We start from the raw sequence: 57671 nt of genomic DNA on the forward strand, positions 1-57671 counted from the left end.
TCTGGGCAGGTAAAAAATCCCCGCCATCCAAGCGATCATAAAAAATACGTGTAAGGCTTTTAGCCACAATATCGTCAAATGAAAGTCCTCAGTGTTGTTGTCTTAGCATGTAATTGTGCACCATGTTCCAGGTGATCACGCCGCTTATTTCTAGCCCATCTATTCCGGTAATAATAACGGCTCCTTGCCTTCTAGTTTGCAAGGCATCATAGACATCTGCAAGCGTGTGCTGCTGGGTAAGGACTTGTGTGTCCTGCATAGTAAGTGGTGATTCATTGTCTTGTAAACTGACGTTAAGCTCAACAATTTGACAGGAAGATAAGCCATCAGAATGTTGATTGATTGTGGTTTGTTCAGGATGCTCTTGAAGGTGCTCATAAAGGGTTTTGTCCGCCGCAAATTTGAACACTTTAATATCTGTTTTCATCATCGCCATTACACCAGTTTGTTGCAACATGTCGCGAACCTCAGACGTTGTATAGGGTAAGCCTTGGTAGTCTAATTGTTGAATGAAAAGCGACTTGTTTGAACAAAACTGTTTTGCTGTTACGTAAGCACTTACTATCACTATCATTGATGGTAAAACTGCCTGTGGGCTGGCGGCAAGTTCCATTGCTGCCGAGAGTGCAGCCATTGGAGCATGCAGCACCGAAGCTAAAAATCCCGCGAGTCCGAGCAGCGCATATGTGGTTGTCATATCTTCGTTTAGCCAAGGCGCAATAGGCTGCAGCAATGCTACCCCTAGCAACATTCCAATCACCATCACGGCACCGATAATACCGCCAGGCACACCTAATGCGATGGCGACTATGGCCAGCAAAAATTTTGCGACTAATAGACCCAACAGCATGCCTAATTCAGGATCGCTGGCAAAAAGCTTATTTACATTGATAAATTCAGCGCCCATTGCTTCGGGCATAAAATAACCAAAGGCACCAGTGATAAGTGCTGCAATGATTAAGCGACCAATCATATTCACGGGTCGGAATAGTCGCATCGTCCACATTAACTGTTTATTAAACATTGATGCGGCGATCCCAATCACAATGCCCATTAAAATTAAATAGGGCATTTGCGACATCGGAACCGGCGTAAATTGTAAGAAAGTGAGTTCATTCACATCACCGAATACGGCTCGCGTCAGCACTGAACCACAAGCCGCAGATAGCATAATGGGTACAAAAATATGCACCTTATACTCGCGAAGGACCACCTCCATTACAAAAATAACGGCCGCAAAGGGTGTGTTAAAAGCTGCAGAAATTCCTGCAGCAATGCCGCAGCCTGCCAAAATCCGTAAGCTATTAAAAGGCGCGTGTAGCCACTGACCAACCAAATGACTTGCCCAAGCAGCCAAATGCACGGTAGGTCCTTCCTTGCCAACAACAAATCCGCTCGCTAAAGCTAAGATCCCACCAAAAAATTGGTTGATGCTGGTGCGCAAGGGAATGTGACCATAAAACTGTTTCACCCTATGGATCACAAAGGGGATACCCATACGATAGTGTTTGAAACCGGTAAGTTTGGCCACGATGATGATTAGCCCTACGGCAACCAAGGGCAGCAAAAATCGATATAGGTCAGTGAGATGTTGATAATTGCCAATTCCGTCTAGCATCAACACGTGTAATAATGACAACAACCAACGAAATACAATAATGATGAGAGCAGACATCAGTCCGCCTGCCAAGCCCACAAGGCATAACTGAATGGATGTACTTGGTTGTGACAAAGCCTGTCGTAGGGATTGCAGTGACATGGCAAAACTCTTTTAAACCGTTAAAATAGCGTAGCATATTCCCTGAATAAAGGAGAGGTTTTTGAATTTGGGTGTAGATAAACAGTCCCTAGGATTTGTAAAATATTACGCGTTGGTATTTAGCGTACTGGGTATTACTTTCTATCTGGGTTACGTGACCGCCTCTTGGTACAAAGGAGGACTGCAAAAAGAAGTTAAAGTTATGCAGCAAAGTAATGAGAACCTCGCCTCTGAAAATCAGTCTCTTAACTCTCGCATAAACGCCATGCAAATCGCCTTAGATGTTGCAAACTTGGCTAGTCAACAAAATCAAAATGCGATGCAGGAAGCCCTAGCTCGTGAAAGCACTCTAAAAGAACAAATCGGATTTTATCAAAGAGTCATGGCGCCAGAACTAACACAAGATGGCTTTGTGGTTGAGCGCATTGAAGTATTGCCGACTCCTAGTAATGAAAATTATTCAGTCAGTATGATCTTACTTCAACATGAAAATATCAAAGCCACGATAAAAGGCGATTTAATGATCAAGCTTAGCGGTAGTCTGAATGGATCACCTGCGAGCTTTGATTTAAGTGAGTTGCAAGATGAGCCGAAAACACCCTTGAACTATGGTTTTAGGTATTTTCAAGTCATTAGTACGAGCATTACATTACCTGAAAATTTTCAGCCGCAAGCCTTTGAAATTGTCACCGACGTATATAAATACAACCGTCGTAGAGGTCGTTATACAAGCGTTATTTCTTGGGATGAAGCCTTCAATCAAATCCAGTGAATACTTGATTAAATCACTCAGGTATTACATAATCCGCCGTCAATTAGTAGCTAATTACTTAGCGAAATTTTTATGAGTGCCTTTTTTAAGCAAAGGTGCGATCAAAGCGATATTTTGGAGAGTATGCATGTCAGTTGAAATGGCAATGCCCATTGAGTTTTCAGATGCAGCAGCAAAAAAAGTTGCTAGCCTTGTCGCTGAAGAAGAAAACCCTAATTTAAAATTACGAGTGTATGTGACGGGTGGCGGTTGTTCTGGGTTTCAGTATGGCTTTACCTTTGACGAAAAAGTCAACGAGGGTGACATGACGATAGAAAAGTCCAACGTTATCCTAGTTGTCGATCCCATGAGCTTGCAATATTTAGTGGGCGGTGTAGTCGATTATACAGACGGTTTAGAAGGCTCTCGGTTTTTAGTGACAAATCCAAACGCAACGACAACATGCGGATGTGGCTCATCTTTTAGTATTTAGACACTTTTAGTGCAGGTGCGTTAATTATGATGACATTGTACGGCTCTATGCCTTCACCATATGCTAGGCGTCTACGATTGCTTATGGCTGAAATGGACTATGAATTTGTTATCGTTGATGTTTACGCTAGCGAAGATCGTGCGATGCTTATCAAACAAAACCCTACTTTAAAAATTCCCATGCTCGATGATGACGGACTGGTAGTGTTTGATTCGCGAATGATTTTTCAATATCTGGTCGACAAAAAACGGGCTTGCCCATTAGATTTCGCTCAACAAAACTTGCTAACGTCGATTGATTCTGCAAACGATTCTTTAGTGAATTTATTTTTGCTACGCTTATCGAAAGTAAACATCGAGCAAGACGCGCTTTACTTTAGGCTCCAGAATGAACGTATTGAAGCGGTGCTCAAGCATTTAGAGGAAGTTATAGAATCAAATGCATTTGCGAAGTGGAATTTTCTGGGGATGAGCTTATTTGCGATGCTCGACTGGATAAAGTTTCGTGAGCTCTATGATTTGACCGCTTATCCAAAGCTTCTGGCATATCATCATGCCCAAACAAGTCGACAAGAGTGTATTGATTCAGACCCTAGATAGTTGGCATTTAGGTTGAAAAATGCACTTCAGCTCGCAAAGCAATCCCGTAAGATGTTCTAAAGTCTTCTTCTCTAAGCCAAATTATAAATGGTTCAATCTCCATATATAGCCATTCGCGCAATACTTTTCTTTTGTAGCGCGCACTGACTAACATACTTTCTCGACGGTAGGTGGGTTGACTCAATCCATCAATCATCGCAGTAAACAAATAGCTAGTATCGTTTTTGGCTAAAACCAAATAACGCAGCTCATGGCGCCAAAACCAATTTTCACGATTGTCTCGATACTGAAAGCTATTACTAAGTTCAAGGGCGGTATTGTCTGATAGTTGGCTACTGACTACGCCATCTACTTCAAAGCCTAATTTGTCCCCAGAATAGTAATTTGCTTCCGCATAATATATAAATTTTGTGGTTTCGCTTAAACTAAAGTCATTGTTGTATCGCGCCCGAGTATATATCTGACTGCCACGACCAAAGCCCACTCGATACGACATATGGTCATCTTTATTTTGCTTAAACTGCAAAGCCACAACTGCTCGGTCGCTTTCATTGAGCTCTCTACTTTGAGCCGCTTTTATGCCCTGTTGACTAATTGTGTCTTCTTCATCTGATAGCAATAATTCTACCCGATCTTTTAATCCAGGTAGTTTGGCTCGGATCCGAAAGCGAAAGTCGAACTGATTTAAGGCGCCGCTGCGGGGCTCCCATCCAAACCGTAAACGTCCAGTAGTGGTTGCCAAGTCGTCGATATTGTCACTGTGTAAAAACCAGCTGTTTATTGTATTTGCTGTTGAATCAACCCCATAATTTAGGTAGCAATAAGCATGATCAAGCCATTGCTGTTCGGTGCAATAACGATAGCGAGACTCAAAGGTGGGAGATTTTGGCGCTTCGGTTTCTTGGGCTGTAACCGAAAAAGACGCAACGCAAATCAAACACAGACAAACGCTGCGCATGCTTTGCTCTAGCTCTCTAACCCTATTAACCTTCATAAAGTGCAGATGTACCCATCAAATTTTTATGATGCCTGAGTGTATCCGATGTTATACTCGACAGATATAGTGTAATACGACCACATTAAACAATTATTTACAATTATTTGAGGTGGCCTTCGTATGGTTAAGACAACGGGAGACCCTAATGGGAATTAGTATTTGGCAAATTGGGATCATACTATTGATCGTAGTATTGTTATTCGGCACTAAGAAATTGCGTAATGTCGGCGGTGATTTGGGCTCTGCGCTAAAAGGCTTTAAAAATGCAATGAGCGATGATGAAGAAAAAAAGGACGCTGATTTTCAAGCGGTCGAAAATAAAAAAGACCAAGAAACGGTAGCACCATCATCTCAACAAAAAGAAAAAGCCCCTGATAAAGAATAATATATATGTTTGATATTGGTTTTTGGGAATTATTAGTCATCGGGGTGATTGCCTTATTGGTTATCGGTCCTGAGCGCTTGCCGGCATTTTTACGGTCGACCGCTAACACGATAAAATCCATAAAAAGTGTTGCGAATGGCTTCAAGGAAGAAGTGTCGCAACAGTTGAAAACGCATGAGTTACACGAGAATTTAAAAAAAGCTGAGAAGATGGGTATGGAGAACATTGGTGGAGATATTAAACGGAGTGTTGATGAACTCAAAGCCGCCGCCGCTTCAGTCCAAAAGCCATATAAAAAGGGCGACGAATCAGATGCCCCTGATGTGAACAGCGATCTAATGCCCGAAAGCCCAAAAGCAATAGCAAAACCGGCAGCTCAAGATAGCGTTTTGGAAAAAGATATCGAGCCACAAGCAAGCCCTGCACCCATGTCGAAAGATAAATAGTATGTCAGAGCAAAGCACGTTTATTTCACACCTTATCGAACTCAGAACACGCATCTTAAGAGCGCTATTAGCCGTGTTGGTCGTGTTTGTGTGTTTATTTTACTTCGCGCAAGACCTATACACTTACCTAGCACAACCGTTGCTTGCCAGCATGCCTGAAGGCTCAAATATGATTGCAACTGACGTTGCGTCACCTTTTTTAGCTCCCTTTAAATTAACTTTAGTGCTGTCATTTTTTATCGCAATTCCAGTTGTACTGTATCAAGTATGGGGCTTTGTCGCACCGGGCTTATATCGCAACGAAAAGAAAATGGTCGCTCCTTTGTTAATCAGCAGTACGCTGTTGTTTTACTCGGGTATGGCCTTTGCTTATTTTGTGGTATTTCCGCTTGCGTTTATGTTTTTCAATAGCGTTGCTCCAGAAGGCGTGCTTATTAGCACTGATATATCCAGCTATCTCAATTTTGTACTTAAATTGTTTTTTGCCTTTGGTGTAGCGTTTGAAATTCCGGTCGCTATTATCTTGATGTGTTGGACTGGCGTTACTACGCCCGACAATCTGCGCAAAAAACGCCCGTATGTGATCGTTGGCGTATTTGTGGTCGGCATGCTGCTTACGCCCCCAGATATAATTTCGCAAACACTGCTGGCCTTGCCAATGTGGTTGCTGTTTGAAATAGGCGTGATTGTGGGGAGTTTTTATACTAAAAAGCAGACACCCGAAGAACAAGAGCAAGAGGCGGAGTCAGAGCAATGAGAATAATAATGTTATGTGCGCTGGTATTTTGCGCTCAATTTGTACAGGCGCAAAGTACTCAAAGCATCGAAAAGTGTGCGCAGACTGAAAATGATTTACTGCGATTAATTTGTTACGACGAATTGTTTACAATATCGAAGTCTGGCTCAGTCAATATCGACACTGAAGTTGATTCTGAGCTAGCACAAAGCAGTCAGACTGAAGTGCCACAAAGCATCAGCATCACGGCACCGCCGGTCGTTGCGACCCCTCCTATGAACGTACCAACTAATGAGCTTGACTCGGTCGCAGTTAAACCGAGCACGCAGACACAAACACAAGAGAATTTAATTGATCGCTTCGGTGCGGAAGATTTAGACATTGACGATAAAAACGAAGAGTTAACACGAATTGATTCGGTGATTGAAGCGGTAACAGAAAACAAGCGCAATATTCGAACCTTCACATTGGCTAATGGACAAATCTGGAGAGAAACAGAAAGCAGTCGCTTGCGCATCAAAGACGGAATGTCTGTGTATATCGAAAAGGGTGCCTTTTCAGCACACTTTTTAGGGAAGGAAGACAGCAATAGACGAGTAAGAGTCAAGCGAGTTAAGTAAATGCGCTGGTTTGATGCTGGGGTAAACTTAATGGACCCGCGCTTTGATAAAAAAGCGGTACTGGCAGAATCCTTCGAACATAATGTTACCGATTTACTGATTATTGCCAGCGATCTTGACGAATCATTTGCCGCTGTCAAATTTGCTAAACAAAACAACAACCCCGATGTCAATTTGCACCTTACCGCTGGCGTGCACCCCCACAAAGCTGATCATACTTCTCAAGACACTTGGACTCAACTTCGTGGCTTATTAGCCGATAAAGCCGTATGCGCGGTGGGCGAATGTGGACTGGATTTTAACCGAAATTTTTCTACGCCTGAAAATCAAATCCGTACTTTCGATGCGCAACTACAGCTTGCTTTAGAGTGTCAAAAGGGCGTTTACCTGCATGAGCGAGATGCTTTCGAACAGCAGTGTAAAATGCTTAAGCCAGTCTTTCAAAAGCTGCCATTTTTAGTGGCTCACTGCTTCACGGGCAGCACAGAGCAAATGAAGGCATATTTGGATATGGGATGTTATATCGGAATAACGGGTTGGATATGTGACGATAAACGTGGGTATGCCCTGCAGGAGTCGGTAAAACAGTTGCCAATGAACCGTTTACTTCTAGAAACCGATGCGCCTTATTTGTTTCCAAAAAACGTTAAACCGCGTGCAAAACAAAATACACCAAAATATATCAGCGCTATTGCTCAAAAAGTGGCTGATATCAAACAGGTTTCATTGCAAGAAGTAGCAGAAGCCGCTTTTGAAAACGCACGTAACTTATTTAAATCATAAGGAAATGGATGCGCTCTGATCAACTCATCCCTAATGGCAGAAGCTACTGGATAGCCGTTATTGCTGCGCTTTTTGTGATGGGATTGCTTATATTAAGTATTTCCTTAAGCGCCACAATCGAAGGCAAACACCTTAAATTTGACACATCTTTTTTGCTCGGCGCAGCAACATATGAATCTGAGCAAAACTTAGATATTGAGCAAGTGAAATTGCTAGCTGCGGCCCAGTGGCGGCCTTTGCTTGAGGAAAATTTGGGTTTATCAGATCGCCCATACTGGTTTCGCATCCAGCCTGAGCCCTTAGAGCAAAACAGTCAGTATCTATTAGAAATTAACTATGGGTTGTTAGATCACGTTGAAATGTGGGTGTTTAATCATTACCCACAACGCCCCGACGATATGGCCGTTACTTTTAGCGTTGGCGACGCTCAAGCTTTTCAACGCAGACCCATCCAGTATGAGCAGTTTTTATTTCCAATTACGGCATACAGCAAAGACTTGACGATATATTTGCGCGTACAAAGCGCAGGCCCAATAAAAGTACCTATGCGTTTTTGGCAAGAAAGTGATTTTATTGAGTATAGCGGTTCATACACCTTGTTCATGGGCCTGTTTTTTGGGTATATGATAGCGATGGCCTTGTTTACCCTATTTATATTTGTCAGTACTCGCAACCAAACGTTTGCTGTTTATACCGCTTACGTGATCAGCTTGGCATTAGTTGTGGCAACGCTCCATGGTTTAGGCTTTCGGTATCTTTGGTCTGAGAACACATGGTTCCAAGAACGCGCTATGGCATTTTTTGCCTGCTCAACCATGATTCTCATCATTATGTTTACCATCCAAGTTTTAGACTTAAAAAATACCGCTAAGTACGCTGAAAGGTGGCTTAATATGGTCAAGTGGTCGTTTGTTTTTCTGTTAGCCATGGTGTTTGTATTGCCCTACGCACTGATGTTGAAAAGCATTTTAATTTTGATTGCGCTTATTTCTCCGCTTATTTTGGCGTCGAGCTTAATCCTTGCATTTAAAGGTCAACTTATTGCTCGATATTTTACGGCAGCTTGGGCGGCATTGCTGATAGCCGTAACTGGGCTTACCGTTGAAAACTTGGGTTGGTTTGAACTCCCCATGGACTCAAGTTATTTGATAATGGTTGGTGCGATTGCCGAGACTTTGTTTTTGGCTTTGGCCTTGGCGATGAGCTTTAGCAATCAATATAAAGTGGCTTCAGAAGCGCGGGCGCAAGCTCTCGAAAATGAACAGCAAGCGATTGCGGCAAAGGATGAGCTGTTACAACTTCAAGAAGAATCTAAACAGGCATTAGAATATAGCGTTGAAGAACGCACCTTGGAGCTCGAAATCGCTATGCGAGAGTTATCAGATGCTAATCATGAGCTTGAAAGACTCAGTGCTATCGACGCTTTAACTGGGCTGATGAATCGACGATATTTCGACAAGCGTCTTTTAGCAGAAGCCCGGCGAAGCAGACGGGAGCAGCGATATCTTAGTTTAGCCATGCTGGATATTGATTTTTTCAAAAAAGTGAATGATACACATGGACATGTGGCAGGGGACGCTTGTTTAAAGTCATTTGCGCAAACTTTACAAACCCATATTCAGCGGCCGTCAGACATCATATGCCGCTATGGTGGGGAAGAGTTTGTGGTGATTCTGCCTGGCACAGAGATTGATGGCGCCGCGACCTTGATGGAAAAGGTACGCCAAGCAGTTGAAGATTCGGTGACTGAGTTTGATGGCAAGACACTTAAAATGACGGTTAGCATAGGTTTAACGGCTAGAATTATGAGCAATGACGATGAGCAGGCCCAGATACTCGCTTGTGCCGATAAGCTGCTATACGAAGCAAAATCTTCTGGCCGCAATAAGGTCATTGCAAAAATATCGTAAGTTGCCCCAAGTAACATTCTTGCTTGCGACGACATAACAAATACCTAGAACAAATGACCTCAATTATTGATCATGCTAACATCTGCACCTTGCCTTAACTGTTAGCTAAAGAAAGGATAGCTATGTTTCCTCATACACGTCTTCGACGTTTGCGTCGCACCCAAGCGCTTCGCAGTTTAGTCTGCGAAAATCATTTATTGGTATCTGACCTTATTTTTCCTATGTTTGTTTTACCTGGCACAGGCCAACGCCAAAGCATCGAATCAATGCCCGGAATTGAGCGTTTAAGTATCGATCTATTGCTCGAAGAGGTGAATCAGTGCCTTGCGCTAGGGATCACTAGTTATGCAATCTTTCCAGTTACGCCGCAAGAACATAAAACCTTGAGTGCAGGAGAGGCATTTAATCCTAAGGGTATAGCCCAAATGGCGACTCGTGCTTTAAAAAAGCGCTTTGGCGATAGTATCTTAGTGATTACCGACGTTGCACTTGACCCCTTTACTGTGCATGGCCAAGACGGCATTATTGATGAGCAGGGTTACGTATTAAATGATCAAACAACTGAGGTCTTGATTCGACAAGCCTTGTCCCATGCCGAGAGCGGTGCTGACATTGTGGCGCCCTCCGATATGATGGACGGACGCATTGGTGCTATTCGCATGGCTCTTGAGACAGAGGGCTGGGAAAATACCTGCATTATGGCTTATGCTGCGAAATATGCGTCAAGCTACTATGGACCTTTTAGGGATGCAGTAGGTTCGTCTGGCAATATCAAAGGTGGTGATAAAAAATCTTATCAGATGGACCCGGCGAACTCAGATGAAGCCCTGCATGAAATTGCCTTAGATTTAGAAGAGGGTGCCGATATGGTAATGGTCAAGCCCGGTATGCCCTATCTTGATATCGTGCAACGCTGTAAGTCTGAACTTAAGGTACCAACCTTTGCATACCAAGTTAGCGGTGAATATGCGATGCATCAGGCCGCCTTTGAAAAGGGTTATCTGAATAGAGAGCAGGTGATTCTCGAATCATTGTTAGCGTTTAAGCGAGCCGGTGCAGATGGTATTTTGACTTACTTTGCCAAGCAAGCCGCTCAATTACTCAGTCGCAATTAGCAACACCAATCGCTGTTTTATATTTTTACTTGTATGTTGTCGATAAGCCGGGTTTTACCCAAAAACGCCGCTGCCAAGATCACCAATTCGGTATCTTCGTGGCCCGGCTGCAGTAGGCTATTGCTGGCTCTAATTTCAACGTAATCGGGCTTTAATCCGTTATCGATAAGAGCGGCCTTAGCCTCAGTCAGCATGTTTGTAAAGTCTCTTCTGCCGCTCTCTATTTCATGCGTCATTTTCGTGATGATGGCATATAAACTTGGCGCGAGCTTTCGCTGTTCGGGCGTCAGATAATGATTTCGAGAGCTCATTGCTAAGCCGTCTGCTTCTCGCATTGTAGCAACGCCATGAATACTCAAATTCATTGATAAATCAGTGACCATGGCTTTTATCACTTGTAACTGCTGAAAGTCCTTCTCACCAAAATATGCTTGATTAGGTTGGACCATGTTAAATAGTTTACACACGATAGTGGCTACGCCCCTAAAGTGTCCTGGACGCGACGCACCGCATATCATGTAAGAAAGCCCCGGTACTTCTACGAATGTTTGCTGCTCTAATCCTCGAGAATAAATATCCTCGGCATTTGGCATGAATAAGACGTCCACCCCTAAAGCTGCTAAAGACTGTTTGTCTTGCTCCAGTGTTCGGGGGTAGGCATCTAGGTCTTCATCCGGTCCAAATTGCAGAGGATTAACAAAAATCGATACGACGACTTTGGTGGCAGATTTTTTGGCCTCATCGACCAATTTAAGATGCCCCTGATGGAGATTGCCCATGGTAGGTACAAAGGCAATCACTTCTCTAGCAGACTGCCAGGTGCGGCGGATTTCACGTAATTCATTAACCTTACTTACAACTTGCATATTGCTTTTCTCTAACTTTGCAATTGGCCCTAAGCCCTAATTAAACCAGTGTTCACTGCCGGGGAATGTATTTGATTTTACGTCTTCGATGTAGCTTGAGACGGCGCTACGTATATCACCCGTTTGTGTTAAAAAGTTCTTGCTGAATTTTGGCATATAGTTAGCACTGATGCCGAGCATGTCATGCATGACAAGTATTTGGCCATCTGTATCGACACCGGCACCAATTCCGATCACCGGAATCTGTAATGCTGCACTTATCTGTTTTGCCAGCGATGACGGCACGCATTCAAGTACTAATAGTTGAACGCCTGCTGCTTGCAGGGCAAGGGCTGCTTTAAGTAAAGCATCTGCCTGTTCATCACTGCGCCCCTGTACTTTGAATCCTCCTAGTACGTTGACAGACTGCGGCGTTAAACCTAAGTGGCCACAAACCGGCACAGAGCGCTCCACTAAACCTGAAATCGTAGAGAGCAGCCATTCACCGCCCTCTACCTTCACCATGCTCGCGCCAGCGCGCATTAGTTGAGAAGCTGATTCATAGGCCTGTTGCTCGTTGGCGTAACTCATAAATGGCATATCGGCAATCACAAATGCTCGCTCAACGCCATTGCTTACGCATTGCGTGTGATAAGCAATTTCAGCGATTGTCACCCCGAGGGTACTGTCTTCGCCCTTCAGTACCATGCCCAAAGAGTCGCCAATTAGCAGTACATCGATATTTTGTTCATCAAAAAGCTTCGCAAAGCTGGCATCATAAGCGGTTAATGCTGCGATTTTTTGACGTTCTGCTTTCATTTTTAACAAGCTTGAAACGGTTATTTTTTTCATGTTCAGCCCTTTTACTGATCAGGTTTTTCTATTTATGCAGCAATACTGGCAAAGTCAATTTTGTCCGCAAGACGTTTTAAACCAGTTAAACTGCATTTGCTTACCCATGTGGAGAGCTTTTGTCCGTCCTGCATGATTAAATCTGGTGCAATTTCAAACAGCGGTACTAACACAAATTCGCGCTGCGCTATGCCATAGTGTGGCAGTGTTAAACGCTCAGATTGCATGCGAAGTTCATTGAACATTAACAAATCTAAGTCTAAGGTACGAGGACCCCATTTTTCGCCTAAACGCTCTCTACCATGCTTCAATTCTTGGGCTTGTAACACGTCAAGCAGCTCAATTGGGCTTAAAGATGTCGTAAGCTGACACACGGCATTTACATAGTCGGGTTGATCTTTTGGTCCCATAGGTGCGCTGCGATATAAATGAGAGCAGCCCTGCACACAAATTTGCTCATGCTGATGAAGTTCGACTAGCGCACTTTTTAATTGCTCGCTGGGTGATGCTAAGTTGCTACCTAAGCCTACGTAGGCTATATCAGACATCATTGGCGTGGCTTCCGCGATTTTTTGCGACGTGAAGAGCCGCTGTTACCGCCCAGAGCTTTTATCATAGCTGCACGAAGATCGGCATCCGCTTCTTGAAACTGGGTCCACCAGTCGGCAAGTTCCAATAAATTTCCGCCTTCAACCTGGCCTCTTAATAACAAAAAGTCGTAAGCAGCTCTGAACCTCGGATGAGTAAGCAGTTGATAAGGACGTTTACCAAAACGTCTACTCAAACGGCTTTGTAATGTCCACATTTCACGGACTGGAATAGTAAATCGTTTGGGGACCATAATGCGTTGAACTTGCCGGTGAATTATTTCTCCGGTGGCTATGTTGCTAGCATCATGAGGGCTCAGCTGGCCGTCAAAAATAAGCTGCTGAGCGCGCTCTTCCATAGGGTACCAAAGTACCGTCGCATACAAAAACGCAGGGGTAATACGCTGCCCGCTGGCAAGCCGTTCGTCGGTATTGTGCAGCATTTTTGTAATCAGTTGATATTCTTTACCTTTCGGGTCGTGCAATGAACCTTCTAAAGCGGGAAAGAGAATTTTGAACAGTCCTAAATCTTGCAAACACTTGAATGTCAGGACACCATTGCCCGACAACAACAGTTTGCTGACTTCTTCAAACAGTCGAGCAGGTGGTATATTTGCCAGCAAATGCGCGTGCTCTTTAATGATAGCCTGCATTTTATCAGGAATAATCATATTCAGTTTGACGCTAAAACGAGCAGCTCTGATCATCCTTACCGGATCTTCCCTGAAGCGAATTTCACTATCGCCAATCATTTCTATGCTGCGAGTTGTTATTGCATGCATACCGTCGGCAAAATCTAAAATATTCTCAGTGCGAGCATCGAAGTACATTGCGTTAAAACTGAAATCCCGGCGTGCAGCGTCTTCTTCAATGTTGCCAAAAATGTTGTCGCGAATAAGTTGACCGTCGCTAGACTGTTTTGCCAAATTATCTTTCGCGTCTTCATCGTGGTGCCCTCTAAAGGTTGCCACCTCAATAATCTCTCTTCCAAAAGTAATGTGCGCCAATCTAAATCTGCGTCCAATTAAACGGCAGTTGCGAAAACATGCTTTGATTTGTTCAGGGGTTGCATTGGTGACCACATCAAAGTCTTTTGGGGTGAGCCCCAACAAACGGTCTCTGACGCACCCACCAACCGCATAAGCTTCATAGTCATGGTCGGTGAGAGTACGTAATACTTTTTGCGTGTTTGGCGTAAGGTCGCTTAGTCGCATTGAATGGTCATCGCGCTTTATTATACTTGCTTCGAGTCGCAATGGTTTTTCTGTTGGGCTGCTTGCCATGTATGTAAATTTACCTTTTAGTGCACTGGATTTTGACTAATTCTTTGTGCAGTATACGCCATTTGTTTGTGAAACCAGAATTTCTGTTTGTAAACCCATTAATTGAGGTTGCCAATGCTCAATTGCCCAGTTAAGTAAAGTATCAACATTGTCTATTTTACTATGGGTGGCAGCAGGTAAACCTAAAAATACCAATGCGTTTTTTAAGTTATGAATCGCTTGATGGCTGTCAAGCGCCGGTGCGCACTGCTGTTTGGAAAGCTTTTGACCATGCATGTCCACCGCCAATGGAATATGCATATATGCTGGGGATATCGCATGTAAGGCTTCAAAAAAACTTATTTGCAAAGGTGTGGTATCAATTAAATCTGCGCCTCGCACCACATGAGTAACCTGCTGCTCTAGGTCATCGGCAACCACTGCTAGGAGATAGTTATACACGCCATCAGCACGTTTGAGCACAGGATCTTCTTTAACAACATGGTTACTGATGTCGAGCATGCCATAGTGCAAATCGCAAAAACGTGTGCGCTGGATATTGTTTTTCCAACGTACCGCATAATTTTTAAAGGGTAAGTTCAAGTCCCTGCAGTGCTGATCATAATGCTCAGATCTTGCTCTAATGTTTTTTCGACTGCACTTACACGCGTAGACTTCGAGTTTGTCAGCAAGTGTATTGATGATGTGTTGATAGTGTTCACATCGCTGACTTTGATAGATTGGTTGCGCATCCCACTGCATACCATGTGCGAGTAGGCTGTCCAGTATAATCGGTATCGTGCTTGTATCGACTCTAGGCGTATCAATATCTTCTATGCGCACAAGCCATGTTCCATTGGCCTGCCTAGCATGTAAAAAGCTTGCTAGTGCACAAACCAATGAGCCAAAATGCAAAGGGCCTGAAGGGGATGGCGCAAATCGCCCAACATAAGGTTGAGGAAGTAATTTAGAATTATTTGAAAGTGGATGTTCGCGCAGCATAGATTGCCAAGTGTGCCAAATCCTGAAGCTATTGCAAGGGTATCATTACGTCGTGCTTGGCAAAAAAAACTAAGGTAAGCCAAGGGCCTACCTTAAAGATTTTCTTTTGAAACGTGGTGTTAGGCATTAACCCTGCAACTGCTTCTCTTTGATTTCGGCCATGGTTTTACAGTCAATACATAAATCGGCCGTTGGTCTTGCTTCTAAACGCTTGATACCAATTTCAATTCCGCAAGAATCACAAAATCCAAAATCGTCTTCTTCGATGCGTTTGAGTGTCTTTTCTATTTTCTTAATAAGCTTTCTTTCGCGGTCACGAGTACGTAGCTCTAGACTAAACTCTTCCTCTTGAGCAGCTCTGTCTACAGGATCAGGAAAGTTTGCGGCCTCGTCTTGCATATGATGTACAGTTCTGTCGACTTCTTTTCTAAGTTGGTCGCGCCAAGCAAACAATATCTTTTTGAAATGCCCTAATTGAGCATCGTTCATATATTCTTCGCCGGCCTTTTCTTGATAAGGCGATAACTCAGCTAACGCGAGCAATCCGATCGATTTGGCTTTTTCTGTTGGCATTTGCCATTCTCCTAAGCAAAAAACATGTAAACCACTTATGCCGTCCGTATTGGCAACTGAGTCGTCAGACTCATCTCACTACATGTATCGTCCATATGACTGAAAACTAACACAGCATTAAATTTTATGCCTTGTTTTTTCACTCCGTAAAAAATTGAGGGCGGTAATATGGTCTTTTTTCTGAAAATTGCAATCTTTTTTTGTTAAAGAATGTCTATTGGATACGTAATTTCAATGCCCAACCGTGTCATATTGCAGCAGTAGGCAAGTATAGTAACGCCACTTTCTTTCGCATATTCAATAGCTTTAGCATAGTCGGGATCAATTTTTTCAGCAATTTTAAATTGAGTGATATTTTCACGCTGAATACAAAAAAACAAAAATGCCTTGTGCCCTTGCTTGGCAATTTCAGCCAATTCATAGCAATGTTTGCGCCCTCTTGTTGTAATGGTATCTGGAAATAAAGCAGTTTGTTGCTCTGCTAAGGTAACAGATTTTACTTCGATATATGCGTCTGGTGCGCCATCTTCTTGCAACATAAAGTCAATACGGCTTTCACCATGCTTTGTTTCAGGGTAGATATTTGAGTAATGAGCAAGTTCGGGTATCTGTTTGTTTTGTAAGGCAGCGCGCACTACTTTATTGGCATTAGCCGTGTTTACGCCGATTAAATAGCCATTTGCATCACAGGAATATTCCCAAGTGTTCGGGTACTTTCGTTTACGGTTATCACTGGTACTCAAAAATACAGTGACTTCAGGAATAGCACAACCGGTCATCGCGCCGGTGTTTGGGCAATGAACCGTGCGCAATTCCCCACACTCCAGCTCAACATCCGCTAAAAATCGTTTGTAACGTTTTATCAACTTGCCGCGAATTAACGCAGATGTAAACCGATACATTTGGTATTATCCTAGTTGTTATTATCTGTGCTTCACAAAGCCGTGCTTTATTCTGGAGGAAGAATGTCTACTTTTGTAGTAAAACTTACACAATCTGAGTTACCCGCTCATATTCAAGCTGGATTACCTATTTCATGGGATGCTAAAGGCGCAACGATTCATATTGGCGATAGTGATTTATCGCTGAATACGATAAGTCTTTGTGCGCGGCGGTTATTTTCAATGCTTGCGGGTGATGTAGCACTTACTGGCGACTGGCACATGGAGCAGCAGTGGGCGTTTGCTCGAAGTTTTGGTGGACCTAAATCAAGCAATCGAGTGCACTGGGTTGAAAATGCAGACACAGCCAATCTGGAAAACCTGTACAAAGCATTTGCCTTTGCCCGCGACCTAGTTAATCAAACCCCAGAGCAACTCAGTCCTGAGTCACTCTCTGCCCAAGCCTCAGCTTGGATTTGCAGTTTAGCGCCAAGTACTGCTGCGGTTAAGACCTGGACCGGTGAAGAGCTACAACAAGCAGGGTGGCAGGGGATTTATGAGGTCGGCCGCGGCAGCGAGCGCCCTCCGGTTTTGTTAGAAATTGACTACAATCCCACGGGTAATGCGCAGGCGCCTACTGAGATTGCGTTGGTCGGCAAGGGCATTACATTTGATAGCGGTGGTTATAGCATCAAAAGTAGCGAGGGAATGCTTGACATGAAATGCGACATGGGCGGCGCTGCTACGGTGACTGCTGCGTTAGGATTAGCGATCATGCAGGGCATAAATAAACGCATAAAACTATATTTATGCTGTGCAGAAAATTTGATTAGCGGTCATGCCTATAAACTGGGTGATATTATTACCTACAAAAACGGAACGACAGTTGAAATTGTAAATACCGACGCTGAAGGGCGCTTAGTTTTAGCCGATGGCTTGATGGCCGCTACTGAGTCGGGCGCGGCAATCATTGTTGATGCAGCTACTCTGACTGGTGCGGCGGTTGCGGCGGTGGGCAGAGAGTATAATGCGGTGTTTAGTATGGATGTGCAGCTTCGTAATACGTTTCTTGCATTAAGCGAAGACGTAAATGAGCCACATTGGCCGCTGCCGCTAACGCCAGAACATCGAAACAAATGTCCATCACCATTTGCCGACACCGCGAATAGTCGCGCACAAAAGGGCGGTGGGGCAGGTGGGGCATCGAATGCAGCTGGGTTTTTATCGCGCTTTGTGAATGCTGAAGGTAAAGGTTGGTTACATATCGATTTAGCCGCTGCCTACAATCGAGACGGCAGTGACATTATGCCCAATGGTGGCACTGGCATTGGTATCAGAAGTATTTGCGCACTGCTGACAAAATAAAGTAAATACGATTATATGAAAAAGAACTTAGCAGAAGTCTCAAGGTCGGCATATAGTGACTATAAGCCGCCCAGTCTTTCTGCAAGTTCTTTATATTTTTCGACATCGATTTGATCGAACAAAGGATTGCCGTCGGCGTCTTTGTCTTTGGCTAGTAAAAGGCTTTCGCGCTCGAGTCGCTGAACCCGCAAATCTTGTACAGAAAGAAATTCGGCGACTTGGTTGACAGTCATAAGAGACATGCATCTTCTCCAAAGTTAAGGTGTGATTCGGTCTATAATATAACGACAGTGTTTGACAAAAGATTAGCAATAAGTCTAATTATTTGTGAATAAAATAAAGGACGTATTTTCGTTTTGATGATAGAAACCCTCGCCGCAGCCACCATGTTATTTTTAATCATGGATCCGTTAGGCAACTTACCGATATTTATGTCGGTGTTAAAAGGTATTGAGCCGGCTCGCAAAACGAAAGTCGTGATGCGAGAACTGCTGATTGCCCTGATCATCTTGATGATGTTTTTGCACAGTGGCCAAGCCTTATTAGACTTTTTACAAATTGAGCAAGAAACGGTCAGCATTGCCGGTGGTATTATTTTGTTCATCATTGCGCTTCGCATGATCTTTCCTAAGCCCGGCGGCGTGATGAACTTACCACAAGGTGAAGAGCCATTTATTGTGCCGCTTGCAGTGCCTATGATCGCTGGCCCATCTACTATGGCAGCACTCATTTTGTTGGCTAACCAAGAGCCACAGCAAATGACACAATGGAGCCTTGCTTTGTTGGCAGCATGGTTTGCAAGTGCAATTATTTTATTGATGTCGAATAAAATCCATGGCTGGTTGGGCGAAAAAGGACTGCGCGCTGTTGAGCGGCTGATGGGCATGATCTTGGTGATGATCGCCATACAAATGCTGCTCAATGGTGTAAGCTCCTATGCAAAGCATTTAATGCAACTTTAAGATGACAATGACAAATATAAAACACACAGCAAAGCTCAATTCCTTCGCGCAAATTAGAGAGCTAGATAAAGCTCGGGCACTGGTGTTAAGCAGTGCCCTTATTCAGCGTATGCTACCAAATTATGTTCTTTTTTGTGAAGCGATGGCCTTAGAGCATGCAGAAGCAGCCAATAATTTAGTCAAGCTATTGTGGGAAGTCTCAAGCAATAGAGCAATGAAGATAAACACCGAAGCACAAGGTGAAAAGCTCGAAGAAATAACCCCTAGCGTTGATGATTACGATAATTTAGGGGTATATGCGGCCCTCGACTTTTGTATGGCCTGCAGTGCGGTATTGCAACTGATCGCAAATGAAGAGCCTCAGGCGGCGGTAATGGTAGCGAAACTTAGTCAAGGTAGTGTTGAACGTCATATCGTAGTGTCACAAGAACAAGAATTGACGGGTGCAGAATTAAACAGCCACCCGTTAATGGCCTTTGAGATCGCCTCCTTGCAGTCCTTGCTCGAAGTATGCAAACAAAAGAAACTCAGTGCTGACGATATTAAGGAATTACGCCAAGACATTATTGCTCAGGGTGTGAGTAGCTTAGGGATTGAGTGCTAGGCGCTTAATCTGTTACTCAATTTTCAGCGACTCGGTACAAGCGATAGTTGACTTGTTGAGTCGAGTTTTCTTTAATTTTGATTAAGCTTGGGTGCAAGTTTTCGTTAAAGCTTGCTTCACTTTCAATATACACAAGCGCGCCAGGTTTCAAGCTGTTATTGATCAGCAAAGCGTCTACCGCCCGCATCACGAAGCCTTTGTGAAATGGTGGGTCTATGAAGACAATATCGTAGCTTTCATCCTTGTTTTTCAGGGCTTCAAATGCATCTTCACAAATTACTTCAGATTGATGCTTTGCTTTTAACACTTCAATGTTTTGTTTGAGTTGTGCGGCGCTTTTAATGTTGTTTTCAATCATAGTGACAAAGGCCGCCTGACGAGAAATTGCTTCAAATCCGAGACTGCCGGCGCCTGCGAACATATCGAGTACTTTTGCTCCGGCGATATCTTGCATCAGCCAGTTGAACAAGGTTTCTTTGACGCGGTCGGTAGTCGGGCGTAAGCCTTCTGCGAGTAAAACCGGTAGTTTTCGACCACGATGCTGTCCGGAAATAATTCGAATATTGCCGGGTTTGAAGCGTGCACTGGGTCGGTGAGCATTCCGCGTGTTGCGAGGCCGGGCTTTTGGTGATGGCGTCATGTATAACCAAGGTGCTATCATAATTGTGTATAGTGTACTTGAAAATTCCCACAAATCTAAATGAGAATACGTCCATCGACTGGGCATTACTATTAGATGTTGGCGCTTGCAGCACTGAGAGCTGAATAAAAACACTGAGTAAAGAGTATTAAATGTAACAGCAAGAAAATGAGGAAAGGCGTTGTTTAATTGGTTTAACAAAGACAAACAGAAAGACAAAGACATTGATAAAGGTGCCCAACTGCGCCAAGAGCTTGACCACGCAGATCTTAAAAATGATGTCTCAACTGGCAGCGAAGTAAGAACTGATGCAGTCGAGCCGCCGGAAAATCTGCCGAGTATGCAAAGTGACAGCATAGAAGCTAAATTAGCAACCACTGATGCGACCGGTGAGCCGATACATAAGTTGGAGCCATCATCAAGCGCTGCGCTTGTTGCAGAGTCTAAGGAGGCTCCACTTGAGCTTGAGCAGAAGTCAGGCTTTTTCTCTCGTTTAAAATCGGGCCTGTCTCGCACCAAAGAGAATATTGGCAGTGGGTTTGTGGCTTTATTAAAAGGTAAGGCGATAGACGAGGAATTATACGAAGACTTAGAAACACAACTTTTAGTCGCCGACGTTGGCATGCGAACCACCACTAAAATTATCACCAAGCTGACTGAAAAAGCGAAGCTGTCGCAGTTAAAGAATGGCGATGCGCTTGGTGCCCTCTTAAAACAACAAATGCGTGATATTCTGACGCCAGTTTGCAAGCCACTAGAATTTAATACCGGCAAGGATGCACAGGGCAATAATCAACCCTTTGTGATATTAATGGTAGGGGTCAATGGCGTGGGTAAGACCACGACTATTGGTAAATTAGCCAAACAATTCCAAGCCCAAGGTAAGAAAGTTATGCTTGCGGCCGGCGACACTTTTAGAGCCGCAGCGGTCGAACAACTGCAGGTTTGGGGAGAGCGCAATAATATTGCGGTTGTCTCACAGCCTACTGGTTCTGACAGTGCCTCTGTGATTTTTGATGCAGTCGCTTCTGCCAAGGCAAAGGGCGCCGATATACTTATTGCAGATACTGCGGGTCGCCTACAAAACAAAGACAACCTGATTGAAGAGCTTAAAAAAGTGGTCAGAGTGATGAAAAAGCAAATCCCTGAAGCTCCTCATGAAATTATGCTTACCCTCGATGCGAGCACTGGGCAAAACGCGGTCAGTCAAACAAAGATATTCAACGAAGCAGTTGGGATCACAGGCATTAATTTAACTAAACTCGACGGCACGGCTAAAGGTGGCGTTATTTTCGCCTTAGCAGATGAATTTAACATCCCAGTGCGCTACATTGGTATTGGCGAGGGAATAGATGACTTACGTGAGTTTGATGCCACCGCTTTTGTTGATGCACTTTTTGATTCTACAAAAGACGAACAATAGTATTGATAATTTAACTATCCAAAGTAGTGGATTAAACGCGCTGAGAAGTATCGATGATTAAGTTTGAGCAAGTAAGTAAAACCTACCCTGGAGGGCATACTGCCTTATCAAAAGTGAGTTTTCATCTTGAGCAGGGGGAAATGGCCTTTTTGACTGGCCACTCTGGTGCTGGTAAGAGTACATTGCTTAAACTGATCAGTATCATGGAACGTCCAACCGTCGGCAACGTATTGATCAACGGGCACAACCTTTCTACGATCACTCGCAAGCAAATCGCCTATATCCGTCGAGATATTGGAATGATTTTTCAAAGCCATCAGCTATTAATGGATAAGTCGGTATTTGACAATGTTTCTCTGCCTTTAGTGATTGAAGGCTATACCCGTAAAGTGATCGCGAAGCGTGTGGATGCCGCATTAGAAATGGTGGGTCTAAAAGACAAGGCTCGTAATCTTCCAATCACCTTATCGGGTGGCGAACAGCAGCGTGTTGGAATCGCCAGAGCGGTGGTTAATCGTCCACCATTATTGCTTGCCGATGAGCCGACCGGTAACCTCGATCCTAAATTATCGATGGAAATTATTCGTTTATTTGAGGACTTCAATCAAGCGGGCGTATCGGTATTCATCGCCACCCATGACTTAGGCTTGATTGCACGAATGAAATATCGAACGCTGACCCTTAAGCAGGGTAAAATGATCACCGATGGTCTAGACCAAGCAGAAGAGGAGCGCTTGCTATGAGCATTCTCTTCAAAAGCAGAAAACAGGCATCCAGTGGCAACCGCGTGGGAGTGGTACAGCGGTTTTTTATGTTTTTTCTAGATCATTTTCGCCAAGGCGTTAATAGTCTAGGCGAGCTATATAGGACGCCTTTCGCGTCACTGATGACCATTGGTGTTCTAGGCTTTAGTTTGACTTTGCCAAGTACGCTATACATTCTAGTTAAAAATGCTGAACAAATATCTGAGCAGTGGCAGCAAGCTAGTGAAATTTCTTTATTTTTAAATGACAATGTAAGTGAAGCGAATGCTCAGCAACTGGTAACGCGTTTGTCGGTGTGGGATGAAATTGCCAGTGTTTCATATATATCTGCGGATGAAGCGCTGGAGGAGTTTCAGGCCCTTTCGGGTTTGGGCGACGCGATTCAATACCTGAATAAAAATCCTTTGCCGGCAGTTGTGTTGGTTATTCCGACGTCTAAACACGCTACTCCAACGGCAGCCGCTATGCTGCTAGACAAATTACGCAAGGAGCGCGAGGTTGAGATAGGCAAACTGGATATAGAGTGGTTGGAAAGGCTATATGCGCTTTTAGATATTGCGAAAGAATTAGTTTTTTTATTGGCGGTACTGTTGTTTTTTGCAGTGGTGCTGATCATTGGTAACACCATTCGACTAAATATTTTAAATCGCCGTGACGAGATTTTAGTAATGAAGCTAGTGGGCGCTACCGATGCGTTTATTCAACGCCCTTTTTTGTATACCGGCTTTTGGTTTGGATTGCTCGGCGGTATCATGGCTTGGATCACCGTTTCGATTATACTTTGGTGGATAGGCTGGAGCCTAGAGTCGTTTATGGAATTGTATCAAACCCAGCTAAATATTACGGGCTTAGACGCCAGAGCCCTATTGATTATGCTTGGCCTTTCGGTTTCGCTAGGGCTTATTGGGTCGTTAATTTCAGTGCATCGTCATGTGAGTGAAATTGAGCCTGAGTAGCAGACAGGTTCTTAAGGTTTAGCCTGCGGGAACATGTTGGACTGACTTTGATGTAGCAAGTTATTCCACTTAACCGCTTCTAAATAATATTTATGTAAATCCTCTTCTTCAATATTTAAATCTTTAGCGGCCTTTTTAAATGGTAACCAACTGCTTGACTCTAATGACTTTACGCTAGCTAAGATTGAATAGTACGGTCCTGTTTGTTCCAATAGTGCCTCGTTGATGCTCGCCGATATGGGTATTTGTTCTAATAGCTCTGCCATATCTCGGTCAAGAATGACGTCAATCAATGAAAACAGCCCAGCCATAAATGCCGACATCGCATCTTGAGAATCAGTAAGCTCCGCATCAATCAATTCACAGTATTTTGCCCTCACCAATGACACTTGCAAGAGCTCTTGGACATTGTCTTGATTGAGTTGTGCAATCGATACAATGGCAGCAAATTTACGCAGCATTAGTTCACCTAAATAAGTTAACGCATGCTTTATTGAGGTGATCTTATGAGACTTGTTAATTAAAGGGTTATTAATAAAGCGCATAAGCAAATAAGAGAGTGTTGCATCATGTTCAAACGTCGAGCGAATTTTATCCATATCGATGTTTGCATCTGAGGTCTGCGCCAGCAGGCTGAGCAAGCTAAGTTTATTTGCCGGTAACTCTTTTTGAGTTTTATGCTGACGGCTTAAAAAGAAATACCCTTGGAAATAGTGGAAGCCAGCATCAACGCACTTTTGATATTGCTCTGGATTCTGCACATTGGTCGCAATAGTTGCTATGTCATGAGCAGAGATATCCTGCTGCAACTGGCTTAGGGTCTGCCGTGAAATATGATTGATGTTTATTTTGAGATAGTCGGCAAGATCAAAATTAATCGTATCTAAGGTACGATCATTTTGTATAGAAATTCTATATCCTTGCTGACGCAAACTTTTGACGGCTTCAATTAATTCAATGTCACTTGCTTCTATTCCAGGTATCTCTAATACGGTGTCCTGCGGCGTGAAATCTGCAGGCAAGCCTTGTAATACAGTTTGTCTGGTGATACTGATAACCGAAACAAAACCCGACAACAACTCCTCAAGACCAATGCTTACAGATGTATTAGCCTCTGCGGTTTCTTCGTTGAGCTCTGGCAACAGTTCAGGTAGCGCGCCTTCCTCGCCATCTCTAAACACCAATTGATATGCAAAGAGTCGCTGTTTTTCGTCAAATATGGGTTCACGTGCAAAAACAATCATCTGTGTTAGTTTTCCGTCAATGTAGATTTCATATCGTCAGCCCACTGTACCGATGCATAGTACATTTTAAAAAGCTCTGATTCTTTAATGCCTGCTTTGTCGCTAAGCTCATAAATCACTGCCCAGTCTGCACGTTCAAAGGCAAAACATAGACGCAGTTGTAGGGCTAATTTGCTATTTGTGTGTATTTCACAAAGCGCTTGCTTGACCTCGTCTGAAAACGGCAGGGATTGCATTATTTCAGTCATAGGCATATCCATTAGTGCATCAATATGTGAAAACAGACCTAAAATATAGCTGCTGGGTGGATTTTCTTTTAGCTCCATAGATGCCGCCATTAGCTTACAAAAATGCGCTCGTACTAAGCTAGATACAATCAGGTCAATAGGCTTATTGCCCTTTAAGTTTGCAATCGCTAACAAGGCTATAAACTTCTTAAGCTCGATCGTACCTAGGTATCTTAATGCATGATGTAAGGAGTCGATTTTCTGACGTTTGTTGAACAATGGGTTATTAATAAAGCGCATTAGTTTATATGTTAAGCCAACGTCTTTTTCACATACCTCACTGACTTTATCGAAGTCAAAATCTGCCGCCGAACTAAGTGCAACCAGTTGCACGACAGAAGACGCTAAAATGTCTACATTCTTGTGTTTAACGACTTCAGGTTTTGATAAGAAATATCCTTGAAAGTAATCAAATCCGGCGTTTTTGAAACGCTCAAATTCTTCACTGGTTTCAATTTTTTCAGCGATTAATATCTTGCCCTGTTGTTTTAAGGTTTCAATTTTTAACATTAACGCTTGGTTCGACAAATCAAGTAGGTCAGACTCGACCTTTACATAGCGGACAAAGGGCAATAATGGGTCCCATGTTGCGGAAAAATCATAGTCGTCTAAGGCAATTTTATATCCCATGTTTTTAATGTGTTCGCAGGCCTTCAAAAATGCCGGTGTAACTTCTACACTTTCGACTATTTCAATGACTACACTGAGTGGATCTAAAGTAGAAGGGAATCGGTATAATATGGTGTCTTGATGAAAATTAATAAAAGCGGGCTTATTAAAGCAGAGATTTTCAACACCAATAGACAAGTGACTTTCTGCTAACATTGAGCTAGTCGCTTCGTCTGGCGATATTTCTGGGAAGCAGTTGCTTACACCATCACGGAACAGCAATTCATATGCAAAAACACGTTTTTTTGTGTCGTAAACAGCTTGGCGCGCTACAAATGTAAACATAGTTGTCCTTCATTATAGTATGATTGGGTCAAATGTATTTTTGCTGATTTTTGCAGCATTTTTACCCGGAAACTAAAAAAAACTGGTATTTATTCGATAAAGCAATAAAAGATATCAACAAACACTTGAGTTTTTGAAATCTGCCCTTATATTTAATCGAATAAACATAAAATTATTTTGCGAACTATCGGTCATTTAAACAGTCAAAAGGTCTGTTACAAAATGAATGAGGTAACAATGAAAGAAAAAATGCAAACACTCGCTCTAGCCGTACCCCATAGCGGAAGCATTGAAAGTTATATTCAAGCTGTTTCTCGCATTGATATGTTATCGGCAGAGGAAGAAAAATCTTTGGGACTCCGTCTGTTTGAAGAAGGTGACTTGGAGGCTGCGCGTCAGTTGGTTATGTCTCATCTGCGCTTTGTCGTGCATATTGCTAAATCATACTCAGGTTACGGTTTACCCCAAGCTGATCTCATCCAAGAAGGTAACATTGGTTTGATGAAGGCGGTTAAGCGCTTCGACCCAAACGTCGGCGTTCGTTTGGTTTCGTTCGCGGTGCACTGGATCAAAGCAGAAATTCATGAATTCGTCTTAAAAAATTGGCGTATTGTGAAAGTCGCTACTACTAAAGCTCAACGCAAATTATTTTTTAATCTACGCAAGTCGAAAAAACGCTTGGGTTGGTTTACTCACGCAGAAGTTCAAAAGGTAGCTCAAGAGCTAGGCGTAAGTACCAAAGAAGTGTTGCAAATGGAAGCTCGCATGAGCAGCCAAGATCAGGCTTTTGATTTGACCAACGACGATGATGAGTCAACTACGTTTAGTCCTGCTCAATTCTTAGAAGATAAAACTGCTGACGTTGAAAATACGGTCATTAATGATGATATTGATCTTGCTGCAAGTAAGCGTCTGTATTCGGCTATCAAAACCTTAGATGAGCGCAGTCAGCACATTATAGAAACACGATGGTTGTCGGATGATAAAATGACCCTACAGGACTTAGCTGACGAATATCAGGTGTCAGCTGAGCGTGTGCGTCAAATCGAAAAGAACGCTATGAAGAAACTGCAAGCTGCAATGCTGTAGTAATTACACAAAATTGAAAACCCCGCATATAGCGGGGTTTTTTATGGATGATAAAATAATGTTTAGTAGAAGGGGTCTTTTTAATCAACAGCGCTAGACGAGTTTGTGGCTTGCAAGGCTAACTAGGCAGGCAGGACCCAATATTGCCCTGAAAATTCAGCAACTTCATTGTCTTCGTCTAGAATCTCAACCCGCAATGTCACAGAGCATTTCTTGCCCCGCTGAAGCATGTCGAATTTACCTTGAACCGTCTCAAGTTTGCATATGGCTCTGGGTTTCATGGTAATTGGTTTATGGTAATGAATAGAGGCATCGCCTAGCACTATTTCGCCGCTCAAGCCTTTTTGTTTAAGTTGCAAAAATATCATGCCCCATCCAGTAAGTGTTGCCAGAGAGTAAATGCTGCCAGCAAACATACTGCCATGCAGATTGATATTCTTATTAAGTGATGCGCGAGTCTCGATTGCGAGCTCTGTATACTGATATAGCTTAATACCCATGTGTTCTGTAATCGGGATCTGTTCGTGCCAAGTTCGCTGTAACTCTCGACACCACTTAGGGTGCAGTACCAATTTATTATTATCAAACAGTTGTTTGCGCATTTGCTTGCGTTTTAACTTTCCTAACTCGTTAGGCGCCTCGTCAATAATCTCAAAGCCACAATTGTGAAAAAACTCGATAGAAGATTCTCTGGAGTTAGTGACGGCTCGTTCTGCACCCATATCACGTGACACTTGCTCTAATGCCGACAAAATAATCTGCCCTAGGCCTTGTCGGCGATATCGCTTATCTACAGCGATGTGCCTAATTTGGGCTTCTTCAGTAGTGTTTAGGTGCACGCGACCGCAAGCTACGACTTCCCCATCAGTATTTTTTACAACACGATGTTCGCTTACACCTTCATATTCGTCTTTTTCTGAGCCTTTTGGATATCCCCATGGTTCACGCAGCCATAGCCAGCGAAAAGCATAATACTCGGCCATTTCTTCATCGGTTTTGGGTTTATTGACAATAAACAAGATTCTTATCCATATCAGCGAAAACTGTTTGTTAAACAATACTTCATTTTAGCTATATTGCCTAAAATTGCACGTTGCTTATTCTAAGATACAGACCCTAGATTTTAAATTGAAAGGTTACAGGCCCGTCGTTGACTAAGGAAACCTGCATGTCTGCACCAAATATTCCTGTTTCACAGCTCTGATACTGTTCGTTAACGTGAGCAATAAATGCGTTATAAATGTGCTTTCCATGTTCGGGTGATGCGCCCAATGAAAAGCCTGGTCGATTACCTTTGTCGGTCTGGGCCACAAGGGTAAATTGCGAAACCACTAATAGCTTTCCGCCGACATCGGTTAAGTTAAGGTTCATTTTGCCATTGTCGTCATTAAATATTCGATACTGATGGACTTTCTTTGCCAGCTTTTCGAGTTGCAATTGACCGTCAGTTTTTTCGACGCCTAGCAACAGCAAGATGCCTTTTTGGATACTGGCAACCGTTTTCTCATCGACCTTTACATCTGCAGTTTTTACTCTTTGAATTAGGCCAATCATGACGTGCTTTGCGGTTGTTTGGCAAGCGCATCCATGATTTCAATGAGTTTTGACTTAATGCCGGGCTCTGACGCACTGTGACCGCCATCATTTATAATAAATAATTCAGAACGTGGTAGTGCCTTGTGGAGCTGATAAGCGGCCGACACTTGGCAAACCATATCGTATCTACCGTGCACAATATGGGTTGGAATATTCACAATTTTGTGGGCGCTATTTAAAATATGGTTCTCTGGAATAAAACACTGGTGTTTTAAATAATGACACTCTAATAACGCTAAGCTTTTGACTTGCTGATTCGATGCGGTGGTGCTTGACTGCTGTTGGTCTGGGATTAGCTTAGATATTGCGCCTTCCCAATCAAACCAAGCACTTAAGGCATTTTTAGATACCGTTTCATCGTTGCTATTAAAAAGCTCATAATAAGCCTGCGATATTTGTTTGGAACCCTCGCTATGACTTGGAATGCTTTTACTAAAGTTAATATATGCATCTGGAAATACTTGGGCTGCGCCACCGTTAGGCTCTAAAAACCAGTCAAAATCTTGTTGGCGCGCCAAAAAAATACCTCGAAGTATTAGGCGTGTTACTGCCTCGGGATGCGCAATAGCATAACAAAGCGCTAGCGTTGCACCCCATGAGCCCCCAAATACATGCCAAGTACTAATATTGAGATGCTGGCGCAGTGCTTCGATATCTTCTATTAGGTCTGCAGTAGTGTTGTGCTCGAGTTCGCCAAACGGTTGAGATTGCCCACAACCTCGTTGATCAAAGCCAATGATGTGATATTGCTCCGGATTGAACGCCCACTGAAAGTTAGCATTTATGCCAGCCCCAGGACCGCCATGTAAAAACAGAACTGGAATGCCATTTGGATTGCCAGCCTCTTCAACATGCAGAATATGCTCATTTGACACAGGAAATTTGAATGAATGGTTGGGCACTGAATCCTCGGCTCCGGCTTATTCTTTTGCTTGTATTGTAGTATAGTTAGCGACACATGTTTGATGTTAAGGGTACAACTAACAAAAACATCACCTTAATTTACATACAGGTAAAGGATATACAATGGTTCATAAGTTATTTTTAGCAGCCGCTATGGTCTTACTCGTTTCAGGCTGTCAGTCGGCAATAGACGATGCATATTTTAGTATGTGGGACAAAATTGGCGTTGAAAAACGAGATATTTTGGTTGATCGTGTTGAAGATGCCCAAGATTCACAAAAAGAAGCGCAGGAAGAATTTGCAGACGCATTGTCTCAGTTTAGTGCGCTTATTAACTTTGATGGTGGCGAGCTTCAAGATATTTATGAGAAGCTAAAAGACGAGTATGAGGATAGCAAAAGCAGCGCTGAAGAAGTCTCCGATCGCATTAACAAGGTAGAAGCGGTTGCAGACTCTCTTTTTCGTGAGTGGGAAGAAGAGCTAAACGCTATCGGTAATGCCAATTTACGCAGAGATAGTGCCTCAAAACTTAAATCAACTCGCCGTAATTACGATAGTCTATTGCGCTCGATGCGCAGAGTTGAATCAAGCATGACGCCAGTATTGGCGTCTTTGCAAGATAATGTGCTTTACCTAAAGCATAATTTAAATGCCAATGCTATCAGTTCGCTTCAGGGCGAATTAACTACCATAAAAACGGATGTGGACTCTTTAATAAAAGAAATGAACGAAGCAATTAAGCAATCTGATGCGTTTATTGCAACGATAAGAGGCTAAGCTATAGCTTGTTTTCTAACATTTGGTGCTGCTTGAGCAGCACCAGTGCTTATCTGTTCTACTTGATTTAGTCTTTTTCAGAGCCTTGATGTTTGTCTAGTGTAGCTGTTCCCATTGCTTCCATGATCTGTCTTGCTTCTGCTGGAATGCGATTGGGATTATCCTTTCTTAAGTCCGCATCGTCAGGCAAAGGCTGGCCGGTAAAGGCATGTAAAAATGCTTCACAGAGTAATTCGGAGTTCGTCGCATGTCGTAAATTGTTCACCTGGCGGCGTGTACGTTCATCTGTTAATACCTTTAAAACGTTAATGGGAATCGATACCGTTACTTTCTTTACCTGCTCAGATTTCTTTCCGTGCTCTGCATAAGGGTGTATGTATTTACCGTTCCACTTTGCCATTTTGATGCCGTTAGTTGCTTTTAGTTATATCAAAAGTCTAACTGGAATAATAAAAAGGTCAATATAGACGTGTAAACTGCTTGACGTCTAGACGTAGTTTGCGTACTTTAGACGTCTAAACGTCCAAAAGGTTTCTGTATGGTTTCTTATGCTCAGGGCATCGACGCTCTCAACCAATCACTCTCTGAACTCAGAGACATCGACGTATCGTTCGAATTTTTTCCGCCGAAAACACCTGATATGGAAACAACACTTTGGAAGTCTGTTGAAAGACTAGCTCCCCTAAACCCCAGCTATATGTCGGTTACTTATGGTGCAAACAGTGGCGAACGTGACCGTACTCATGCGGTAGTAAAAAAAATTCACTCCGAAACCGGTATCCCTACTGCCCCGCATCTAACCTGTGTGGACGCGAGTAGAGAAGAGTTGCGCCAAATCGCTCAAGACTATTGGGATTCTGGCATCCGCCGTATTGTTGCTTTACGAGGGGATTTACCCGAGGGTGTTGATAAAACCGACATGTATGCGAGCGATCTAGTCAGTTTACTCAAAGACGTTGCTGATTTTGATATATCGGTGGCCGCCTATCCTGAAAAACATCCTGAGGCGCGTAACGATCAATTTGATTTGCTTAATTTAAAGCGCAAAGCCCAAGCCGGTGCGAATGAGGCTATTACGCAGTTCTTTTTCGATACCAGCGTATTTTTAAGATTTCGCGACAGAGCCGCTGCGGCCGGGATAGACCTTGATATCGTGCCAGGAATATTGCCAGTGACTAATTACCAAACCTTAGTAAGGTTTGCCGGATTTACCAATGTGCACGTGCCAGGGTGGCTGCATAAAATGTATGACGGTCTTGAAAAAGACGACCAAGCAACACGTAATCTGCTGGGCGCTAACATTGCGATGGACATGGTAAAAGTCCTTGCTAAAGAAGGTGTAAAGCATTTTCATTTCTATACATTAAATCGCAGCGAACTGAGTTTTGCAATTTGCCACATGCTGGGTTTACGCAGACAAAACTGAAGGCAAAAACGCTTTCATCGATAAGGATTTTGGCACTTGTACCGAAATCCGAGTAAACTAGACGCTCTTAAGCAATGGAATACATCAAGTGAGCTTCATGTTGAGCGTTAAAGCCTATTACCAGTTACGAAAGCCTTTGGTCATAGACATCGTCAAAACCTTCTTTAAGCAATTAAAGGAAGAGCGGATTACTGTGTCCTCTGGGCATATGGCGTATGTGAGCTTGCTATCGCTGGTGCCCGTGGTAATGGTATTTTTCATGGTGATGTCGGCGTTTCCAGCGTTTAGTGAAATGCGTGAGCATTTCGAGAACTTCATCTTTAGCAACTTTTTACCTGCGTCAGGTGACGTAGTGCAAACGCATATGACGGAGTTTGTAAATAACGCGTCTGGCATGGGCGCGGTCAGTATCGCAACGCTGTTGGTGGTGGCATTGCTACTAATTTCAAACATCGATAAAACCCTTAATCACCTTTGGAAGACCAAAGCGCAGCGTCCAATTATTTATACCTTCGCCATTTATTGGATGGTTATCACCCTTGGTCCTATGTTGATTGGCTCGAGCATAGCGGTTAGCTCTTATTTAGCGACAATCGCCGAATTTGCTGACGACTACACACCCGGCTTTGGAACCGCGTTTTTAAAGATGGTCCCAAGCTTAGCCGCTATTGGCGCATTTATGTTACTTTATATGGTGGTGCCAAATCGTCCTGTACGTGCCAAATACGCGATTTGGGGTGCGGTACTAGCGGCAATTTTGTTTGAGCTATCTAAAAAAGCCTTCGCGTTTTATGTGTCGAGCTTTCCGTCGTATCAAATTATTTATGGTGCTTTAGCAGTTGTGCCCATTTTATTTGTATGGGTGTATCTTTGCTGGATTGTTGTGCTCATTGGTGCGGTGTGCAGCTATGCGGTGACTATCACCTGTGAGCGTTACGATGATAACTTCGTAGAGCATGACTCAGCTCAGGCGGCGGGAGAGCAAAACGCCAACATTGAAACCTATGGTCAACTCGAAGACCCACCAGCCTCAGATATCGCGCAAGAGCAAACCCCAACCAAGGTAAGAGCTGTATCCAAAGGAAAGTAGCTAGACTAAGTTGCGTTTAGCCAAAGTAAAAAGGCCATATTAAATGGCCCTTCTTTAAATATTATTTATGAAATTTGATCAACAAAGCGCATGCTATAACCAGTTTGAGAAGTGGTGTCGGTCTCAAAGACCAGAAATTGTTCGCCGCTATCCTCATTAAGCACTAAAAGCTGGCTATTCAAAATAATGTCTCTGCCGTCGATTCTTGCTACTGCATATACTTCGTATGTGTTATTTCTGAGAACTACGCTTAGCGGCGTCGCTAAACCAACCGTTCTGCGGTTTTCTGCGGTTTCGATGCTTTCGTCACTTTTGACAAAGTAAAATGTAACGCTATTAAAGTCATCGTCATCGACCAGGTTAATAATTTCGACTTCATGCTCATAAAGTCGGTTGCGATTACTGTTGTTGATCACCAAGGTTCGAATAATGGCTTCTGTTTCATCAATAACGCCATCGCCATTTTCATCAATGTTACCGTCACCGTCTTCATCTACCGCCGCTTCACTCACATAATAAAAAAGTGTGCGTTGAGCGTTTGCAGGGAGACTTATGAGTTGGTTTTGCAATAAGAAGTTCTCGGTCTCAGCTACTTTTACATTAAAATTATAATCGCCATTTTCAACGACAAAAAGATCGGTAAATTCACCGCTTTGTAGCTTAGAACTCAAGACTTGTAGACTGTCCTCGAGTGACAGAGGCATCGCCGAGCTCACTTCAATTGAACCGTCGTAGCTTGGCATTAAATCATTGAGTTGAATGCCGTTGTAAATTCTAAATTCAGATTGTGCATTACTTGCTTGGTATTCAACATTCGAAATAGATGAAATATTATCAATAACAAAAGGAGTATCGCCGGCACCAAAATTAGGGCGAATGGCAAGAATATTTTGATTGCTGAATGGATATGATACCTCAACCGAGGTAAACAACAGCGCATCACTAGCGGCATCGGTGATGTAAAAAGTATATTGGTCCTCTTCGAGTTTATTGTTGTCTGAAAGTCCTAAGTAGCTTTGCGTGCCCATAAAAATCGCTTCGTTAAAAGTTTCGTCGGACTTCGACATGTAGATGTCAATATCGGTGTAGCTGGGGTGCAGATTTAAAAAGCGTAAATTAAATAAATCATTGTCGGTATCGTCGTCGTCATCTATTACCGGAATAATAAATTCAGTAACTTGAGGCATTGGAAAGCTCTCGGTTAGCACATACATGACAATACTTTGCGAAGGCACGGAAAAGACACCTTCATATATTATTTCAAGATCGCCTCGCAACGCGCTGTCTTCATCTTGCCATGCTAGCTCTATAAAATACTCTCTAGATGGTACCTCTGCATCGCGACTCGCTTCACCGTAACTTACGCCAGAAAAAGTTTGTTCAACTTCATCATCGGTGTCTTCATCTAGGTCTTCGTCGAGGGTAAGGTAGATATCCGGTGAGTTAGCAGAAGCGTTGTAAAGCGTTGTAAAGCTTTATATAGCCGGGTTCATCATCATCGCTGCTACCTGAGCCGCAAGCGCTAAGGGTTAATAGTAAGAGGGCAAAAGTGCTTAGTTTAATTGCTGGTAGGTCAAAGCCTGGGCGTTTCATTCATTCTCTCCATGATATTTATGTTTTTAACACGAGTGGATTAGTGTTAGGTGCGTATAGGCTGCAGATACAAACAGGTGTATTGCATTTTTATAACATGGCTAAGTCAGGCGTTTGTTGAAGTAGTTCAGCTTCTTTACGAAGCTTTACAATCGCTTACATGGAGTTGACATAACAAGAGTACGAGCAATAAAAAAGCAGCTAAATAAGTTAGCTGCTTTTGGTTGAATAATAGGCTTTGATTTTCGCCATTAGACTAAATGCCATAGCGGATAGGGCGTTAACTGTGCATGTTCGCAAACTTCTCAGCGAGTTGATCAAGTGTTTCTTTATGATTTGGATCAGGCAATATGCATTCTACGGGACATACTGCAACGCAACTCGGTGTGTCGTAGTGACCTACGCATTCTGTGCATTTATCCGCATGAATTTCATAGATTTCAACACCCATTTCGATTGCTTCATTCGGGCATTCCTCAGGGCATAGATCGCAGTTAATGCATTCTTCTGTAATTAAAAGTGACATCGCAATATTCCTTTGATTGGGAGAATCTACAATCAAAAGAATACGCTTATGAAACTTTGTAGGTATTGATCTTTATCAACGAAGCATTAAGAAAAGGCTTCGTTCAATATTCCTTGGGTGAACTCTTTTCGCAAATAAAAGCCTCTAGGGCGGGTTTTAATTAACCCGCCATCTTCTCCAATTGCTTCAGTTAATACGCTACCGTTCGCCGCTTTTGGTCTTAACTGCATGTATTGTCCGATCCGTGCGGTAATGCTTTCTACTTTACCAAGGGCGATTAAATCCATTAACTCTTCCCAATCTTGCCTTAATAGTGCGTCTTGCTGATGCGTAGGCTGCCATAAAAAAGCATGCCCGATGACTCTTTCAGAGATCGGTATTTCGCGTTCCCCAGCCAATGGCACCCAGAGCACTTTTTGAAGTTTATTACGCACATTACTGGTATGCCATGTTGTGCCGGCAATATTTGTTAAAGGGGCATAACACACATAGGTGGTTTCCAAGGGCGCATTCGTATAGCTCAATGGCAAGGTTTTTAGCTCGATTCCTAGGTCTGGAAAATCTTGTATGGGTTTGCTGCCGGCACTGGCACCTAAAGCTGACTCGATAAGTTGACCGCTCCAGCCTTTTTGACGTTTGAAATTTTCAGGCACCCTTACCTGCAGCTGACTAGCAAGCTCACCTAAGGTCATGCCAGCAATTGCTGCAGCCTTTTGCATAAGGTCTTGTTCGGAAGCGGGCACAGAACCTGTAATAGTTTGATTTATCACAATAATCTTGTATCTGAGAACATTTGCTTTGAATAATCTCTAGTTTATGAAAGAATGAAGGCATATTAAAGCATAACTGCGCTAGGTAATCTAAGTGATTGATACCGAAGGATTCCGCGCGAATGTTGGCATCATCATATGCAACAAACAGGGTCAAGTCTTCTGGGCTAGGCGATATGGCCAGCATTCATGGCAGTTCCCGCAAGGTGGAATTGACCAAGGCGAAACAGCCGAACAAGCTATGTACAGAGAGTTGTACGAAGAAGTTGGGTTGAAAGAAAAAGATGTAAACATCCTTGCCGTTAGCCGTAACTGGTTAAGATACAAACTTCCTAAGAGATTGATTCGCAAAGGCAGTGACCCTGTCTGTATTGGTCAAAAGCAAAAGTGGTTTTTGCTCCAACTAAGCTGTCAGGAAAAGGACGTTAATCTTGCTGCCTCTGGTCATCCAGAGTTTGACGATTGGCGTTGGGTAAGTTTTTGGTACCCTATACGCAACGTTGTATCCTTCAAGCGTGATGTCTATCGAAAAGTATTAAAAGAATTCTCTGGCATCGCCATGCCGGCTCAAAGGGCACCTGCGCCGCATAATTTTAAGAAGGGTCGAAGGCGCAAGTCCAAATAGTCTCAGCTTGAGTTACTGAAGGTCTGCTATGCTAACTAGTCTCAAACAAATAATACAAGAAGTCAGCAAGATCCCAGGCTTGGATCCTGCTCTTGCTCGTTTGGTGAGTATGGTCAAACAAACCATGAAGGTTGACTCTTGTAGCATTTACTTATCAAATTATTCTGAAGGACATTTAGTGCTTGCTGCTACTGACGGCTTGCATCCAGACGCCATCGGCAATGTTAAGATTGGTTTTTATGAAGGTTTAATCGGTTTAGTAGGCGACAGAGAAGAGCCTTTAAACATTGAAGATGCACCGGCTCACCCGCGTTTCAAGCATTATCCAGAAGTTAATGAAGACAGCTACCACGCCTTTATTGGTACCCCAATTATCTATCAGCGTAAAGTGCTGGGTGTTATCACCATGCAACAGCGTGAATCGAGACGCTTCAGTGAGGATGAAGAAGCATTTTTGGTCACCCTGGCCGCGCAAATTGCTTTAGAAATTGTCAATGCTGAAATGCGTGGAGATACGCCATCCTCTCAGCTTGATACCACACTTAGTCCGCGAACGGTTAACGGTATTCCTGGCTCCCCTGGTTTAGCAATTGGCATTGGCTTTTTAGTAAATTTCAAACATGATTTAGCACAGCTTTTGCCTCGTAAAAGTTCTGATACTAAACTTCAAATTACCCAATATCGCGATGCAGTTCACCTTACCCGAGAGCAAGTAGCTCAGCTCTCTTCTGAGCTCAACGATAAGCTACCAGAGGATGTACGGGGTATATTTCAGCTTTATCATCAGTTACTCGATGCTAATAGTTTAGGCCGAGAGGTTGAACAGGAAATTCATCAGGGCTGGGATGCCGCCACCTCGCTAAAGTTTGTGATTGAGCGTTATGCAACACGATTTGAAAATATGGAAGATCCTTACATGCGAGAGCGTGCGGTGGATATCGTCGACCTGTCAAATCGTATATTGAATAATATGTTAAAGCATGAAGGCGACCATTTTGCTGGCATACCGGCAGATCAGCCCTGTATCTTAGTTGCCCAAGAAGTCAGCGCGCCTATGTTGGCGGAGTTTCCAAGAGAGCGCCTAGCAGGCATAATTTCTATAAAGGGATCAAATAATTCACATGCGGCAATATTAGCTCGCGCGATGGGCGTGCCTGCAGTAATGGGTTTGCAGCGCGTTTCGATAAACCTGTTAAAGTCTAAAGAGTTATTTATTGATGGTTACTCTGGTGAAGTGGTTGTTAATCTTGACCCAACGGTAAAAGCCGACTATCAGCAGCTTATAGACGAAGAAGAGGCGCTGTATAAAAAAATTAGCGATGAGGGTGATAAACCCACTGTGACCGAAGACGGCCAGAAAATCTCATTGTTAGTCAATGCAGGTTTAACTGCAAATGTTGAAATGGAGCAATTTAAACAAGGGGAAGGGATCGGCTTATACCGAACCGAAATACCTTTTATGATGCGTCAGCGTTTTCCGTCAGAGCGTGAACAATGTGAGCTATACAAAAGTGTACTGTCGTCACACCCTAGTAAAGAAATAACGATGCGCACCCTTGATGTCGGTGGCGATAAGCCTCTATCGTACTTTCCCATATCAGAAGATAATCCATTTTTGGGATGGCGCGGAATTCGACTGACTCTTGACCATCCCGACATCTTTCTAGTGCAGGTCCGTGCGATGTTACGTGCGAGTATCGGGCTGACTAATTTGCACATTCTTTTGCCAATGATATCTAGCGTAAGTGAAGTAGATGAAGCAAAACGTTTAATTAAACAAGCCTTCTTAGAAGTCAAGGAAGAGGCTATGGCTGATAATCTAATGCTGTCGAAACCGGCGGTTGGAATTATGCTTGAGGTTCCATCAGTACTCTTTCAACTCGATCAGCTTGCCGAAAAAGTCGATTTTTTCTCTGTGGGTACCAATGATCTCACGCAATATTTATTAGCAGTTGATAGAAACAACGTCAGAGTCTCGTCGCTATATTCGAGCTATCATCCGTCTGTTCTTGCTGCTTTAAACCAAATTCGTCAAAGTGCCGCATTAAATAAAGTGCCGGTAACCGTCTGCGGGGAATTAGCTGGTGAGCCCTTAGGTGCAGTAATCTTAATGGCGATGGGTTTTAGAAAGCTCAGTATGAATGCTCACAGCTTGCGTAAAATTAATTGGGTTATTCGCAATACCAATATTAAAACTATCGAGGCATTGCTGCCTGAAATTTTGGCCCAGCCCAGCCCAGAGCACGTGCGAATATTATTAAATAAGTACTTGGAATCAAAGCATTTAGGTGGATTGATAAGGGCTGGCGCGGGATGATAGCAGGCATGGAGCCAGTCTTATTACTTATGCTAATTTATTTGGGTGTTGGTGCAATCGTAGGTGTTCTTGCGGGCCTTTTAGGCATTGGTGGAGGCTTAATTATTGTGCCCGCCAGTATTTATATGTTTCAGCACCTGTTGGGCATGAGTATAGAGGATGCGATGCCAATTGCTGTTGCTACCTCTCTTTCAACCGTCATCTTTACGGGACTATCTTCCGCTCGCACCCATTATCGCCTTGGTAACCTAGATCGCGATATTTTTAAATATTCAGCATTCGGTATTGCTATCGGTGCTGTGCTCGGCGCGCAGTTTGCCAGCAGTATTTCAGGTGTCGTGCTGCAGCGAATTTTTGCGGTGATTGTGATTCTAATAGCATTGCAGATGATTTTTAATCGTCATCGCAGCTCTATTCATCCAACGAGTCCGGGGATTTTGTCAGGAATTGGTTTGGGAAGCGGCTTTGTGTCTGCCATCATGGGTATTGGTGGTGGAGCACTCATTGTGCCGGCGTTGGTGTGGTTTCAAGTTAACATAAAAAAGGCGATTGGCTGCGCCAGCGCATGCGGTGTAATGATAGCGTTTTTTGGTACTATGAGCTTCATCTACGCAGGCTGGAATAAAGAGTATTTGCCTGAATATTCGTTAGGTTATGTCTATCTTCCAGCCACTATTGGCATTGTAATAACCTCTATACTGACCGCGCCCATTGGTGCTAAACTCACTAACAAACTAGATACCATAAAGCTTAAACGCATTTTTGCTGTGTTTTTGGTGCTGGTAAGCATTCGAATGATGATAGGAATTGAGTAGTCAATGGCAGATGGAACCCATTTAGTCTTCCCCACGATCAACCCCATAATTTTTGAAATTGGTCCAATTGCCCTGCGTTGGTATGGCCTGATGTACCTCATTGGTTTTGCGGCTGCTTTTTGGTTAGCCAACCGACGTTTATCTCGCACAGGCTGGAGCAAAGACCAACTTTCAGACCTTCTGTTTTGGTGTTTTATGGGCGTCATCATTGGGGGCCGCATAGGCTATGTGCTGTTTTATAACTTTTCTAATTTTCTAGATAATCCTCTTTACTTATTTAAGATTTGGGAAGGCGGTATGTCTTTTCATGGCGGGTGTCTTGGTGTAATAGGCGCGGCCTTTTTGTACGCCAAAAAGCAGGGCTGGTCATTCTTGTATGTAGGTGACTTTATTGCGCCGCTAGTGCCTATTGGTCTGGGCGCGGGTCGTATTGGTAATTTTATTAATGGCGAACTGTGGGGACGAGTAACAGATGTGCCTTGGGCATTCGTCTTCCCGGGAGCGGGTCCAGACCCTCGACATCCCTCTCAGCTCTATCAGTTTGCGCTGGAAGGCGCCGCACTGTTTGTTATTTTGTGGTTATATTCAGTAAAGCCAAGGCCTACCGGCGCAGTTGGTGGATTGTTTTTATTGGGCTACGGTAGCTTTCGATTTATTGTTGAATTTTTCCGCCAGCCAGACGCTCATTTAGCAGAGCTATATGGTTCGGTGATCACTCAAGGGCAAATGCTGAGTATTCCGATGATGTTGGCTGGACTTGGTTTGATAATTTATGCATATAAAAAGAACCCCGCGGTAGCACATGAAACGGCACCAGCAGCAAAAACTGTGAAAAAAACAAAGAGCAAGGGTAAGTAAGTGGATCAGTATGAACGTTTATGTCAGCGCTTAGTGCAAGAAGGCAAATGGGTAACTAATGAGCGCACAGGTATAAAATGCCTCACTATTATCAACGCAGATTTAGAATACGATGTGGGCGCCAATCAATTTCCACTAGTAACCACCAGAAAATGTTTTTATAAGGCGGCTATTGCTGAGCTATTAGGCTATTTGCGTGGCTATGATAATGCGGAACAATTTAGATCTATTGGTTGTAATACTTGGAATGCAAATGCCAACGAAAACCAAGCTTGGTTGAATAACCCAGCCCGTAAAGGTACCGACGACATGGGCAGAGTGTACGGTGTGCAGGGCCGCGCATGGCAAAGACCTGACGGCACTTTTTTAGATCAACTGCACAAAGTGGTGAGTAACTTGTCGCAAGGCATTGATGACCGCGGCGAAATAATTACCTTTTACAACCCAGGCGAGTTTCACTTAGGCTGTTTAAGGCCATGCATGCATACCCATACATTTTCGCTACTCGGCGATACCCTCTATCTAACGAGCTACATGCGCAGCTGTGATGTCCCGCTCGGACTGACCTTCAATATGCCTCAGTGTTTTGTTCTATTAGCGTTGATGGCGCAAATAACCGGTCACAAGCCGGGCAAAGTTTTCCATAAAATTGTGAATGCGCATATTTATGAAAATCAGCTCGAATTGATGGTCAATGAACAGTTAACACGCACGGCTTATGCATCTCCTTCGCTCATCATTAATCCCGAAATTAGTAGCTTAGAAGACTTAGAGACATGGGTAACTACGGATGATTTTCAGGTGCAAGGCTACCAACACCACCCCGCCATTTCATACCCTTTTGCAGTTTAAGAGTTAACCAGCATTTTACAGCGATCGGTCTAGGCGCATAAAAAGGTAAACTTTTGATTCATATGTGCGATACAGATAAAACACACAAGTAAACACACGCTTAAAAATCGTAATGCTATATAGGATTATACATGGCTCTTCCCGTATTGATCTGTGACGACTCATCTTTTGCTCGCAAAGCAATGGCGCGCTCCCTTCCTGACGAATGGGATGTAGACATTTCTTATGCTGTAAATGGTGAGGAGGCAATTGCTCAGATAGAGGCTGGTAAGGGTGATGTGATGTTTTTAGACTTAAATATGCCTGTCATGGACGGCTACCAAACCATGGAAATTATCCGTAAACGGGATCTACCGACTATGGTGATTGTTGTCTCTGGCGATGTGCAAGTAGAAGCTCGTAAGCGCATGATGGCGATGGGTGCTATTGATTTTATTCGTAAGCCCATTGATAACAGCAAACTGTCATCTATTTTAACAAAGTACGGTATTTATACCGGTGAAAGCTCAGCAAAAAAGCGTGCAGAAGACGAAAGCGTTAATACCGGTGATAGCATTGCTGAAAAACTCGATGCATTCAGAGAAATCGCCAATGTTGCAATGGGACGCGCAGGTGAAAATCTCGCTAAACTTTTAAATACCTTTGTCGAACTACCTATCCCAAATATTAGCATTGTGCACGCCAATGAGTTATCAATGATGCTAACTAACATAGATAATGAGCAGCAAGTATCGGCGGTCTCAAAAGGGTTTGTGAGTCCATCGATCAAGGGTGAAGCCTTAATCATCTTTAATGACGCAGATGTAACTGCTATTCAAAAGGTGTTAGGTGCCGACAAATATCAACAGGAATTGGCTGAGATTGAAGCCGTAATGGATGTGTCTAATATTATTATTGGGGCTTGTTTAAATGCTCTATCTGATCAACTGCAAGTTATTTTTACTCATAACACACCAATCTTATTAGGTGTACACTGCGATATCAACGACATTGTGGACAACAATATATCCCGCTGGGAGAAGGTATTAGTGATTGAAATTGCATATTCGGTGTCAAGTGGAAACATCAACTTTGAGCTTTTGTTGGTGATCCCTGATAGAGATATTGATGCTGCCTTTTCTCGCCTATTGGGAGCACAAAGAAGTGCCGAACAAGTCATCCCCGCAAGAGACACAATAGGATGAGCATTTTAGAGCATAGTTGGCAAGACGCACTACTTAGCTCAATTGAAGTCGGTATTGTCGTTGTAGATAAGTCCTTTTATGTGCATGAGTTCAATCAGTTTATGGAAAATCATAGCGGTGTTTTAAGTGCAGATATTAAAGGTAAAGTACTTTTTGACTTTTTTAATGAGATAGATAAAAACTGGTTAGAAAACAAATGCCAACCGGTATTTTCAATGAATACACCCGTGTTTGTCATATGGGAGCAACGTCAGTATTTGTTTGAATTTGGTACAAGCCGGCCAATAACTTCTAGCTCTGATCATATGTATCAAAACATTACTATTTTGCCAATCCCTTCCGAATCCGGTCAAACGGAACGTATCTGTCTCCTTGTGTATGACATGACCGATCAGGCTATGAGTAAAGAAAGAGCGGATAAACTAAATGAACAATTAAAAGTTATTAGCCGCATAGATGGCCTAACCGGTTTATTTAATCGTAGGTACTGGCAGGAACGCTTTGAGCGTGAATTTAAACTGACCTTTCGTAATAAAAAGCCAATTTCCGTGCTCATACTCGATATAGATCACTTCAAAAAAGTCAACGATACATATGGTCACCAGGCCGGTGATAAGGTTATTCAATCTTTGGCAATGCTAATTCGTAAAGCCACAAGGGAAACGGATATTTCCGGGCGCTATGGAGGAGAGGAGTTCGTTGTACTGCTGCCAGACACGACTGCCGACACAGCATTAATTGTAGGAGAGCGGATTAGAAAGGCTGCTCAAAGATATCTTGTTAAGCACGACAATGCAGAAATAAGCGTTACAATAAGTGCTGGAATAGCTCAATTTTCTTCTCAGTTTACACGACCTTTAATGTGGCTTGAAGCTGCAGATAAAGCCCTTTATCAGGCAAAGGAAAGTGGTCGAAATCAAGTGGTTTTAGCTGAAGCGCATGCTTAGACGGTGAAACAATAAGCGAAAGGTTAAATGCGTAATTAAAACTTAAGGACGCATACCGATAACGTCCAAGGGACAGGGTTTTCCGCCTTTTAAGTAGAGTGTATAGAGCTGGATTTCATCGCGTATACAAGCATCATGCCTGAGGCTATGCCCGCCTACGAACTGTATTTGGTAAATAATGTGCCAAAACACGCGCTCTTTGTGCGTGTACATTTGTTTGTGACTGTTATTTATGGTTGACCATTCCTCTAGGATATCCCAAATGAAATTATCCATTTCTTTAAAAGCAACACCATCCTCCCAGTAGGATTCTAAATAGAATGCTAACTGTTCTGCTTTTTTGTCCACAAATTCACTGACTAACAACTTTTTGGCCTTAAAGAATACTCTTCCCTCAGTATAGTCCGTAAGTACAGTTAACCACTGTTGAAGTGGAAATGAGTTTTAAGTGCATGAATACCTTATGAATATATAATCTCAAAATACTGCAAAACGGCTTTACCAGCCTAGGTAAGTCAGCCATCCATATATTTCTTTTGCCATATCAAGGCTAAGATCGGTATTTAAACCGAGGCTGCCGATTTGTCGCTGCCGGTAATGCGCTTTTATTTCTACCTTTGCACTTGTTTGGCGAGCGTGCTCGGTAGCCAATGCCCAAAGATTGTCTTGACTGCTAACAAGGTCGAGTAAAGGGGGGCTGATTTTAGCCATTTGTCGCGCTAAAGAATGATTGATTGTTCGCTCAGGCCAATAAAGATTATTGATGATGAGGGCGTCCAGTTGAATGCCTGAAGTATTCATGCTAATTAGCGACTGTGCGCTCATGCCTTGAGCAAAAAATACGTGATAGCCGCTTTGCTCTGTCGCCTTGATAGTCGCAAGTAAAAACGCGTTTAAATATTCATTAAATGCCTTCTGATAGTGCTCGTCATAATTGCTTTGATGAGTCTTTGCCGCCAGTTCGGTTTGCGTTTGAATAAGGTTTGAACTGGCGTTGGTGTCTGCGTTATCCAATGTGTCATCTTGTAAGTCCGTGGCAGCATCAGTAGATGCAATTTCATTGTTGTCTGCTGAAGGCTCCCCCGTATCATTTGCCGTCGAATCATCTGGAGTGAGTGCGCCTTCAGAAACTTGATGTGCCCCTTCGTTTATGAGTTTCGCCTCTGCAAGTGCCTTTTTTGCATCTACCTCTGCCATTACCATCATCAATTGCGGAGCCGGGATAACAACCGAGTTCCAACCTAAGACTGACATCTGTTTGGCGAGAGACATCAATAAGTGGATTTGTGCGCCGTTGTAAGCAACATCAGACACCAAATAAAATGTTCCCATACTTAAAGGCTTTTCAGACGCCATAGTAAATATAGGAAACTGATGTTGTTTTTCGTTTTCACTGCCTAGATGCAGGGTGACATCAATCAGGGTATATTGGTCTTCGAGCATCAGCGAAGCGATGTCGGTAGCAATGAAATCGATAGCTTGAGGTTCTTCGGATAATACTGTTTGTGCTGCTTCAGGGATATTTTCAGCAGCCGGTGGGCTTTCTTGATTCGCCTCTTCTGCGTCTTGCGCATGGGCAGAGCCTAAACAAACAATGCTGAGTGTTATCGCGATAAAAACGCATGCAAAATTCGCTTTGCTGATTGCCAAAACAGTTTGCAAAAGCCTTATCCAATAATTTATCTGTGCGGATTCTAATTTCATGCTCTTGATATCGGCATGTAGGCACATTTATTAATTGTTTTTGAATCTTTGCGAACTTAATTTGACTCGTGTTGACAGTCGCTAAAAGGATTTGGCTCTAATGTGAAATTATGTGGGCTGCTGAAGTGCATTTGCTCTTCTGTTGCGGGGTGGCGAAACGTAATGTCTTGCGCATGCAGCGTGAGCCTATTGGAGCTGCTCAATGCGTCATCAGAGGCGTAAAGCCGGTCACCTAATATAACGTGGCCAATATGTAGCATATGTACTCTGAGTTGATGCGAACGACCCGTATGGGGTTTGAGTTTTACCAAGCTAGAGTAAAGATCTTTAGAAATCACCTCATAATAGGTCAATGCAGACTTGCCATTGTTATAATCTACCATTTGCTTCGGCCGATTTGGCCAATCGCAAATTAGCGGAGCAGTGACTTCTCCTTTGCTTGGATGAAGATGACCAAACACCCGAGCAAAATAGGTTTTATCGACTTCACGCAGCTCAAACTGCTTGGATATGTGGCGGTGACTTGACTTGTTCAGGGCAAAAAGCATGATCCCCGATGTGGCCATATCAAGGCGATGAACGACTGTTGCAGTGGGGTAAACGCGCTGCACACGTAACTGCAGCGAGTCTTTATGTTCCGGTGCTTTGCCGGGCACGCTGAGCAGCCCGCTAGGTTTATCTAAGACCAACACATCATCATCGGCATACATAATCCGCAGATACGGTCGGGTGGGTGGTTGATAATTAATAATCGCCAAAGTCTTAGCCTACTGCTTTATTAATACTTGTGTATTCAGCGGCGATTATTGACGACCACTCTTACGCTGTCTAAAAATGGTTCAGCAGCGGTAATGACTTCGGTTAATTTTGCTTTTTGCACCACAATGTATTCTATTTCCTCGTCGCGAATAGCGGGGTTAACTTTCTGCAATTCAGTAAGTCTAGTTATTTCACTACTAAGATTGTTCTCGACTTTGCTCAAAGCGGCTTGTTTAATTGCTCCGAGCTGAGCGGTCGCTTCAGCCAGTGCAGACGCAATACCTTCGTTAATTTGAACTTGCAGTGCACCGATAAGCTGCTGCGCCATTTTCGGTTTTACTTTAAATATAGGTTCAAATTCTGCGTCACTGCTGTTATTTTTTGCATCGACGCAGACGCGAATCGGCGTGGCAGGCAAAAACTGATAAAGCTGCAAACTGGCCTCTGCTATGGGATTTAACAGCGCAATGATTTCAATCCAATAGGCGCCAACTGGTGTGTCTTCATGGTTCACAAAACAAATACTGCTTTTACCAATAACATCGGTCAGGACGCTGTCGATACAGTGCGTCACTAACTCGCTATCGCCGCTAAGGTACGTGAGATGCTCTAGGCGCGTGGCAACATTTCTTTTGTAAGTAATCTCCATGCCATCCTCAGGCAAACCAGGGATAGGAAACAGCATTGACTCGCCGTGCCTTAAAATAAAAGTATGATCGTCTTTTTCTTCCTGGACTACGCCTAAAGCATCAAATAAGCGTGTCATAAATTTAAGCATTTTGACCGGGTTTTCAGCCACCACGATATTGTCCATGACTTCATCGATTTTGTCGCCGCCAGAAGCATTCAGCTCCAATAAACGATCACGCCCTTGTTCTATTTGCGCCTTCAACGCTTGCGTGGAGGCATTAGCTTGTTCTACTACATCTTGCCAATTCTCTTTATCTTCAGGCGATGCCAAGGCTGCGTGAAGTTCGTCTTTAAGGCCATGCCAAACCTGCGAGCCTACTGGGCACGTTTTAGTAAATGCGCCTAAGCCATAGTGATACCAGTTGTAGAGTACCTCTTGAGCGGTATTTTCAAAATAGGGCACATGGATATTCACATCGCGGGTTTGACCAATGCGGTCTAGGCGACCAATCCGCTGTTCTAGTAAGTCGGGGTTGAGCGGTAAATCGAACAGCACTAGATGATGACTAAATTGGAAGTTACGTCCTTCACTGCCAATTTCGGAGCAAAGCATAATTTGTGCGCCATGCTCTTGAGTGGCAAAGAAATGGGCGGCTTTATCGCGCTCCACAATGCTCATGCCCTCATGAAAAACGGTGTGGCGAATACTGGTTTTCGCCCGCATATATTCAGCGATTTGCAAAGCAGTGCTGGCATAGGCACAAATTAGTAACACTTTATCTTTATGCGAAGCGATAAACTCACATAACCAGGTTACTCTTGGGTCGTAAGCTGGCCAACTTTCATCAAGCATTGCAGCGCGCTCTGGATGCAAGGCTTGATGGACGTCATCTGACATACCAAGGGCTAAGTCGTATTCTTTCGGAATGCGCTGTGGGTATGGGTTTATTTGACGAACCGGAAAGCCCGCAATGCCTGCGCGGCGGTTTCTAAACAGCAGTCGACCGGTGCCGTGTTGATCGATGAGCTCGCGCAAAAGTAAATGCCGCTGTTCTTGTTCACTTAAATCCCACTTAGACATGTCAATGCCCGGTGCACACGCAGCGATGGCCTCGATATCTTCTTCGCTGACGTCTTGTTCTTCAATAAGCGGGTGAACTGCTTCGGCAAGTTGAGCATATTGTGCCTCTTCGTTTAAAAATGCCTCGTAGTCGTGAAAACGGGCTGGGTCGAGCAAACGCAAGCGGGCAAAATGGCTTTGATGGCCAAGCTGATCTGGAGTTGCGGTGAGCAGCAAAACGCCTTTTGCAATCTTGCTCAAGCGGTCAATAGCCTGATAGCTTTCAGAGGCGCCGCCCGGTGACCAATGTAAGTGGTGAGCTTCGTCCACAACCAAAATATCCCAGTCAACTTGTGTGGCAAATTCAAGTACGTCGGCTTGCTGTATAAAGTCGGTGCTGCAAAGCACCCGCTGCTCTTGTTCAAAAGGATTTTCACCGCTTTCTTTTACCGCTTCAAGGCGCTCATCATCAAATACAGAAAAACTTAAGCTCACGCGGCGCAGCATCTCAACCAACCATTGATGCACGAGTGAATTTGGCACGCAAATCAACACGCGTTGAGCACGCCCTGTTAAAATTTGTTGATGAATAATCAGCGCGGCTTCGATGGTTTTTCCTAAGCCTACCTCATCGGCTAATAGCACCCTAGGGGCATATCGAGAGCCCACTTCATGCGCGATATGAATTTGGTGAGGAATAAGCTCAACTCTTGCGCCGACTAATCCTACGGCACCAGAGGTGGCAAATTCGTGCTGATGTTGCCAACAGGCTAAGCGTGTATCAAACCATTTGGGTGAATCGAGTTGGCCATGAGCAAGGCGTTTTTCAGGTTGATTTAACTTAACGCTGTGATCAAGCGCCACTTCTACTATCGACGCAATCTCACCGTTGTCTGCGCGTGGCCCAGAGTAGGTGACTAAACCGTCCTGTTCGATAAGCGATTCAACGGTAATTTGCCACCCGTCGACGTGGGGGGCGGGCTCTCCCTCACTTAACTGTAGGCGGGTCAGCGCATTTTGTGAAATAGCATAGTTACGTTCTTCTTGTACTGCAGGAAACAACACTGTGACGGAGCGAAAATCAACCGCCATTACAACGCCCAAACCAAGATTAGTTTCAGTATTGCTTAACCATCTTTGTCCAACCGCGAACTCACTAATATCTGCCATGTAACTTTTAACCCACTTTTTAAAATAAACGGCATGTCTAGCGATGCCTTTTTGATTGCGCAATTGTAATCTTCTCGAGCAAGGTTGTCAGCCTAAGTTACGGAATCTACGAAGATTAAAGCAGATATTATGATTTGTTCAGTGATTAGGGGGTCAGTGGGTTCGAATATGAATGCTAAAAAACTATAAAAAACGCGTGATAATATGCAAAGACTTGTCTATTGTTATTATGAGCCTGCTGAAACATGTAGCTTCAATGATGAGCCTTATGTTTTTACCTCTACCATAAAAACGGAGTGATGGATGCCTGAAACCCATGCCGCTGTAAATTCTTCTCAAACCGCACCTGCCGAACTGCAAAAACTCTACGTCCTTGACACCAATATATTGCTACATGAACCTTTAGCGTTTACTAGCTTTAAAGAGCATGACGTTGTGGTGCCTATGACAGTTCTCGAAGAGCTCGACTATATTAAAGACAGCAAAAAAGATGTGGCTCGTGATGCTAGGGTCTCCATTCGCGCGATGGAAGATTTGTTGCGTGATGCCTCTCCCGAGCAAATGTTGAAGGGCGTGAGTATGAAGGGTTTAGGCTCTGGTGATGCTTCTCCCACTGGCAGTTTATCGATTTTCGCTGATTTAAGTATGAATAAAACTCAGCAGGTGTTTACCAGTAATGAAAACGACAACCGGATTATAAACGCCGCGCTGCATCTTCAAAATCAATATGCACCCCGCGAAGTGGTATTGGTCACTAAAGACATCAACATGCGCTTAAAAGCAAAAGGTGCAGGCATGTCTAGAGTGCAAGACTATCGAACAGACCAATTAATAAGCGATATCAAGTATTTAAGTAAAGGTTACTATGAGTTTGAAGGCGAGTTTTGGTCGCGGGTAAAGAGTGTAGAGAGCGTTACTGAAGGTCGAGATACCCTCCATAAAGTAGATAAGCGCATTGTACCTGACCCCTACATCAATGAATTTATTGTTGATGAATCACATACCTTCGCAGGTATTATTGAAGCCATCGATGAGGATACCGTTGATGTACTTGATTTAGGCTATGAGCGATTGATGTCGCGACGAGCATGGGGCATTACACCCAAAAACATTGGTCAAGCGATGGCCTTATATACTCTGCTTGATCCGCACATTGATTTGGTGGTGCTAACAGGCCCTGCTGGCAGTGGTAAGACACTGTTAGCCTTGGCTGCCGCGCTTGAAATGGTGGTAGAAAATAACATGTATGACAAGATAATAGTGACGCGCTCGACACCAGAGATCGCAGAGTCTATTGGGTTTCTACCTGGCACTGAAGAAGAAAAAATGGCGCCGTGGCTAGCTGCAATTACCGACTCGCTTGAAGCCTTGCACAAAAATGATGAAAACAGCAAAGGCTCTATGAGCTATATCATGGAGAAAGCCAACATTCAGTTTAAGTCAGTCAACTTTATGCGTGGTCGAAGTCTGCAAAATGCCATTGTGATATTGGATGAATCACAAAATCTGACTGCTTCTCAGCTAAAAACAATTATTACGCGCTGCGGCGAGGGTACCAAACTTATTTGTGCGGGTAACTTGTCACAGATTGATAGCAACTATCTCAATGCCTTAACCTCTGGTTTAACCTATATCGTTGAGAAGTTTAAGAATTTTTCGGGCAGCGCCACCATTAGCCTTGATGGCGTTGTACGAAGTCGCCTAGCAGAATTTGCTGAGAAAGAACTCTAAGCAGGTGTTGAATCGATGTGTGATGCTAGTAATTGTTTGCTTATTAGCAGCTTGTACTGGGCAATCAGCAAGTGAGCGGGTGATACCAGACCCAAATCGGCAAAGTGAGTGGCGGCAAGTATCAATAGGTTTTTTTCTAAATGAGGAGTTTAATCCTGACGTACTTGCATTTGCTGAAAGTTTAAACACGATGCTGATTTCCAGTACTAGCGAAAATTTGCATGGCGACCAACAGCATCTGCAAGTGTCACAGGAGCCTAAATATCTTTTACCAGCAGAGTCTAATTTGTCGACAAAGCTGCAGATGCCGTCAAACCCTGCGGCAGCAGAGCGATTGAAACAACGCTTAAAGTTGCATTTGCTGCATCAATTTATCAGTTTCCAAGTGCAACATACCAATCGGCTTGATATCCCCGCTTCCTTGAGTAGTACTATTTGGGGTGAGTATAAAAGTGGTCTGGCAGAACTGAGCCAAGATTATCCGGTGCTGGTGCAAGGTAACTTCCAAATATATGCCGCAGATAATGCTATTGGTGTTTTGGCTTACAGCCGAAGAAATGACCAGAAACGAGCATATATTGCATATAACCTTTCTTTTGATGTCCACGAAATGCCGCTACCTTTTGGCTTTATGTCGTCAACAAAAGTTAGTTTGTGGGAGTCTGATGTTGGTCAGTTGAGAACATTTGTTACGAGCAGCCCTCTGCTGATAAGACCTCTCACAGCAGTCATCGTGCTGGTAGGCTAAGTCTAAATTTGACCAGCTAATTTGAAATCTTCGATTGTGTCGACAAAACAATATAATTAATTTGTGCTTGATTCAATTCTGTTTTGTTATACTATAACATCCACATTGGAATGTAATACTATAACAAAAGCATATACTCATGATGAAACGAACAAGCATTGCGACAGCACTTTTACTCTCTTCTTCTTTTACTATGGCCAACACCATCAGCGGCCGTGTCATTGATCAAATGGGCAATCCCGTTACAAAAGGGGACGTTCAGGTGATGGGTTCTAACAAGCGTGTAGCCATCGGTAGTGACGGTACCTTTTCTTTCACCAATGTGAAACTTGGAAAAGTAGAGCTCCACGTTGGCTCTCCTGATTATATTCACTCAAGCACACCTGTTGTCGTGCTTGAAGGTGGCATTGCCGGTTTAAATATCACAGTCACCAGTTCGAGCATTGAGGTGTTTGATGTGACCGCCAGTGCTTTTCATGCCTCTAATATCGAATCAGCTGCTCCAGTGACTGTACTGGCAGGTGAAAAATTAAATAATCGGCAGGCTGCTACTCTAGGCGACACTTTGCGCAACGAAGTGGGCGTGCACAGCTCATTTCACGGCGGGGTCGCCAGTACACCGATTATTCGTGGTTTAGATGGACCGCGTGTATTGATTACGCAAAATGGTATGGACGCTTCTGACGCATCACGTGTGGGTCCTGACCATATGGTGGCAACTGACACCTCGTCGGCCCAGCAGATTGAGGTGCTTCGTGGGCCGGCTACTTTATTTTATGGCAGTGGCGCGATTGGCGGTGTGGTAAATGTAGTTGACCAGCGTATTCCGGATAACAATGATGCAGAAGGCGAGTTTGTAATTTCTCGTAATACCGTAAATGCCGAAGAAGGGGTGAGTGGTTTTATCAAGGGCGGTAAGAATAACTTCGCGTTTAACGCCCAAGGCTTCTACAGAGACGCCGACAATTATCGTATCCCAGGCTTTGCTGAAAGTGAAGATGCACACGACGACCACGACGAGCATGATGGCGAGCATGACGAAGATCATGATGACGAGCATGAATTAGGCAGTGAAGGTGTTGTCGAAAGTTCACAGTACCGCAGCAAAGGCTTTACGTTAGGCTCAAGCTATTTGTTTGAGCAGGGTCATGTAGGTTTATCGGTTCAGCACTTGTCATCTTTATACGGCATTCCTGGTCATGCACATAGTGACGAGCATGATGAACACGAAGATGATATGCATGATGATCTTGACGAGATGCATGGTGACGAAGAAGAGATGGTTGTAGCCGACCTTAAACAAAACCGCTATCAGTTAGCCGGTGAGTTTCAGTTGAGCTCTGAGGCTATTAGTGCAATCAATTTTGGCATGTCTTATACAGATTATACGCACGTAGAAATTGAAAATGGTGAGCCCGGCACGCGCTTTACCAACAACTCCTTCGAAACCCGTATAGAAGTTTTACATCAGCCAATTGCTGGTTGGCGAGGTGGGGTAAGTCTTCATACTAAATTAAGCGATTTCTCAGCCATTGGAGAGGAGGCATTTACACCAGCCTCTGATACTCGTTCATTTGGTTTAGGTATCATTGAAGAAAAGCATTTTGGTGATGTATTAGTACAGTTAGGCGGACGAATAGAACGAGTCGAGATAGATGTTCCTCGCATATTCGCGCCAGATCTAGAAGTGCATGAGCATGATGACGACCATATGGATGAGCATATGGATGACCATATGGATGATGATCACGACCACGAGCACAGCGATATTGATTCTGTTGCAGTGGATTTCACGCCATATAGTTTATCGGCCGGTGCAGTATGGGACTTCGCTGAAGGCTACAATATTGGTCTGTCTTACGTGCACGCTCAACGAGCGCCATCTGCTGCCGAACTGTTTAGTTTTGGCCCGCATATTGGTACGCAGACATATGAAATTGGTGCCCTGTATCAATTAGAAGGTGACGAATTTGAAATAGGAATCGGTGAATTTGAACTTGAAACATCGAACAATTTCGATATTTCCTTGCGCAAATTTGCAGGTGATTTTGGCTTTGTAGTCAACGTGTTCTACAACCAAGTTGATGACTACTATTACGGCGCCGATACGGGACTATTTGCTGAGTTTTCACACGACCATGATGATGAACATTCTGACGAGCATGGCGATGAACATGGCGATGATCACGACGATCATGGTGATGAGCATGAAGGTGAACACAGCGACGAGCATTCAGATGAATTACCCGTGTTTGCGTTTGTGAACTCTGATGCGACACTCTACGGGGCTGAGTTTCAGTTCAATTGGAAAGCGACCGAAACGCTTACATTTTTCACCCAAGGTGATATCATAAAAACTGACGTTGATACTGACCGCGGCAGCGAGAGTTTGCCACGCACGCCACCAGCACGGCTCACTTTCGGTGGTGAGTTTAGCAACCAAAACTGGCTAATAGATGCTCAAATTATGCGAGTTATGAGACAAAGCGATATTGCAGAGTTTGAGTCGGCTACGGATGGCTACACGATGATAGATGCAAACATCTCGTACTTCACTAGTATTCAAGGTTACGATCTTGAGATATTTGCCAAGGGTCGTAATTTAGGTGACGAAGAAGCACGCGTACATACTTCTTTCTTAAGAGATCTTGCTCCGCTGCCAGGTCGCTCAGTATTGTTTGGTGTTCGCGCAACGTTCTAAACGGTTTTAGTGCCTGTTTACAGGCACTATTTACAAAATTTCAAATATATCAATAGTTTTGATTGTAGCGAGCGCAAGTTTAAATTAACCTGTAACCATAGTAAATCTGCGCGAACCGTTTCGCGCAGACCGTAAATGTTTAATTGGATACAAAAAAGCAGCATGTCTTTAGGGCAACTCGCAATACCCATTTTTATTCTCTTCGTCATCGTTATCGCAATGATGGGTTACACCATTTTGCGCTTACGAAACCGTTTAAAGCAACTCACTCGAAATATGCTCGGTAACCTGCCGGAGCTGCATACCGATGAGCAAAGCACCGCGGAACCACCGCCGTTTACCGATCGTCGCTTTGTTGACAAAGCTGACGAGGCGCAGCGTCTGATCAAGACGTTTCAAAAATTTGTGCCTAAACAATTCGTTGACCATATTAAAGGCAAAGACGCTGGATCTTTAGAGCTCGGGATCGCCGCTGCCGACGAAGTTGCTATCTTATTTTGCGACATCAGAGGTTTCACTGGCCTGTCTGAACAGATGCAGCCACATGAGCTAATGAAATTTCTTAACTCATACTTTTTACGCATGAACGATGCGATCCACCAAAATAATGGGTTTATTGATAAATTTATCGGCGACGCTATCATGGCGTTGTTTGATCATCCTGGTGGTAATAATTCCCATAAGGCACTTGATTCAATAAGGGCGGCAATTGATTTGCAGGCTGCTTTGTTTATGTATAATCAGCAGCGCAATAGCGTCGATTATCCGCCTATCGAAATAGGCGTAGGTGTGCATTTTGGCCCGGTAATTATTGGTACGGTTGGCTGTGATGACCGCATGGATACTACGGTTATTGGTGATAGCGTAAATATCTCATATCGCCTAGAGTCTCTTGCACCCCGTTACAACGCTGACATCATTGTGAGTTGCCAATTGCTAGATCAGCTCTCCTTAGATCAAAAAACCGAAATTGCCTACCGCTTTGTTGACTTTGTTCGGGTTAAAGGTCGTAAAGAGCCGATAGAAGTTTACGAGATTTTGAATCACCTACCCAAAGACATTCAATTGTCTCGCTATAAGACAGGGTCGATGATTCAGCAAGGTGTTGAATACCGTAAACATAAAGATTGGAAGGCCGCCATGAAATGTTTCCATGGCGCCCTAATGATCGACCCCGAGGACAGCCTCATCATACATCATATGGAACAGTGCCATCGCATGCGTCTTTCCGAGCTTTCAGGCTCGTCTGACGGTGCGCTAAATATGGTTTAGAAATTTCAGAATAAGCCGATACCTTTTATATTCGAAGTTGTATGGTTGTGTTACGTAAGAGGGTATTGTCTAAAATACCCAATCCTCAAGGAACTTATGTTACATATCCATAAGCGCGTCACTTATTGGGTTAATTATTAGCGAATGGACACTTCTAGCATACTAATACCAGTTGTCATCATCTTTGGGGTGGTCATTTTGTTGTGGCGTTTAAAAGCGTCTAATCAAGACAACGATTACTCAAATACCTTACTGAAAGTCAGAAAAAAACGGAAGGGTACAATTTATGCTGAGCCAAAGTCTCCCGCCAACATGGTTAAAGAGTCAACTGCAAAGAAAGCTCCAGCGATAAAGGAAAAGCCGATTGAGGTCCCAGAAGTACCAGAAGACTTTCTTTCTTTAGAGCTCATACACTATTTAGAATTTCAGCGGGAAAATGAAACCGCTAAAGGCTTTAAGAACTTGCGTAAGCCTCATCCGCTATTGATGTCACTAAGTCGCAGTATCACTGATGCACAAGAGTTAATAAATATCGTGAAAAGTGACCCAGAATTAGTTGCGATGGTGCTGAACATGGCTAACTCTCCGTTTTTTGGTTTACGCAAAGCAATTACTGATATCAATCATGCAGTTATTTATTTGGGTATTGCCCAAGTGAAAAACCTAGCGACGCAGTTTGCGATTTCGCAAAGTTTCGCGTTTGAATCGGATAGCCAGAAAGAGGCGTACGAAAGAATATGGAAAACGAGTTTCCTAGCCAGTGCTATGGCGCTCTATTTAGCTAGAGAAGTTGATTTTGAAAACCCTTCAGAGCTTTCCACGCGTTGTTTGCTGAACTATCTAGGTGATATCACTTTACTGTCGATGCAGCCGACCGCCGCAAATTTTTATCTTAACGGTATGCCCTTATTTATGCGCATTAAAGGCATGCAAAGCCTGTTCAAAACAAATGCTGCAGTAATGGGTGGGATCTTCGGGCAACATCTAAAGCTGCCAGCGGAACTGCATCAAGGGATCGGACTTGGCTACCATCCTATGAAGAATAATTGGGATAATGTAGATATCACGCCTGAAGAAAAACAAAATATTTTATTTTGCTATGCAGTTTGCCGCGTGGCCGAATATTTTGTCTTAGAAGGTGATGCGAGCTATTCAAAACTGCCAAGTATCGATTACCAAGTTTCCCACAAACCAGAGTTGTTTAATTTAATTGAACAGCTTGAAGCCTGCGGTTTGGGCAGCCTAAATGCGCTGCTGCAAAGTCCTAGAGGCAAAATGAAGCTTTCACAAATGCTGGCCGATTTAAAGAAAAGCGTTTAGCCCTTAAGGCCTTATCCACAAAAAAAAGGGCGATTCAATCGTCCTTTTTTGCTTTCTAAAAGTAATATTAGCGCTACATGGTCACAAACTCTTCGCCAGAAGTCGGATGAATTGCCACGCAGTTATCAAAGTCTGCTTTGGTTGCTCCCATTTTCATTGCAACACCGAAACCCTGTAATATTTCGTCCATACCAAAACCAATACCGTGGATACCGACAACTTGTTCATTACTGCCGGCGCAGACCAGTTTCATTTTTGTCGCTTGGCGATGACTAGTCACTGCTGTGTACATTGCCGCAAAACTGGAGTTGTAGACCTTCACGTTACTTTCGCCATAGCGAACTATAGCTTCTTTTTCAGTTAAGCCCATGGTGCCAATGGCCGGATGACTAAACACCACTGTTGGTATGTTGGTGTAATCCATTTTTGCGTCAGTTTTACCATTGAACAAGCGCTCGGCTAATAAACGTCCGGCTTTTACAGCTACTGGCGTTAATTCCACATTACCTATGTTATCGCCGACGGCATATACCTTGGGTGCGGTAGAGTTTTGATATTCATCAACAATGACATACCCGCGAGCATCAAGCTGAACATCGGTGTTTTCAAGTTTCAATTTGTCGGTCGCGGGTTCGCGTCCAATGGCCCAAATTAATACATCTGCATCGAGCGCTCGGCCACCATTTAGTTTGATGTGGAGGCTGCCATCGGGTTGCTTTTCAATGGATTCGACCTGCGTGTGTGGATGCAGAGTTGGGCCATCTTCTTGCATGATTTCTACAAGCGTGTCAGAAAGCATATCGTCAAAGCTACGCAGTGGCTTTTCGCGTCTAACCAATAAATGTGTTTCGGTGCCTAAAGAGTGCAACACCCCGGCTAATTCAACCGCAATATATCCTGCGCCTACCACCACGACTCGTTTAGGTTGCTCTGGGAGGTCAAAAAAACCGTCAGAATCAATACCTAGGTCAGCGCCAGGTAATGGCGGCTTAATTGGCCGCCCGCCAACCGCTATGTTGATATGTTCAGCAGTATAAATCGTGCCATCAACGTCGATAGTGTGGTTATCAATGAAGGTGGCAAACCCCTTGATCAGTGTCACATTGTTGTTGCCTAACACGCGATCGTAGGATTGGTGAATGCGATCAATATAGGCGTCGCGACTTTCAACCAGTTTTTGCCAACTGAAGTTATTCACTTTCACGTCAAAACCGTAGTCGGGTGCATATTTATGGATGGCTTCTGCAACCTGTGCACCAAACCACATGGCTTTTTTGGGAACGCACCCTACATTTACGCAGGTGCCACCAATCGCTTTTGCCTCAACAATGGCAACCTTTTTGCCGTAGCGCGAAGCCCGGTTTGCTGAAGCAATGCCGCCGCTACCGCCGCCAATACTGATATAATCAAAGT

57 protein-coding genes and 1 pseudogene (2 of these 58 running past the window's edge) are annotated in these 57671 nt (G+C 43.6%); 32 read left to right on the forward strand and 26 right to left on the reverse strand.

Annotated elements, in window-relative coordinates; all coding sequences use genetic code 11:
- Both AB9H30_RS05445 and AB9H30_RS05450 read right to left on the reverse strand, forming a co-directional pair.
- Nucleotides 1–78 carry the start of a CopD family protein gene (locus AB9H30_RS05445; RefSeq protein WP_371193630.1) on the reverse strand. Its footprint begins 351 nt before the window's first position, so 78 of the gene's 429 nt are visible here — the first part of the coding sequence; it begins with the start codon at nucleotides 76–78; the stop codon falls past the left edge of the window.
- A 10-nt stretch (nucleotides 79–88) separates the two neighbouring features.
- Entirely contained in the window at nucleotides 89–1759 is a 1671-nt protein-coding gene (locus tag AB9H30_RS05450; RefSeq protein WP_371193631.1) for a chloride channel protein, read from the reverse strand.
- A gap of 61 nt (nucleotides 1760–1820) precedes the next feature.
- Between AB9H30_RS05450 and AB9H30_RS05455 the strand changes: the two genes are divergently transcribed.
- From AB9H30_RS05455 to AB9H30_RS05465, 3 genes are all read left to right on the forward strand, one after another.
- The gene (locus tag AB9H30_RS05455) at nucleotides 1821–2531 is read left to right on the forward strand and encodes a DUF6776 family protein (protein WP_371193632.1); all 711 of its coding nucleotides are present in this window, start codon (nucleotides 1821–1823) and stop codon (nucleotides 2529–2531) included.
- A 127-nt stretch (nucleotides 2532–2658) separates the two neighbouring features.
- Nucleotides 2659–3003, forward strand: a complete 345-nt coding sequence (gene erpA, locus AB9H30_RS05460; RefSeq protein WP_371193633.1) for an iron-sulfur cluster insertion protein ErpA — start codon at nucleotides 2659–2661, stop codon at nucleotides 3001–3003.
- A 26-nt stretch (nucleotides 3004–3029) separates the two neighbouring features.
- Nucleotides 3030–3602 carry a glutathione S-transferase family protein gene (locus AB9H30_RS05465; protein WP_371193634.1) on the forward strand — a complete coding sequence of 191 codons (573 nt, stop codon included), beginning with the start codon at nucleotides 3030–3032 and terminating at the stop codon, nucleotides 3600–3602.
- A 7-nt stretch (nucleotides 3603–3609) separates the two neighbouring features.
- Here AB9H30_RS05465 and AB9H30_RS05470 read toward each other — a convergent pair whose 3' ends face one another.
- Nucleotides 3610–4596, reverse strand: coding sequence for a hypothetical protein (locus AB9H30_RS05470; protein WP_371193635.1), 987 nt, complete (start codon nucleotides 4594–4596; stop codon nucleotides 3610–3612).
- 148 nt (nucleotides 4597–4744) lie between these two features.
- On the opposite strand from AB9H30_RS05470, the gene tatA reads away from it, so the two are divergent.
- The 7 genes and pseudogenes from tatA (at nucleotide 4745) to hemB (ending at nucleotide 10594) form a co-directional block, all read left to right on the forward strand.
- Nucleotides 4745–4984 carry a twin-arginine translocase TatA/TatE family subunit gene (tatA, locus tag AB9H30_RS05475; protein WP_371193636.1) on the forward strand — a complete coding sequence of 80 codons (240 nt, stop codon included), beginning with the start codon at nucleotides 4745–4747 and terminating at the stop codon, nucleotides 4982–4984.
- A 5-nt stretch (nucleotides 4985–4989) separates the two neighbouring features.
- A pseudogene (gene tatB / locus AB9H30_RS05480) lies at nucleotides 4990–5283 on the forward strand (Sec-independent protein translocase protein TatB); the annotation flags it as partial.
- A gap of 148 nt (nucleotides 5284–5431) precedes the next feature.
- On the forward strand, nucleotides 5432–6187 hold the full coding sequence (gene tatC, locus AB9H30_RS05485) for a twin-arginine translocase subunit TatC (protein ID WP_371193637.1): 756 nt from the start codon (nucleotides 5432–5434) through the stop codon (nucleotides 6185–6187).
- Nucleotides 6184–6786 carry a hypothetical protein gene (locus AB9H30_RS05490; RefSeq protein ID WP_371193638.1) on the forward strand — a complete coding sequence of 201 codons (603 nt, stop codon included), beginning with the start codon at nucleotides 6184–6186 and terminating at the stop codon, nucleotides 6784–6786. The genes tatC and AB9H30_RS05490 overlap by 4 nt, the downstream gene beginning before the upstream one ends.
- Nucleotides 6787–7569, forward strand: a complete 783-nt coding sequence (locus tag AB9H30_RS05495) for a TatD family hydrolase (protein ID WP_371193639.1) — start codon at nucleotides 6787–6789, stop codon at nucleotides 7567–7569.
- 8 nt (nucleotides 7570–7577) lie between these two features.
- Nucleotides 7578–9479, forward strand: a complete 1902-nt coding sequence (locus tag AB9H30_RS05500; protein WP_371193640.1) for a diguanylate cyclase — start codon at nucleotides 7578–7580, stop codon at nucleotides 9477–9479.
- A gap of 122 nt (nucleotides 9480–9601) precedes the next feature.
- Entirely contained in the window at nucleotides 9602–10594 is a 993-nt protein-coding gene (hemB, locus tag AB9H30_RS05505) for a porphobilinogen synthase (RefSeq protein ID WP_371193641.1), read from the forward strand.
- A gap of 17 nt (nucleotides 10595–10611) precedes the next feature.
- Here the strand turns inward: hemB and panC are convergent, their stop codons facing one another.
- The 7 genes from panC to sfsA form a co-directional block, all read right to left on the reverse strand.
- Complete coding sequence (gene panC / locus AB9H30_RS05510; protein WP_371193642.1) at nucleotides 10612–11460, reverse strand: pantoate--beta-alanine ligase; 849 nt, start codon at nucleotides 11458–11460, stop codon at nucleotides 10612–10614.
- A gap of 36 nt (nucleotides 11461–11496) precedes the next feature.
- The gene (gene panB, locus AB9H30_RS05515; protein ID WP_371193643.1) at nucleotides 11497–12291 is read right to left on the reverse strand and encodes a 3-methyl-2-oxobutanoate hydroxymethyltransferase; all 795 of its coding nucleotides are present in this window, start codon (nucleotides 12289–12291) and stop codon (nucleotides 11497–11499) included.
- Nucleotides 12292–12323: 32 nt separating this feature from the next.
- Nucleotides 12324–12842, reverse strand: coding sequence for a 2-amino-4-hydroxy-6-hydroxymethyldihydropteridine diphosphokinase (folK, locus tag AB9H30_RS05520; RefSeq protein WP_371193644.1), 519 nt, complete (start codon nucleotides 12840–12842; stop codon nucleotides 12324–12326).
- The gene (gene pcnB / locus AB9H30_RS05525; protein ID WP_371193645.1) at nucleotides 12839–14161 is read right to left on the reverse strand and encodes a polynucleotide adenylyltransferase PcnB; all 1323 of its coding nucleotides are present in this window, start codon (nucleotides 14159–14161) and stop codon (nucleotides 12839–12841) included. The genes folK and pcnB overlap by 4 nt, the downstream gene beginning before the upstream one ends.
- 36 nt (nucleotides 14162–14197) lie before the next feature.
- On the reverse strand, nucleotides 14198–15142 hold the full coding sequence (gene gluQRS, locus AB9H30_RS05530; RefSeq protein WP_371193646.1) for a tRNA glutamyl-Q(34) synthetase GluQRS: 945 nt from the start codon (nucleotides 15140–15142) through the stop codon (nucleotides 14198–14200).
- Between the two features lie 126 nt (nucleotides 15143–15268).
- On the reverse strand, nucleotides 15269–15715 hold the full coding sequence (dksA, locus tag AB9H30_RS05535; RefSeq protein WP_371193647.1) for an RNA polymerase-binding protein DksA: 447 nt from the start codon (nucleotides 15713–15715) through the stop codon (nucleotides 15269–15271).
- Nucleotides 15716–15918: 203 nt separating this feature from the next.
- Entirely contained in the window at nucleotides 15919–16617 is a 699-nt protein-coding gene (gene sfsA, locus AB9H30_RS05540) for a DNA/RNA nuclease SfsA (protein WP_371193649.1), read from the reverse strand.
- Nucleotides 16618–16680: 63 nt separating this feature from the next.
- Between sfsA and pepB the strand changes: the two genes are divergently transcribed.
- Complete coding sequence (gene pepB / locus AB9H30_RS05545; protein WP_371193650.1) at nucleotides 16681–17961, forward strand: aminopeptidase PepB; 1281 nt, start codon at nucleotides 16681–16683, stop codon at nucleotides 17959–17961.
- A 59-nt stretch (nucleotides 17962–18020) separates the two neighbouring features.
- On the opposite strand, the gene AB9H30_RS05550 is transcribed toward pepB, so the two are convergent.
- Complete coding sequence (locus AB9H30_RS05550) at nucleotides 18021–18203, reverse strand: helix-turn-helix domain-containing protein (RefSeq protein ID WP_371193651.1); 183 nt, start codon at nucleotides 18201–18203, stop codon at nucleotides 18021–18023.
- Nucleotides 18204–18323: 120 nt separating this feature from the next.
- On the opposite strand from AB9H30_RS05550, the gene AB9H30_RS05555 reads away from it, so the two are divergent.
- Together AB9H30_RS05555 and AB9H30_RS05560 are read left to right on the forward strand one after the other, a co-directional pair.
- The gene (locus AB9H30_RS05555) at nucleotides 18324–18923 is read left to right on the forward strand and encodes a YhgN family NAAT transporter (protein WP_371193752.1); all 600 of its coding nucleotides are present in this window, start codon (nucleotides 18324–18326) and stop codon (nucleotides 18921–18923) included.
- A gap of 7 nt (nucleotides 18924–18930) precedes the next feature.
- On the forward strand, nucleotides 18931–19527 hold the full coding sequence (locus AB9H30_RS05560) for a YjaG family protein (RefSeq protein ID WP_371193652.1): 597 nt from the start codon (nucleotides 18931–18933) through the stop codon (nucleotides 19525–19527).
- A 16-nt stretch (nucleotides 19528–19543) separates the two neighbouring features.
- Here AB9H30_RS05560 and rsmD read toward each other — a convergent pair whose 3' ends face one another.
- Nucleotides 19544–20167, reverse strand: a complete 624-nt coding sequence (gene rsmD, locus AB9H30_RS05565; protein WP_371193653.1) for a 16S rRNA (guanine(966)-N(2))-methyltransferase RsmD — start codon at nucleotides 20165–20167, stop codon at nucleotides 19544–19546.
- Nucleotides 20168–20348: 181 nt separating this feature from the next.
- Here rsmD and ftsY point away from each other — a divergent pair, with 181 nt between their 5' ends.
- The 3 genes from ftsY to ftsX are packed head-to-tail and all read left to right on the forward strand — an operon-like array spanning nucleotide 20349 to nucleotide 23310.
- Nucleotides 20349–21590, forward strand: a complete 1242-nt coding sequence (gene ftsY / locus AB9H30_RS05570; RefSeq protein ID WP_371193655.1) for a signal recognition particle-docking protein FtsY — start codon at nucleotides 20349–20351, stop codon at nucleotides 21588–21590.
- A 53-nt stretch (nucleotides 21591–21643) separates the two neighbouring features.
- The gene (gene ftsE, locus AB9H30_RS05575) at nucleotides 21644–22333 is read left to right on the forward strand and encodes a cell division ATP-binding protein FtsE (RefSeq protein ID WP_371193656.1); all 690 of its coding nucleotides are present in this window, start codon (nucleotides 21644–21646) and stop codon (nucleotides 22331–22333) included.
- Complete coding sequence (gene ftsX / locus AB9H30_RS05580) at nucleotides 22330–23310, forward strand: permease-like cell division protein FtsX (RefSeq protein ID WP_371193657.1); 981 nt, start codon at nucleotides 22330–22332, stop codon at nucleotides 23308–23310. Before ftsE ends, ftsX begins: the two co-directional genes overlap by 4 nt.
- Before the next feature lie 11 nt (nucleotides 23311–23321).
- On the opposite strand, the gene AB9H30_RS05585 is transcribed toward ftsX, so the two are convergent.
- Entirely contained in the window at nucleotides 23322–24554 is a 1233-nt protein-coding gene (locus tag AB9H30_RS05585; protein ID WP_371193658.1) for an EAL and HDOD domain-containing protein, read from the reverse strand.
- 5 nt (nucleotides 24555–24559) lie between these two features.
- Nucleotides 24560–25795, reverse strand: coding sequence for an EAL and HDOD domain-containing protein (locus AB9H30_RS05590; RefSeq protein ID WP_371193659.1), 1236 nt, complete (start codon nucleotides 25793–25795; stop codon nucleotides 24560–24562).
- A 237-nt stretch (nucleotides 25796–26032) separates the two neighbouring features.
- On the opposite strand from AB9H30_RS05590, the gene rpoH reads away from it, so the two are divergent.
- Entirely contained in the window at nucleotides 26033–26884 is an 852-nt protein-coding gene (gene rpoH / locus AB9H30_RS05595; RefSeq protein WP_371193660.1) for an RNA polymerase sigma factor RpoH, read from the forward strand.
- A 122-nt stretch (nucleotides 26885–27006) separates the two neighbouring features.
- Here rpoH and AB9H30_RS05600 read toward each other — a convergent pair whose 3' ends face one another.
- The 3 genes from AB9H30_RS05600 to pip all read right to left on the reverse strand — a co-directional run bounded on the left by AB9H30_RS05600 (nucleotide 27007) and on the right by pip (nucleotide 29382).
- Complete coding sequence (locus AB9H30_RS05600; RefSeq protein WP_371193661.1) at nucleotides 27007–27903, reverse strand: YiiD C-terminal domain-containing protein; 897 nt, start codon at nucleotides 27901–27903, stop codon at nucleotides 27007–27009.
- A gap of 97 nt (nucleotides 27904–28000) precedes the next feature.
- On the reverse strand, nucleotides 28001–28438 hold the full coding sequence (gene dtd / locus AB9H30_RS05605; RefSeq protein WP_371193662.1) for a D-aminoacyl-tRNA deacylase: 438 nt from the start codon (nucleotides 28436–28438) through the stop codon (nucleotides 28001–28003).
- On the reverse strand, nucleotides 28435–29382 hold the full coding sequence (gene pip / locus AB9H30_RS05610; protein ID WP_371193663.1) for a prolyl aminopeptidase: 948 nt from the start codon (nucleotides 29380–29382) through the stop codon (nucleotides 28435–28437). The genes dtd and pip overlap by 4 nt, the downstream gene beginning before the upstream one ends.
- A 124-nt stretch (nucleotides 29383–29506) precedes the next feature.
- On the opposite strand from pip, the gene AB9H30_RS05615 reads away from it, so the two are divergent.
- Nucleotides 29507–30160 carry a DUF2959 domain-containing protein gene (locus AB9H30_RS05615; protein ID WP_371193664.1) on the forward strand — a complete coding sequence of 218 codons (654 nt, stop codon included), beginning with the start codon at nucleotides 29507–29509 and terminating at the stop codon, nucleotides 30158–30160.
- 67 nt (nucleotides 30161–30227) lie between these two features.
- On the opposite strand, the gene metJ is transcribed toward AB9H30_RS05615, so the two are convergent.
- Complete coding sequence (metJ, locus tag AB9H30_RS05620; protein ID WP_371193665.1) at nucleotides 30228–30560, reverse strand: met regulon transcriptional regulator MetJ; 333 nt, start codon at nucleotides 30558–30560, stop codon at nucleotides 30228–30230.
- 138 nt (nucleotides 30561–30698) lie between these two features.
- Between metJ and metF the strand changes: the two genes are divergently transcribed.
- On the forward strand, nucleotides 30699–31586 hold the full coding sequence (gene metF, locus AB9H30_RS05625; protein WP_371193666.1) for a methylenetetrahydrofolate reductase: 888 nt from the start codon (nucleotides 30699–30701) through the stop codon (nucleotides 31584–31586).
- Between the two features lie 97 nt (nucleotides 31587–31683).
- On the forward strand, nucleotides 31684–32676 hold the full coding sequence (locus AB9H30_RS05630) for a virulence factor BrkB family protein (RefSeq protein WP_371193667.1): 993 nt from the start codon (nucleotides 31684–31686) through the stop codon (nucleotides 32674–32676).
- 65 nt (nucleotides 32677–32741) lie between these two features.
- Here AB9H30_RS05630 and AB9H30_RS05635 read toward each other — a convergent pair whose 3' ends face one another.
- The 3 genes from AB9H30_RS05635 to mutH all read right to left on the reverse strand — a co-directional run bounded on the left by AB9H30_RS05635 (nucleotide 32742) and on the right by mutH (nucleotide 35568).
- Nucleotides 32742–33911, reverse strand: coding sequence for a hypothetical protein (locus AB9H30_RS05635; protein WP_371193668.1), 1170 nt, complete (start codon nucleotides 33909–33911; stop codon nucleotides 32742–32744).
- Between the two features lie 638 nt (nucleotides 33912–34549).
- Nucleotides 34550–34795, reverse strand: a complete 246-nt coding sequence (locus tag AB9H30_RS05640) for a YfhL family 4Fe-4S dicluster ferredoxin (RefSeq protein WP_371193669.1) — start codon at nucleotides 34793–34795, stop codon at nucleotides 34550–34552.
- Between the two features lie 86 nt (nucleotides 34796–34881).
- The gene (gene mutH, locus AB9H30_RS05645) at nucleotides 34882–35568 is read right to left on the reverse strand and encodes a DNA mismatch repair endonuclease MutH (protein WP_371193753.1); all 687 of its coding nucleotides are present in this window, start codon (nucleotides 35566–35568) and stop codon (nucleotides 34882–34884) included.
- 91 nt (nucleotides 35569–35659) lie between these two features.
- Between mutH and rppH the strand changes: the two genes are divergently transcribed.
- The 7 genes from rppH to AB9H30_RS05680 all read left to right on the forward strand — a co-directional run bounded on the left by rppH (nucleotide 35660) and on the right by AB9H30_RS05680 (nucleotide 43163).
- The gene (gene rppH, locus AB9H30_RS05650) at nucleotides 35660–36190 is read left to right on the forward strand and encodes an RNA pyrophosphohydrolase (protein ID WP_371193670.1); all 531 of its coding nucleotides are present in this window, start codon (nucleotides 35660–35662) and stop codon (nucleotides 36188–36190) included.
- Nucleotides 36191–36218: 28 nt separating this feature from the next.
- Complete coding sequence (gene ptsP / locus AB9H30_RS05655; protein ID WP_371193671.1) at nucleotides 36219–38507, forward strand: phosphoenolpyruvate--protein phosphotransferase; 2289 nt, start codon at nucleotides 36219–36221, stop codon at nucleotides 38505–38507.
- An 8-nt stretch (nucleotides 38508–38515) separates the two neighbouring features.
- A complete protein-coding gene (locus AB9H30_RS05660) occupies nucleotides 38516–39322 on the forward strand; it encodes a sulfite exporter TauE/SafE family protein (RefSeq protein WP_371193754.1) in 807 nt (268 codons plus the stop codon).
- Between the two features lie 3 nt (nucleotides 39323–39325).
- Nucleotides 39326–40180, forward strand: a complete 855-nt coding sequence (gene lgt / locus AB9H30_RS05665) for a prolipoprotein diacylglyceryl transferase (RefSeq protein ID WP_371193672.1) — start codon at nucleotides 39326–39328, stop codon at nucleotides 40178–40180.
- Nucleotides 40181–41032: a thymidylate synthase gene (locus AB9H30_RS05670; RefSeq protein ID WP_371193673.1), complete on the forward strand. Its 852-nt coding sequence runs from the start codon at nucleotides 40181–40183 to the stop codon at nucleotides 41030–41032. It begins immediately after the preceding gene.
- Between the two features lie 131 nt (nucleotides 41033–41163).
- Nucleotides 41164–42216: a response regulator gene (locus AB9H30_RS05675; protein ID WP_371193674.1), complete on the forward strand. Its 1053-nt coding sequence runs from the start codon at nucleotides 41164–41166 to the stop codon at nucleotides 42214–42216.
- Nucleotides 42213–43163 carry a diguanylate cyclase gene (locus AB9H30_RS05680; protein WP_371193675.1) on the forward strand — a complete coding sequence of 317 codons (951 nt, stop codon included), beginning with the start codon at nucleotides 42213–42215 and terminating at the stop codon, nucleotides 43161–43163. The genes AB9H30_RS05675 and AB9H30_RS05680 overlap by 4 nt, the downstream gene beginning before the upstream one ends.
- A gap of 42 nt (nucleotides 43164–43205) precedes the next feature.
- On the opposite strand, the gene AB9H30_RS05685 is transcribed toward AB9H30_RS05680, so the two are convergent.
- The 4 genes from AB9H30_RS05685 to rapA form a co-directional block, all read right to left on the reverse strand.
- A complete protein-coding gene (locus AB9H30_RS05685) occupies nucleotides 43206–43529 on the reverse strand; it encodes a hypothetical protein (protein ID WP_371193676.1) in 324 nt (107 codons plus the stop codon).
- 132 nt (nucleotides 43530–43661) lie between these two features.
- On the reverse strand, nucleotides 43662–44867 hold the full coding sequence (locus AB9H30_RS05690; protein ID WP_371193677.1) for a hypothetical protein: 1206 nt from the start codon (nucleotides 44865–44867) through the stop codon (nucleotides 43662–43664).
- 56 nt (nucleotides 44868–44923) lie between these two features.
- A complete protein-coding gene (locus AB9H30_RS05695; protein ID WP_371193678.1) occupies nucleotides 44924–45625 on the reverse strand; it encodes an RluA family pseudouridine synthase in 702 nt (233 codons plus the stop codon).
- Between the two features lie 35 nt (nucleotides 45626–45660).
- Nucleotides 45661–48486 (reverse strand): RNA polymerase-associated protein RapA, encoded by a 2826-nt coding sequence (gene rapA / locus AB9H30_RS05700; protein ID WP_371193679.1) that lies wholly within the window; start codon nucleotides 48484–48486, stop codon nucleotides 45661–45663.
- Between the two features lie 303 nt (nucleotides 48487–48789).
- On the opposite strand from rapA, the gene AB9H30_RS05705 reads away from it, so the two are divergent.
- From AB9H30_RS05705 to AB9H30_RS05725, 5 genes are all read left to right on the forward strand, one after another.
- Nucleotides 48790–50217, forward strand: a complete 1428-nt coding sequence (locus AB9H30_RS05705; RefSeq protein ID WP_371193680.1) for a PhoH family protein — start codon at nucleotides 48790–48792, stop codon at nucleotides 50215–50217.
- Nucleotides 50218–50236: 19 nt separating this feature from the next.
- Nucleotides 50237–50965 (forward strand): hypothetical protein, encoded by a 729-nt coding sequence (locus AB9H30_RS05710; protein ID WP_371193681.1) that lies wholly within the window; start codon nucleotides 50237–50239, stop codon nucleotides 50963–50965.
- A 139-nt stretch (nucleotides 50966–51104) separates the two neighbouring features.
- Nucleotides 51105–53666 carry a TonB-dependent receptor gene (locus AB9H30_RS05715; RefSeq protein WP_371193682.1) on the forward strand — a complete coding sequence of 854 codons (2562 nt, stop codon included), beginning with the start codon at nucleotides 51105–51107 and terminating at the stop codon, nucleotides 53664–53666.
- A gap of 135 nt (nucleotides 53667–53801) precedes the next feature.
- Nucleotides 53802–54938, forward strand: a complete 1137-nt coding sequence (locus AB9H30_RS05720) for an adenylate/guanylate cyclase domain-containing protein (RefSeq protein ID WP_371193683.1) — start codon at nucleotides 53802–53804, stop codon at nucleotides 54936–54938.
- Between the two features lie 144 nt (nucleotides 54939–55082).
- Nucleotides 55083–56258, forward strand: a complete 1176-nt coding sequence (locus AB9H30_RS05725) for an HDOD domain-containing protein (RefSeq protein ID WP_371193684.1) — start codon at nucleotides 55083–55085, stop codon at nucleotides 56256–56258.
- 73 nt (nucleotides 56259–56331) lie between these two features.
- Here AB9H30_RS05725 and gorA read toward each other — a convergent pair whose 3' ends face one another.
- Nucleotides 56332–57671: the 3' portion of a glutathione-disulfide reductase gene (gorA, locus tag AB9H30_RS05730; RefSeq protein WP_371193685.1), read on the reverse strand. Its footprint extends 19 nt past the window's final position; the window shows 1340 of its 1359 coding nt (coding positions 20–1359); the start codon falls outside the window, past its right edge; its stop codon occupies nucleotides 56332–56334.

Source organism: Glaciecola sp. SC05 (assembly GCF_041380235.1).
Lineage (GTDB): Bacteria > Pseudomonadota > Gammaproteobacteria > Enterobacterales > Alteromonadaceae > Glaciecola.

Bases quoted from the DNA above. Each gene is read 5' to 3' on its own strand.
- AB9H30_RS05450 (WP_371193631.1), bottom strand. From the start codon at position 1,759: ATGTCACTGCAATCCCTACGACAGGCTTTGTCACAACCAAGTACATCC.
- erpA (WP_371193633.1), top strand. From the start codon at position 2,659: ATGTCAGTTGAAATGGCAATGCCCATTGAGTTTTCAGATGCAGCAGCA.
- AB9H30_RS05465 (WP_371193634.1), top strand. From the start codon at position 3,030: ATGATGACATTGTACGGCTCTATGCCTTCACCATATGCTAGGCGTCTA.
- AB9H30_RS05470 (WP_371193635.1), bottom strand. From the start codon at position 4,596: ATGAAGGTTAATAGGGTTAGAGAGCTAGAGCAAAGCATGCGCAGCGTT.
- tatA (WP_371193636.1), top strand. From the start codon at position 4,745: ATGGGAATTAGTATTTGGCAAATTGGGATCATACTATTGATCGTAGTA.
- tatC (WP_371193637.1), top strand. From the start codon at position 5,432: ATGTCAGAGCAAAGCACGTTTATTTCACACCTTATCGAACTCAGAACA.
- AB9H30_RS05490 (WP_371193638.1), top strand. From the start codon at position 6,184: ATGAGAATAATAATGTTATGTGCGCTGGTATTTTGCGCTCAATTTGTA.
- AB9H30_RS05495 (WP_371193639.1), top strand. From the start codon at position 6,787: ATGCGCTGGTTTGATGCTGGGGTAAACTTAATGGACCCGCGCTTTGAT.
- AB9H30_RS05500 (WP_371193640.1), top strand. From the start codon at position 7,578: ATGCGCTCTGATCAACTCATCCCTAATGGCAGAAGCTACTGGATAGCC.
- hemB (WP_371193641.1), top strand. From the start codon at position 9,602: ATGTTTCCTCATACACGTCTTCGACGTTTGCGTCGCACCCAAGCGCTT.
- panC (WP_371193642.1), bottom strand. From the start codon at position 11,460: ATGCAAGTTGTAAGTAAGGTTAATGAATTACGTGAAATCCGCCGCACC.
- panB (WP_371193643.1), bottom strand. From the start codon at position 12,291: ATGAAAAAAATAACCGTTTCAAGCTTGTTAAAAATGAAAGCAGAACGT.
- folK (WP_371193644.1), bottom strand. From the start codon at position 12,842: ATGATGTCTGATATAGCCTACGTAGGCTTAGGTAGCAACTTAGCATCA.
- pcnB (WP_371193645.1), bottom strand. From the start codon at position 14,161: ATGGCAAGCAGCCCAACAGAAAAACCATTGCGACTCGAAGCAAGTATA.
- gluQRS (WP_371193646.1), bottom strand. From the start codon at position 15,142: ATGCTGCGCGAACATCCACTTTCAAATAATTCTAAATTACTTCCTCAA.
- dksA (WP_371193647.1), bottom strand. From the start codon at position 15,715: ATGCCAACAGAAAAAGCCAAATCGATCGGATTGCTCGCGTTAGCTGAG.
- sfsA (WP_371193649.1), bottom strand. From the start codon at position 16,617: ATGTATCGGTTTACATCTGCGTTAATTCGCGGCAAGTTGATAAAACGT.
- pepB (WP_371193650.1), top strand. From the start codon at position 16,681: ATGTCTACTTTTGTAGTAAAACTTACACAATCTGAGTTACCCGCTCAT.
- AB9H30_RS05550 (WP_371193651.1), bottom strand. From the start codon at position 18,203: ATGTCTCTTATGACTGTCAACCAAGTCGCCGAATTTCTTTCTGTACAA.
- AB9H30_RS05560 (WP_371193652.1), top strand. From the start codon at position 18,931: ATGACAAATATAAAACACACAGCAAAGCTCAATTCCTTCGCGCAAATT.
- rsmD (WP_371193653.1), bottom strand. From the start codon at position 20,167: ATGACGCCATCACCAAAAGCCCGGCCTCGCAACACGCGGAATGCTCAC.
- ftsE (WP_371193656.1), top strand. From the start codon at position 21,644: ATGATTAAGTTTGAGCAAGTAAGTAAAACCTACCCTGGAGGGCATACT.
- ftsX (WP_371193657.1), top strand. From the start codon at position 22,330: ATGAGCATTCTCTTCAAAAGCAGAAAACAGGCATCCAGTGGCAACCGC.
- AB9H30_RS05585 (WP_371193658.1), bottom strand. From the start codon at position 24,554: ATGATTGTTTTTGCACGTGAACCCATATTTGACGAAAAACAGCGACTC.
- AB9H30_RS05590 (WP_371193659.1), bottom strand. From the start codon at position 25,795: ATGTTTACATTTGTAGCGCGCCAAGCTGTTTACGACACAAAAAAACGT.
- rpoH (WP_371193660.1), top strand. From the start codon at position 26,033: ATGAAAGAAAAAATGCAAACACTCGCTCTAGCCGTACCCCATAGCGGA.
- dtd (WP_371193662.1), bottom strand. From the start codon at position 28,438: ATGATTGGCCTAATTCAAAGAGTAAAAACTGCAGATGTAAAGGTCGAT.
- AB9H30_RS05615 (WP_371193664.1), top strand. From the start codon at position 29,507: ATGGTTCATAAGTTATTTTTAGCAGCCGCTATGGTCTTACTCGTTTCA.
- metJ (WP_371193665.1), bottom strand. From the start codon at position 30,560: ATGGCAAAGTGGAACGGTAAATACATACACCCTTATGCAGAGCACGGA.
- metF (WP_371193666.1), top strand. From the start codon at position 30,699: ATGGTTTCTTATGCTCAGGGCATCGACGCTCTCAACCAATCACTCTCT.
- AB9H30_RS05630 (WP_371193667.1), top strand. From the start codon at position 31,684: ATGTTGAGCGTTAAAGCCTATTACCAGTTACGAAAGCCTTTGGTCATA.
- AB9H30_RS05640 (WP_371193669.1), bottom strand. From the start codon at position 34,795: ATGTCACTTTTAATTACAGAAGAATGCATTAACTGCGATCTATGCCCT.
- ptsP (WP_371193671.1), top strand. From the start codon at position 36,219: ATGCTAACTAGTCTCAAACAAATAATACAAGAAGTCAGCAAGATCCCA.
- AB9H30_RS05660 (WP_371193754.1), top strand. From the start codon at position 38,516: ATGGAGCCAGTCTTATTACTTATGCTAATTTATTTGGGTGTTGGTGCA.
- lgt (WP_371193672.1), top strand. From the start codon at position 39,326: ATGGCAGATGGAACCCATTTAGTCTTCCCCACGATCAACCCCATAATT.
- AB9H30_RS05675 (WP_371193674.1), top strand. From the start codon at position 41,164: ATGGCTCTTCCCGTATTGATCTGTGACGACTCATCTTTTGCTCGCAAA.
- AB9H30_RS05680 (WP_371193675.1), top strand. From the start codon at position 42,213: ATGAGCATTTTAGAGCATAGTTGGCAAGACGCACTACTTAGCTCAATT.
- AB9H30_RS05690 (WP_371193677.1), bottom strand. From the start codon at position 44,867: ATGAAATTAGAATCCGCACAGATAAATTATTGGATAAGGCTTTTGCAA.
- rapA (WP_371193679.1), bottom strand. From the start codon at position 48,486: ATGGCAGATATTAGTGAGTTCGCGGTTGGACAAAGATGGTTAAGCAAT.
- AB9H30_RS05705 (WP_371193680.1), top strand. From the start codon at position 48,790: ATGCCTGAAACCCATGCCGCTGTAAATTCTTCTCAAACCGCACCTGCC.
- AB9H30_RS05715 (WP_371193682.1), top strand. From the start codon at position 51,105: ATGATGAAACGAACAAGCATTGCGACAGCACTTTTACTCTCTTCTTCT.
- AB9H30_RS05720 (WP_371193683.1), top strand. From the start codon at position 53,802: ATGTTTAATTGGATACAAAAAAGCAGCATGTCTTTAGGGCAACTCGCA.
- AB9H30_RS05725 (WP_371193684.1), top strand. From the start codon at position 55,083: ATGGACACTTCTAGCATACTAATACCAGTTGTCATCATCTTTGGGGTG.